This window comes from Acetatifactor muris (assembly GCF_024623325.1).
Classification (GTDB): domain Bacteria; phylum Bacillota; class Clostridia; order Lachnospirales; family Lachnospiraceae; genus Acetatifactor; species Acetatifactor muris.
Window position 1 is genome coordinate 1 of the sequence record NZ_JANJZD010000021.1, and the last position, 57539, is coordinate 57539.

A 57539-nucleotide genomic window follows, 5' to 3' on the forward strand; every position below is an offset into this window, starting at 1 on the left:
TTCACTGCCTGTACTTTGTATTCATGGTCGTATTGCCTGTTTTCTGCCATTTTTGTTCACTCCTTATTCTCTTGATTATATCTCAAATCCTTGAGAATGGGCTGTCAACTTTTTTTATACCACATCAAACCGTACAGAAGCGCAAGGTTCACGGCGTCCCTCTGGCTCCCGCTTAAGGCGTTCCATGTTTCGGACGCATTTGCCTGCAATGTGTTCCCGGTATGCAGCGACACGCCCGGCTGGATACAGAAGGCAGGCTCCCCGTCCGCATAGATACGGGTTCTTGCCTCCCCCGCCTCTCCGCATACCCTCCCGTCGTGGGTGACGGTCTGCTGGTAACGGATGGCGTTGCCTGCCCCGTCATGGCAGTACGCAAAGGTAATCTTCGCTGTTTGGGACGCCGCCGACACATTCATGGACGGAAGCACGGAAACAATGGATGCCGCCGCAATCATCAGGGCAAGCCCTCTTTTCAATCTTTCTTTTAACTTCTTCAATCTACTTACCTCCATTTTATTTTTTGGCATAAAAAAATCCCTGCAATGTGCAGGGTTAGTAAACTGTTGGTTCTGTTGTGCCAGCCAGAAAAAGGATAGCCACCGGCTCCTTATTGTTTTTTCGGCTGGTATTCGGCTGGTAACAAAAAAGGGGTAGGGTGTGGGAAGGGGGAAACGGTGAAAAAGGCTATCCGCAAAAGGGCATAGTTGCCCCACGGTGGAAAGCCTCAATGTTACCGTTCCCTGTCCTTGCCCCGCTCCCGTTTCCGGTACAGCTCCAATGCCTTTACAATCGTATCTTCCATCTGTTTCGCAGGCGTCCCCGGTGAAAAATATTTACTGATACGCTCTTTTGGCATACGAAACTGTTCCTTCTGGTTCCCCTTTTCCTCTGATAAAATAGAGAGGATGACGTCCTCATTCAGCCTCCCCTCGTCTGCAAATTTACGCATTTTAATTGCCTGCGCATGGCTCGGTGTACAGTCCTCTAACTGCATGGTGTCAAGCAGGACTGTCTGTTGCTCTTTCGGCAGGTAAGACAACTCTACCGCTGGACGTATGGCGATTTTACCACTGTCAACCATATCCAATATCGGTGTGATTAGCTCGGTTAAACGGATATATCGCTGAATTTGGGTATTGCTGTCTGGTGATTTTTCTGCCAAAAGCTCTCTTGACGTTTTTCCCAACTTCTGTCCCAGTGGGACAGAAGTTAAATCAGTACGCTGTCCCTGCCTATTCATAGCCGCTAATTTCATCTTGTAGGCAAACGCTTTTTCTGACGGTAGTATCTGCTCCCTTTGCAGGTTGGAATCTACCATAATTATAATGGCTTCATCATCTGTGAGGTTACGGACAATGCACGGTATCTCCTTTTTTTCTGCAAGCTCGCTTGCCATTTTACGCCTGTGTCCAGCTATCATTTCATAACCGCCCTCCGGCTTTTCCCGGACAAGGGCAGGCACCAGAACGCCATACTGCTTTACGCTCTCCGCCATATCCGCCATGCTTTCGTCCATCTTCACCTTAAACGGGTGGTTGGGAAAATCGCTGATTTCCTCTAATGGGATTTCCCTGACGGATTCCCGGCTTTCGTTGTCCCGTTCCTCCTGCGTGCTGAACAGGTCAGCGGCTGAGGGAAGCGGCATTTTTATCTCTTTCGCCACTGCGTATCACCTCCCTCGTAAATGCTCCATAAGCCTTTGCCGCCGCACCGTTCCTGTCATAGCTGTAAATACTCTGCCCTGCGGCGCTGGTTTCCGCCGCTTTCACCGCAACGGGGATGACCGTCTGGTACACTTTGATTACCCTCCCATAATTCTGCCTTAGATTGTCGGCTGTGGCACGGGCAAGGTTCGTCCGCATATCTGCCAGCGTCAATAACACGCCATCTACCTTTAGTCCGGGGTTAATCTGCCTCTGTACCTTTCCTATGGTTTTCATAAGCTGTGTCATTCCCTTTAAAGGCAGATAATGCGCCTGCACCGGGACAATCACGCTGTCCGCCGCCGCAAGCGCATTGATGGTGAGCATACCCAGACTCGGCATACAGTCAATCAGGATATAGTCATAATCCTTTTTCAACCCGCTAAGATAGGATTTCATGGTGAACTCCCTGCTCATGGCGTTTACAAGCATGATTTCCATGCCTGACAGCTCGATATTCGCCGGAATCAGGTCTACACCCTCGTCATGGTGTAAAATCCCTTCGCCCACTTCCATCGGTTCGTCACGGATAATCTTTTCCATCTGCGTTGCCAGCGTGACAGAAAGATTGTCCTGGTCTGCCCAACCCAAAGAGGTTGTCAAATCCCCCTGCGGATCAGCGTCCACAAGCAGCACCCTCTTTCCCTCGTTTGCAAGCCCTATCCCTAAGTTTACGGCAGTCGTGGTCTTGCCCGTTCCGCCTTTCTGGTTTGCAAGGGCGATTACCTTACATTTAGACATCACGGTTTACCTCCTTTCCTGAAAAATTTAATAGCCACTCTGCATAATACAGAATGGCTATGTATGGGTTTTGGGCAATAAAAAAACCGACTGATTCTCGTTTTGAAAATCAATCGGCTATGTAACAGAAAAAATATTTTCTATAATCAACTGACAAATATCAGTCTTATAATATGTTATGTGGGGAAAACAAAAACCCCATACAGATATGTATGAGGTCTTGACGGATAGCACGAACAATTTCTGTGCATCCCGTAGATATGTATTGATAAGTATTTGTTTTCGGTTCACAATCGCATTGCGCATGGAACCTTGCTTTTTTATTTTTAAAATGAAATGATTGATAACAAAAAATCCTGCAAACGCTGATGTTTACAGGACTTTTCAAACTCCCCGAGTTGGGCTCGAACCAACAACCCCACGGTTAACAGCCGTGTGCTCTACCAACGGGTGCGCTCGCACACCGATAAGAGTGGGAGAAATATTCTTTCTCAATGTCGTTCTCACGACTTGTTTATGTTATCATGATTTCGTAACTTTTGCAAGCAGTTTTTTGATTTTTGGGAAATTTTGTGTATTGTGCTTTCCATATCAACTTGCATTTTGTATATATGCAACAAGGATACACTCATAATGCCTCTGCTCAATGAAAAGCACACTTTTATATCATCATCAAGCTGTAACCTGACTGCTGTTTTTCGATTTCCACTCTGAACAAAACTGCTGGTAGGTAACATTCATGTGCATGATAATGTTATAATCTTTCCCCAGCTCAATCCGGTCGAACAACTGGCAGGCAATCATTTTTTTCTGCTCTAAGTCCGCCGTGTCAAATTCCTCTGCCCAGCTCTTAAAGCGGCGGTAGGCTGGCAGGATGGCTTCTACCATCTCTTTCTTCTGGTTCATATCGCTGTCCAGCTTTTCCAGACGTTCTTCACTGTCTGCAATTCTTATCTTTACCACATTGATTGCCTCTTTCAAATCTTCCGGTGAATATAGGCTTTCTCCCAACAGTGTTTTTCCAATCTCACGCTGCAAGACTTCCAACTGCTTTTTATCTTTGTCCAGTTCAAACACGGTTTTCCGTCTGCTGGCGGTATGTGCCGCCTGCTGTTTTTTCAGGATTTCCTTGTACTTTTCTTCTTCCGGCGCACCGTCCATGCCCTCAAATACCTGACGCATAATCTGGCTGACTGTTTCATCAACCTTTGCGGCAATGTAGTTTGTCTGCCCATCGCACTCACAAAGTTTGTTCGCCTTGTGGTAACAGCGGTACTTCAATACATCTTTCAGATATTCGCTCCCGTCCTTACGGAAATAATGGTCTTTATGGTGGGTGGTGGTTATCCTCCCGCCACAATGCTGGCAGAAGATATTGCCGGACAACATCGCCTCACCCTTTGTCCGTATGGCAAGCTGGCGTTTTTCTTCATCGACTTGCGCCCGCTGTTTCAGAATCTCGTCAATCCTTACTGCTTCTTCGTCACTGATAATCCTTAATCGCTGCAATGCTTCCGAAGTTTCGCCCTCACTGGTACAACCCCTCGGAAGTGACGCTGACAGTATCCGCAGAATCGACTTGCTGGTAAATTTTTTCCCGTTGGCTGTCTTATATCCCTGGTCGTTCAGGAAATGCGCCATGACATAACTGCCTGTGCCGTTGTTGATTGTCTTTTCAACAATTTTCCGGTACACTACATACTGCTCAAGGTCGATTTCATATTTCTTCAGCTCCTGCCCTTTCCGGTTTTTCATCCCACTCGGCACGATCCGGTATCCATAGGGCAATGCCCCGCCCGTATATAGTCCGTCTAATTTCAACTGCTGGATTCTGGTCTTGATTCGGATGGAAGTCTTTTCGCTCTCGCCGGACGCCTGCCAGAACCGGATATAATTTGTCAGCTTGTCAACGTGCGTTTCAAATCTCTGCTCGCCTTCTTTCACGCTCCACACTTCAACGCCCGCTGTCTTGACAAACCATTCTACAATAAATGGTGTTTCGTCATCAATTCGTCCGATACGGTCAAACATGAACACCAGCAGCACGTCAAATTCCTTGTTCAGTGCCGCTTCCTGCAAATCAATGATTGCGTCACGGTTCTTGGCGGACACCTTAAAGCCGGAGACGCCTTTTTCCTCATATTCTTTTACGATTTCCCAATCCTGCCTGTATTTTACAAATTCCTTGCAGGCTCCCCGCTGCATGGGGATGTCGTTGTCATGGTTCTCGCTGATGTTTACCTGCTTCTTTGTGGAAACTCTGTATAAAGTGTAAACTCTTTTCATTGGCTATATCCTCCCGTAATAAAAATTTCATACGGGATGCACTATATGGAATTTTCAAGGTTCGCTGGCGGCTATCCGCCTGTGCCATTATTATAGGAAGGAACTCTTTCAACCGCAAATGTGCGATTTTGAAATTTATAGTGTCACCCGCAAGGCTTGTCACCTGCAAGGAAGCTCTAAGCCAATCATATCCATCAGTTCATTCTGCACCCGCTCATCATATGCTTTTGATAAAATAGACTGTATCTTATCCATTACCCCGTCCACTGGCTTTGCCGAAAAAGACAAAGTAATCTGGCAGCCGTTTATCTCCTTTTCCATCCTCTGCTGTTCTGCTGACCTCATAATATGCCTCCTTTCCCTCCCTATGTAGCGCAGGGGCAGACAATTCCTGCCCGCCCTGCCGCTTTTTCAAGGTCGCTGTCCGGCTTCACTGCCAACACACAGCTCAAGGCTTACAGCAAGGCAGCGGTCTACCTGTTCCATATCTGCCCGGTTCAGCCGCCCGATATATTCCTGCAAACGCTTTTTATCAATCGTCCGTAACTGCTCCAGAAGCACAAGGGATTCTTCTTTCAGCCCTGCGTATGATTTCACCTTATGGTGTGTGGGCAAATCAGGCTTTTCGCTGATCTTTCCTGACATTGCCGCCACAATCACGGTAGGGCTGTGGTAATTCCCGGTATTGTTCTGGATAATGAGAACAGGGCGGTATCCGCCCTGCTCTGAACCTACCACGGGGTTTAAGTCTGCATAATACATCTCTCCCCGGTATATTCTGCCTAACATATTTTTTATCCTCCACAAATCTATAAGTAATGCCTATTTGTCCCCGACACCCCGGCATATTGCGTTATGAAACACAAGGGAAGTCACCAAACGACTGGCTGCTGGCCAGTTCCACGGGATTCGCACCCCTCCGGGGATCGCCCGGAGCCGCCCTCATTTGTTGCGACGCTTCTAACGCTCGACTTGTGACTGGACGGGAGTATCATTGTCCCTGCTGCCTGTTATCGCCCTATCAGTAGCAAACTGGTAGTTATAGCCCGGTATTTCCCGCTCCTTAGATGGGGATAGGACAGCCGCAAACCATTTTCTTTCTGTCTGTGCGATTCCGCTGCTTTTATCCCCATCCAGCTCATGGCGTACCTGCTAACGTGGCTTACGCTCATCACGATAACAACAGGAATGTGCTTGGTGAATGGGTATGAAATTTTCATGGTACAAACCCATTCACCGCAAAACGGAAAACAGGCAAGGGATTTTTTATCTCCCTCACCTGTTTCCTCACTTAAACGCAAAAAGTAGCTACCTGATTTTAAATTTTTTTCAATTCTTTTTTCAGACGTTCAACAGCAGCCTCAATGGAACGCTTGACTGGCATTTTCGTACAGCCTTCCTTTTTTGCTATCTGCTCATAGGTCATGCCCTCAAAATAATATAACTGCATCCTGCGACGCTGCATTTCCGGCAATGTTTTCATTGCTGTATGTAATGCCTCAATCTGAATCTTTTTCAGCACGACTTCTTCTATGCTCTCCGGCTTTTCTACTGCCCTCACATTCAAAGTCGCTTCCCATACCTCGGACTGCTCAATATGCCTGTCCACTACGTTGAGATACACCAGATCATCTAATTCAAATGAATCAAACGTGTCATACAATGCCCTGCTGATTTCCAGTTTATGTAAAGCTCCTTGTCCGTCTTTAAATGAAATGTAATAATGCTTGTCCTTTTCGTATATATTATAAGGATTATACTTATCCTTTCTTCTTTTTGGGCGGTTACCCTCCATATTCCTTTCCTCCAATCTGAATTTTTTGTTAAAAATCCAGATTGGCAGGCGGTGAGCGGCAGCCGATACCCAAAACAGCCTTACAGCGTGTTCTTACAAAAAACGACAAAAGAAAAACCGCAGAGGCTGTCACACCTCTACGGTTTGTGGAGAATTTAATTTTATTATGTTGATTTTTGGCTTCTATTTTTAAATCATAAAGCTCCCATGTGCTGACGGGGATTTTTATTATCAGATAATCCACCCAGCCCCAGTAAAGCATATGAAAATAAAAGCTACTACTTACAAACAAAAAATGCCTCCAAACTCAAAACGGGTTTGAAGGGAAATCTATGCTTCTGCTATTTAGGCGTGCCAAATCACACCCACCAAAGACGCCGTTTTTTTTATTTGGTGGGCTTAAAGAGATTCTATTTTTTCATTTCCGACTGTAACTGCCTTCTATATAAATGGAATATTTCATCTTCCAGCTTTGCAAAGCCGCTTAAAAGGGTTACAATGGCTGCATTCACCTCCAGTATGGTTGTCATATCTTTTTATCATGAATGGCGCATTTTCAGGTTTCCAAATTCTATATCCACCTATGCCCTCGCATCAAATCCGCCCTGCATTTCCATTCCGGCAACACCAGCATTTATCTCCTGCCTTGCCGCCCGGAACGCATCATAGTAGGCGGCCTTCAAAGTCCCGTGTACCTGCGTCTCCGCTTTCGATTCCTTCTCATGCCAGCCCACGCCCGTCGTGTAGGTCAGTATCTCGTCACCGTTTCCGTCATATACATGGATGGCAGAACCCGTATCTTCCGGCTGGAACTTGACTTCATACGGCTCCCCGAACAGGAGGCGCAGCCACCCCTCGTCCGCCTCACTAATCTTCAATACCTTCCTCAACCTTGTCAAGAATATATGATGTAAATTTACCCTCCACACTATCACTCGGGAAATCCTCTTCCAGTTCTTTACGTTCCTCCTCAAAATTTTGCCGTACTTCTTCTTGTTCTTCGGGTGTCATGTCGTCCCAATTCTTGTTATTAGCATAAACACAGCCACTCATTGTTATAGCAATCATGCTAAACATAAGAATAATAAGAAACAACTTTGAAATCCTGCCTGTTCGCTCCATAATTTTTCCTCCTAAATTCCTAATCGTGAAAGCAAGCCTAATGCAGTAATAAATAGCACTGTAACTATTGCTGTTGCCGCTATTATGGCAATTATGCCTATTGCTTTTTTGTATTCTTGGCTCAATTCCTTCTTTTCCGGCACTGGAACAGATACTTTTTCAGTACCTAACAGAATATAATCTGCACTTACATGGTAAATTTCTGTTAGTTTAATGATATTGTCAATTTCCGGCTTTCCCTGTCCACTTTCCCATTTGGAAATTGCCTGCCTGGAAAGTCCTAACATCTCGGCAACTTGCTCCTGTGAATAGCCTTCTTTCTTACGCAGCTCTTGGAGCCTTTCCGATATGTCCATGTTCATCACCTCCATTTGCATATTTTCCATTATGTCCATGTTAATTACCTCCTTGTGAACATAATAGAATAATTTGTTAGTTGCATACCACCAACAGCTATTTAATTGGTGTCAACTAATCGTTGCAGTTACGAAAATTTGCGTTGCATTAGGATTTATGGAACGAATTTTCTTGATGAATCCAGCCAGGTCTTCCTGGGACAGCTTCCATTCCTTTTGGGATGATGTCTTTCCCGTCTTGTGGCTGTATGTCTGATAGCTTTTTGCTATTCCTGCTATATCCATTTCGAATCTTGTTTGAGAAATTTACCATTATCACTTAGCCAAAAAACAGAAAAGAAACAATGCATTCTATATATTTTACCTATTCTAAATATGATAAGATATATTTTGCTATCTCCTCTGACACTTGATAATGTGTTATAGAATCTCCCCGATCACTATATTCACCCGGAATTATTTCCTCAATATAGTAATTACCATCGCTTTTATAAAGTATCTGGGTATCCATTTCTTTTAACTCTTTTTCATTACTATGCCTTGATAACATAAATCTGACAATTTGGCATTCAACTTCTTCTGGATTTGGTGCATCATCTGCATATTCCCACTGATCCAAAGCCAACCCGTTAAGATATTGCGCTATTTCAGAAATATCGTCTATTTCATTCAGCAACGTGTTTTTGTCTGCTCCGTAAAACTGTATCTTCTGCTCTTTAGAAGTCTTGCGTAGTTCCTCTTCTGTAAAGGATGTTTCACCTATATAATATCGGGCATTCTCTATATCATCTGTTTTTTCAATATCACTTTCAATATCACTATTTGGCACATAAAAATCAAGTCCCCACCCATCCAGTATATCCTTCGCTGTTATATTCTTATTTAGGTCTAAGTCTTCCGGCGCATTAAGAAACTGTCCCGCCTTTTCTGATATTCTGGCTATTGCTTCTATTTCCTGATTATAATCTCGTATAATATATTCACCTTTCTGTGAAATATAAAATTCTAAGGTACTCTTATTAACTAACTGTTTTCCATCCTGTAAAAATATAGGTTCATCAATTACCTCATATGATATATAGCTATATACCAGGTCTATATCTTCAGGCAGCTGTTCCATATCATTCCAGGATTCAATATCCAGTTGTTTTACGAACCTTTCTATTTCTTTATTATTGTCAATGATACCAATCGTCTCACCAGAAGCTGTAATAATTTCAGTAAATTGTTTTTTTTCTTCATTGTTACTGAAATACGCTCCATCTGCATCTGAAACATTGCTTTTAGCTGTCTTATCCCCACAACCAACGAGACTAAACATACCTACTGTCAATATAAAGACTAACATGATACATTTTTTCATACTTCCTCTCCACCCTTTCATTTTATCAAAGCCACTCCTGCTCCCCCGATTTTCCCAAAATCCATAACAGTTTTTACAATGCAGTATCGTTCATAGCCCTTTCTCTCTTACACAAAAACGTTTAATGACCAAAAACATCAAATACCCGCAAACAATTCCTATCATATTAAGAATAATATCATCAACATCAAAAGTACCAAGTTTAGTAAGGAATTGAAAAATCTCTATTAACAGTATCGAAGCTAGGCCAGTAAAGAAAACACTTATCGTTGAACTGAATTTTTTGTATGCAATAGGCAAAAGAAAGCCAAACGGGATAAATGGAATTATATTTCCCAATAAGTTTTTTAATGCCCACCACTGGGTAATGTACTTGATCTGAGTGGACATACTCCTGAATGGAATAAGATTATAGTTTATTGAACCTTGCATTGAATAGGTACTAATCCTATCAGTTAATTCATAAAATGAACCTTTGAACTTAACAACGACAAAGACCAACAATAAGGCAATATACACCCACCAAATTATTTTTAGTATTTTGTCTTGTTTTCTCATTATGAACCTCCCATACATACATTTTGATTAACAAAATTTTCTGCTCCCCGATTCACCTATCTGCCTGAACGTTGGGGATGCCTGCCCTGCCTTGTCAGGCTGTGGCTTATTGGGGATATGCTACTGTTAGTCTTTTGCATACTGTGTTTTCATTTTCCCAAAAATCGCGCCTATCACCGCTCCGAAAGCACTTCCCATGAAAAGAACAATTAACAAATGCTCAAGAAGTAAAATGCTAAACATTCCTCCAGCAAATGTTCCGTAAGCTATACCCCAGCCAACATAATAAGACACTTTATCTTTTTTGTTGCCTCTTTTCATAATGCCTCCTTCTCCAAAAACATGAAGCTACTCCCTCTCCCCAATTTCCCCGATCTGCCGGAAAACCGGGGATGCCTGTCCTGTCAGGCTGTGGCTTATCAGTTATTCAGATACCCCTGCTTTTCTTCTTCATCAGACCATATGCGGTCATACCAGCTGCCAATGTTGTTAAACACATCCTGCCATGTGGCGAACTTCTGCATTTCTTCAATGCTGCCCCTGTTGTTTTGCAGCCAAACGAAAACCGCCTTATAGGTATTTTCCGAAAACAGGACGCTCCAGTTGTTCTTATAATCTGTATTGTCATTATAGGACATCCCGTTAAAGCCCATAGAGACAATGCCATCCTTCGTATGCGGCGCCAGCCCCTTTATCTCCAGATCAGCCCATATGTATGCGGCGTTCTTATCGTGGATCAGGTTGGGATATTTATTGAAGTAGGTCTCCGCAAGGGTCTCATACCTTTCCCTGTCTGCCTCGCTCTGCAAAAGGACTTTTCCCCAACGGCCTTCCTCGCCATCCCACACAAGATACTGTATGCCAGTGCCGGAATGGGTCTTTAATATGAAACCGGACAGTTCCTCCGTTTCCAGCGTTTCCACGCCCATGACATCCTGCAGGGCGTCTTTCAGCTCGCCGTCCAATACCATAGCATCATAGCTCATGGTTCCATGCTCCGAGATCAGGAACTGCTTTCCTGTCTGGCTGTCCTGCCTGACCTTGATGTCAGAATAGTCAAAAGCGTCTATCCTTTCTCCCTGTTTATTGTAAATATCGAAACACCCCGCCTCGTTGTCCGGCACAATCCTGTAATTCTCGGATTCGTATGTTTCATAGGCAGGCTTCACATTGCGTACCCCGGATGCCGCCGATGCACGGTACGCATCCAGCACCGAAGTCTGCCCCGCCGCCCTCATGCTGTTTCTGATGGGAGAACTGCTCCCTGCCGCATCTGCATCCGCCATCCTGCCCGCGAAGCCCGTTCCCGAACCATTCCTCTGTGCCTTTCCCATATCACGCCATGCGGGATATCCCGCCCCTATTCCGTTTATGCTCATGATTCAAATCCCCAATTATTTTTATTATTGCGGCCCCTCTGTCATTCAGCACCGCACCCTCTCCCTCGTAATAAGTCCGAGCGGTTCATTGCCTTAAATACACTCCCCCTCGCCTCCGGGCAGACCGCAGAGGCAAAGCCTTATGCGCCTCTGCGGAATAGGGTGTAAAAATTATATGTGTATATCCAATTACGCCTCTTTATGAATGCCAAACATACCATTCAGCATGGATAACACTTTCTCCATGCTGCTTTCCTTGGAACCGGAAGTCTTGTAGGCATCCCTCCATTCCTGCGCCAGCCTTTTCATTTTCGTTCCGGCTGTTTCCGGGGCATCTCCATCTGTCTCCTGCGGCTTTTTAGAGACATTCGTGGAAAGCCCCTTCCCTCCCTCAGTTCTGAGCCTCTGAAACTCGCCCTCTATCATTTCTTTGGTATCCGCTCTGTCCGCTATCTTCTGGAATGCCCGGTCAAGCTCACTTAATTCTTCTTCCATTGTCATTTTACGGAAACCCGTTTCTGAATTTTCATCCTCCACATAACGCTCCCTTGTGCCGTTCTGGTAGCCCCGCACGATTTCATCATAAAGGTTGCCATACGCCCTGACGGAATCCTCCATCTGGTCTGCAATGGCGTATGCGCTTCCTGTCCTCTGCCCTTTCAGCTTTTCCAATTCTCCGGCCAGTTCACCGCCATAGGCGTTTGCGGCCAGTGCGCTTGCCGTCTGTTTTGCCTGCCTTATAACGCTCTCCTTATTCCCTTTTGCAATAACTCTGCCCGATGTCCCTTTTTCACGGGTCTGTTTCCGATAGCTCTCAATGCCTTCCTGCGAAATGGAAACCTTCACCGCATTGTCCGCCTTCGGTTGCAGCGCATCCTTTTCCTTCTCCTGCGGACTGGCCACTCTGCTATTCTGATACCATCCGCTTGCTGCACCCGCCTGGCTTATATTTCCCTCTATATTTACTGACATATCAAATCCTCCATTTCCAAATTTACGCCCTGAAATCCACTCCGCCGAGCGTCCCATCAAGCTGGTCTAAAATACTGGTGTCAAAAGCGTCCCCCGGTTTCCATCCCGGATTGTTCTGTTTTACCAATGCCTCCAAACGGCTTCCATAATCCCCTGCCATTCTGTCCAATGTCCACGAAGCAGAACTGCGCTGTTTTGAAGGAAGAGTGTTTAAATACTTATTGATGACATCGTTTCTCCTGGTTCCTTCCGGTATGCTCTTTCCATTGGTGCTGATAAAATCCTGTTTTACCACCTCTGCCAGTTCTGCCTTTACTTCATCTGACACAGACACAATTTTTTTCCAGTCACTTCTCCCCGATATACATCTGTCCGCCTGCTCTTTTGACATCCAGGGAATACCGTTCTCATCATAGTATAAATTGCTGTGCTTATGCTTTACCCCTCCGCTGATAGCAGCACCCATCTGGCTAGATGTACTTGTTTTATTTCCATTCTTCTGCGAAAACAGCCTGTTCATCAGGGAATATCCCGAAAACCATTTCATATTGTTACTGTTGATATTCATATCCTCGCCTCCTCTTATATCTTCAAATCCAGATTCGCACCAACCTGCGGCTGATCTTTCACAGTGGTTTTGCCCGCATCCTCTTCCTGGACAGCTTCGATAATTGTTTTCATATCTGTGTCATTCAGATAAATCGTGCCATCTTTGGAAGCAGACATTTTTTCTTCTAAAAGCTGCTCTGCTTTATTCGGAGTTGCTGTTCCATCTTCCTGTCCAGTCCGCTTTTCTTCCAGTTTTTCCTGAAACTCTTTCTGTTTTTCTGCCGCTTTTTCTCTTGTTTTTTCAATATGTTTTTCAATATTCTCCCGCGATTTCTCACTAAGTTTTTTATAGAAGGTATTATCATGCTCATAATAGGCGATATGTGAGTAATTTCCATTTTCATCCACATACCAATGGCTAAATTTTGTTTTAGATCCCTTGGCTTTCATATACCCATCTACAAATTTCTGTGCATTTTCAATATCCTTCAACCGCTGTGTATATTCCTTTGCCTTCTCCGGGTCATTCTGCATCTTCTCCAGCAATTTAGGGTTTACAGCCAGTGTATTGACTTTGTTATCTCTGGCCATTGACAGGCCGCTCCCAACCTCAAGCGTCATATACGGAACCTGCTTTTGCAATTTGCTTAAATAATCTGATGTGCTTTCCGTATTGTTAGTTTTAACCGGTTCCGATGTCTTCTCTGCCCTTTTCTTTGTGTTGTCCGCCATGCCCTGTGCCGCATAGCTGCTGTAATTGCTTGTAATCTCCATTGCCATAATTTTGTCCTCCTTGATATAAAATTTATTTGAAATCCATTTCGTTTCCATGCTACGCCTATAACAATTTAAGCAGTTCCATATACCAGCTATCCCGTATGCCTTCATAGGGAATCTGTACTATACTGCCTCTTGAACCTCTTTCATATATACAAGTTTCCGCTGCACCAGCTAAACCCGGCAGTTTATAAAATCCGCCAAAAACAATCCATATTTCTCCGTCTGCATCATTTTCTTCTAAAAAATTCTCAAAGGCATCTCGCTCAACATAAACATACCTGTCATCATATGAAATTATTTCTCTAAGTTTTTCGGTATCGTAAGAAACTATTCCGGGTTCTCCGTCATAATTTCCAACCATGATATCTTTACTTTCATTGCACCGTGCATAGGAATGGGTATGTACCGCCAGCAGCATAACCACAATTATCAGAGAAACTATGGCTACCATGCCCATGCACAGTTTTTTCCGGTATGGGCGGAAACCTGCAATCTCGCCCATCCGCCTTTTCATGTCTGCAAATTCCTTTTCCCCGGCATAGGTGACGGCGGGCGGCGTACCCTCTGTCCCAGAGCGCAGCAGTTTCAGGGTTTTCAGCAGCACCATGCCATATTCATGCGCCGGCTTCCCGCTGCTCTGTATGCACACCCTGTCGCAAATATCCTCCAAATCCGCCCGGAACTGTTTCTGGCAGATTGTCAGCAACGGGTTCACCCATAAGAGGCACCGCAGGATATCCCATGCAAGCCCAAACCATAAATGCCCCAATCGGATATGCGTCCGCTCATGCTGTACAACAGCTTTTAATTCATCCTGGCTGTAACTCCCCCATACCACTTTAGGAATGACAATCTTTGGTTTCAGCAGCCCAACTGTAAACGGCGTCACATTCATGTCTGTAATCCTGACCTGCATATTATCCAGAGAAATCTTTTCCATCCCGGCAACCGACTTCCGGAGGCGCAGCCGCTTTCCGAATATACAGACAGCAGCTATAAGGATGCCCGCCATATAAATGCGGTCAGCCCACAGGCAGGTCATGGTTCCATGCGTTATCCGGCCTGTTATTCTCACCACTGCCTTATTCTCATAAAACAGCTTCAACTTTCCAAGAAACGGGATGAGCAGGAAGGATGACCATAACAGCCCCCTTATGAATGTCCGTCTTGAAAAAAGCATCTTCCGGAGCAGCATCACCAGTCCGAGCAGCAAAAAGGAAAAAGCCGCACACCGCACAAGCTGGGTGGCATAATATGCCGCACAGAAATCCAAAAGGCTGCCCCAGTCAGGCATGGGGTTCACCCTCTTTATCCGTGGATTCTGTCCCCCGCTCCTTGCTTTTCTCCAGAATCTCCTCCAGCTCTTTTATCTGCTCATCCGTCAGTGCGAAGCTCTGCAAAAGCGCCGCCATTGCATTTGTCCCGCTGCCGGAAAAATAGCTGTCCACAAACTTCCTGCTTTTCTCCTTTACACATTCCTCCCTTGACCTCTGCACATAATAGTGGTAAACCCTTGAATCATGCTCATCCACCGTGTATCCGAGGATGTCCTTCTGGTTCAGGCGGTTCATCAGCACCCGCACCATCCTCATCGACATATCCACATTCCCCTGCATCCTCTTGTAGACCTCGGAGGATGTCAAAGGCTCCCCGCACGCCCACAGGACTTCCATGATCTGCCATTCACTCGGTGTAATCTCTTCCTTTGCCATACCGCTTCCTTCCTTTCGATATATATTGTCAATTTATATATCGGTCAATTACCGTTAATTATTAAGAGACGTTGACGTTTTTGCATGATATAGGGGAAACGCAAACCGCCGTGTAAGCATATTACCTCTAAGTTCCCAACTTTCCAAGTGATTTCCATTATCAGGCCGCCCGGCCTGCCTGCGGAAAAGGCAGACCGCCGCATATGGCGGGTGAAGTCCATAGTGCGGCGGTTTGTCTTTTGTAGTATTATCTGGCATTAAGTTCCACCAAAACAATCTCCGGGCGGTTATTGAAGCGGAATGGTATAATACTGTTTCCAATGCCACGGCTGACCACCATGCTTGTGCTGCCGTCTGTATATAGTCCGGCATCATATTGAGGAAACAATCCCTGATTGGGGGCAACCAACCCACTGATAAACGGCAGCCGGAACTGGCCGCCATGCGCATGGCCTGCAAAGACCAGATCAATGCCGCAGTTTACATACGTTTCAAACAGTTCTGGCCTATGTGAGAGCAAAATGGTATACCCTCCTTCGCCGTCATCCAGATTTTTCAATTTCGTACTAACCATAGCAGAGGTTTCACCAAACATACCTCCCTTGACCGTAAAATCCGGATCACCCAATCCAAGCAGTGTTATGGTTTCCCCATTCCGCTCTAAGGAAACGGCTTCATCCTCCAGCACGATAACCCCCGCTTCTTCAAGCCCGGCTTTCAAAGTATCATATTGCGGGCTTGCTGCTTCATGGTTTCCCGTCGCATAATAGGTCGGGGCAATCCTGACGGATTCCTGCGCAAAGCCTAACGCTATCCCTACATCCGTGTGATTGGCATCTATGAGGTCGCCAGTTATCGCGATGATATCCGGCCGACTCTCGGATAGCAGTTTTAACAGTTCTGTATTGTTTTTTCCAAATTCACTATTATGCAGGTCTGATACCTGTGCTATCCGAAAGCCAGAAAATGCGGCAGGAATGTGGCTGCTTGAGATTGAAATTGTACTCACCATCAATGCTTTATTGCCCCATACCGTCCAAATAAGCAGAATAAAAAATATTGTGCCTATTACACATAACATTATCCGTGTCTTTTTAATCAGCGTTTTTCTCATTTTTCCACACCATTCATCAGATGCCTGCACCCCCCTCAATCAAAACGCTAAATTGTTAATAATACTTATGGCGATAATCCCAATGCCAAACAAAATAAACAAAATTCCCGGTATGCGCAGATACCATTTGTAATGATCAGGCATTTCCTGCTTTTTCATCAGCCACCAGTACGGCTTATACAAGATAATCATAAGCAAACCACCAATAATGCAGATAACAGCAAAAATAATTCCAAAATTAAAACTCATATTTGCTCCTTTCCATCAGCGCATCACTATTTTGCAATAGGTTTTTGCGGTACTAAAATACATTACCATATAGATAAAGGCAAACAACAAGGATATTGTACCCGCACAGAGCAGAAGCACCAGAACATTTGTCAGTCCAAACACGGCAATCAGCATGGCGACTGCATAAAGTGAAACAGCCAGATGGATAACCGCAATAAGCAGCGGTAAGAAAAACATAGTCCGGATTTCTTTGTGGACTATGGCTGACACTTCATTCCGGTCAAGCCCTACTTTCTGCATGACTTCAAAATTATATCTGTCACTGTACCCCTCTGTGATCTGCTTATAATAAATAACCAGAGCCAGAAAAATCATAAACAGCAGGCTGAGCAGCAGACCGATAAACAGAAAACCTCCATAGGTAAAATTATCACTCTGCCTTTTTGTTTCCGCATTTTCATATTTTGCCCCGGCATAACTTGAACCCAACTGATTTTGTAAAGCGGCATTAAAATCAGTTTCCTGCCCGCCCTCCGCATCAAACATCATGTTGTATGTCTGACTGAATTTATTTTCAGCGGGTGACAGTTCAGCAAGGATATTGCCTATGTCTTTCTGCATCGGGCAGATAATATAATAATGTGTTTCAGAGGACAGCACGCTTTTACTTTGTATAGCAAGCTCCGATAACTCAGCTTTTACCCGATACTTCAAACTGTCAAAACTAATTTCCGAAACTCCTAAATCCTTTGAGGAAGAAAATACAAAAACCTCATCCGCTTCAAGCGGTTCTGCCCCTTCCTCCATGCGGCTGTAATCCTCCCATGTAATCAGATAAATGCCGCAGGTCATATCCGGCGGGTATATATCAGGCTGATAGACAGAAATGGTATTGTCTTTATAAACACCGCTGATATAGGTAACATTGTAGTCAGCTTCCCGGCTTATCTCCATATCATACTGCTCCGCTGTTTTGTGGACAAACTGCGGCAAAGCTGGCTGTCCGTCAGCTATGTCAGAAACAGAAATTTTTGTTTCCATAGGAAAACGGAAAGAGATCATTTCTTTCTGTCCCACATACAGCGCCAGCGTAGTGGTGGCAATGACCATAACAACCGTACTTAAAATACAGATATTTGACAGCCCCTTTGCATTCTGTTTCAGCCGGTAAATAAGACCGGAAACAGAAATAAAGTTCTCTGGTTTATAATAGTAGCTGTCATTCTTTTTCAGAGCTTGCAAAAGAACGACAGAGCAGGATGAGAAGAAAAACAATGTTCCCACCAAAATCAACAATGCAATAGGAAAAACACGCCCGATTATATCAATAGGAGATGGAGTGGTAAGGATCAGCGCATATGCACCCCCAATACATAAAATTCCTAAAAAGGCTTTTAACCCCACAAAAGGATGGTAATTATCCCCTTTATGGGCAGCATACAACAGTTCGACAGGTTTCGCTTTCATAACAGAAAACAGGTTGTAAAACAAGATGAAAACACCGATCACAATAAAACAAATACCTGTCTGCACAAGTGCTTCCGTTAAAAATTGGAATGTAAGCCCACTGTCTAAGTGCAGCAATTTCAGCAAAACAAGGAAAAAGAGTTTTCCCAAAACGATACCCAAAACAATACCCGCCACAAGTCCGGCAGTTGTGAGCAACATGCTTTCAAGTATAAGTACCTTTGCAATATGCTTCTTTTCCAAGCCAAAGATTGTATATAACCCCAGTTCCTTTTTTCGCTGCCGTATGAGCAGTCCGTTTGTGTATAAGAGAAATACTCCCGCAAATATTCCTGTCATAACAACCCCCACTTTAAGAAACTGAACAAATATATAGCTTCCGGGAAGTGTAGCAATGATTGTCTGGTTTTGGATGGAAGCCATACAAAAGAAAATCATTACGGACAGGATATTTGTCAAAAAGAACGGGTAATATACGGGCTTATTCTTTTTAACATTAGATAATGCAAGCCGGATATAAAAGTTACGCATCTAATCCCTCCTTCTGTAACAGGATTTTCAGGTTGTCAGATATCTTCTCCTGAAATGCCTCATTATCCATATCCCCACGATATAGCTGGTTAAAAAGCCTCCCGTCACGGATGAACAGAACCCGCCCCGCATAACAGGCGGTCTTGACGCTATGTGTCACAACAAGGATGGTCTGCCCTGTTCTGTGTATATCCGTAAACAACTTCATAACCTGTGCTGAAGAATGGGAGTCTAATGCCCCTGTAGGCTCATCAGCAAGCACTATTTTGGGGGCAGTGATCAAAGCACGGGCAATAGCCACCCTCTGCTTCTGGCCGCCCGATACCTCATACGGGTACTTTTCTAAAATATCAGAAATTTTAAGCTGCGCTGCCAACGGTTCTATCCGGCTTTCCATCTGCTCCTTCGGGGTATTGGAAAGCACAAGGGGCAGGTAGATATTATCCCGCAGGGAGAAGTTATCCAGCAGGTTAAAATCCTGAAAGACAAACCCTAAATTTTCGCGCCTAAACCGTGAGATATTGCTGTCCCTGATCTGGGTAATGTCCTTTCCGTCAAGCAGGATTTTCCCCTCGGTAGGACGGTCTAACACTGCTAAAAGGTTGAGCAGCGTTGTCTTTCCGGAGCCGCTCTCTCCCATGACAGCAATAAACTCGCCCCGTTCTACGCCAAGCGAAACATCTTTCAGTGCTTCCACCTGGCTACCGCCAAACCTGCAGCTGTATATTTTCCGCAGGTGCTCCACCATTAGTAAAGTTGTGTTTTTATCATTCATGTGTATGTTCCTTTCTGTATTTGGGCTTTACACATAAGATTATAAAAAAAGCAGGAACCGTCTGCCATAGATTAAGGTGACATTTCCCGCTTGAACCTTACATCACTTGTAAGGAAAGTCAATCTGCAGCGGCAAAATCATCCCCCGGCAGATTGATTGTTACTGTTGTCCCGATATTTACCTGTGACGAAATAGAAAGAGTCAGCCCTAACAGGTGCGAAACCTTTTTGCACATATACAAGCCGCAACCCGTGGATTTCTGGTGAATATGCCCGTTAAAACCTGTATAGCCCTTTTCAAACAGGCGCGGCAGATCCTCGGCGGCTATCCCCATTCCGGTATCACTGACACATATCTGTAATGGGGCAGGCTGATATATTGCAATGGTGCCCCGCTCCGTATATTTCGCGGCATTTGAAACCAACTGCTCCAATATGAACAACAGCCATTTCCTGTCTGTAAGGACTTCTGCCTCCAAATCATGCAAGTCTATTTTCAGCCTCTTTGCGATCAGAATAACAGAATGTTTCCTGACTGCTTCCTGAGCCACAGTCAGAAGCTTTACCTGTTCTAAACACAGATCGGAATATTGATTTTCCAACTGCAGGTACTTGAGCGCCATATCTGCATACCGTGATACCTGCAGCAGCTCCGCTTTCCATTTAGATGGTGTGGTGTCGCCCGTCTGCAGCATCAGATCCATAGAATAAATGGGTGTCTTTATCTGGTGCGTCCAGAGAGTATAATAATCATCCCTTTCTGCATTTATTTCCCGCCACCTGGTCCGTTCATTCTGCCATGCCTGCAGAGCCTCTTTGATTACTCGCTGATAGTCTTGTTCTAAAAGCGTTTCAGCCACCCACAGATCAGGCATAACCGGATTTTCCATCTGCCCGATATCTTGCAGCCGCCTACATTTCTGGTATATGCGGTGCATATCCCAAAAGGCGAAAGGCAGCACAAACAGGATGAGTAGAAATGACGTGTATAAAATCGGCTCCATGCGTACATCATAAAGGAAATATAAAAAGAAATTGCACAAAATCAGCCCGCAAAACACAACAATCACCTTATATTTTTCCTTCAGATACTGAATCAGAAAATGCCTTTTATCCAATCTGGTAGCCCATGCCTTTCCGGGTGACAATAAAATCTTCAAGACCAATCCCCCTCAATTTGTTTCGTACCCTCGTTATATTGACTGTAAGAGTGTTATCATCAACAAAAGTATTGTCATTCCACAATGCCTGCATAAGTTCATCACGGGATACATTTTTACCGCTATGGGCCATAAGTTCTTTCAAGATAATGAAATCATTGCGTGATAATTCCAACACGCTCCCATTGTATTGCAGTTTTGCATTATCCAAGTCTAACACCACATCACCGCAGGCAACTACATTCATTGCGCCTTGAAAATCATAGGCACGCCGCAACAGGGAATTGATTTTTGCAAGCAGGAAATTAAGGTCAAATGGCTTTACTACAAAATCATCACCACCCATGTTCATGGCTAAAATCATATTCAGATTGTCGTTGATGGATGAAATAAAGATAATCGGAACCTTGGAAATCTTTCTTATTTCTTCGCACCAATGATATCCGTTATAATGCGGAAGTGTTATGTCCAATAAAACAATCTCCGGCTTGTACATGATAAACTGGTCTGTCACCTGCCCGAAGTCTTTCAGATATTCACATTGAAAACCCCATGCACTTAAAAAATTACTGATTGATTGCGCTGCATTTAGGTCATCTTCTATAATCAAAACTTTATACTGTGTCATAATCCTTCCTCCTACACTTTTTTCAATTATAACACATACTATCCTTTTACTCCATCTCCCTGAACGTGCCAGCCATCCCACCCACAAGGCTCCACTGGTGCTGCATATAGGATTTCAGATTTTCTGTACTTTGCCGATATGCCTCACAAGCTATTGATGGGTTTCATTCTTTTCTAATACTTCGGCAGAATACCGTTTCCTCTAAAGCAATAGCATCCATTGAATTATACCAAAAAAATTATCTATTTTTTACCCGATGGTACGAAACGACTATTTTCCGGGCGTGGAAAGTAAAAAAGAGCCATTGAACAGCCCTTTTTCTTATATTGTCTTTTTTTCCATTCACTTTTTACCACTTTACCCACATATGAATACGGAAACCCTTATATTATCACGAAAACTCCCAGCAAGTTTCTGTGTTTGTATAAGGATTTTGCCTGCGAGTATCGACTTTTGCGTGATAGTACGGAGTTTTGCCTGTTAGTATCCGAGTTTCCGTGATGATAACCGACTTTTTCCTACGAGTATATACTATCAGGCAAAAGAACCCAAGAACAACCGTTCGCACCCTCGCTAATGTAAAAATGCCCCTAAAAGCACACGGAAATAATGTAACTTTGAAAGCTATGTGGTGCCGAAAGTGCGGTGTTTACGGGTTTTGTAGGCTTTCCGTGTCTGTATCTGCCGGAAACTAAGACACCACCCCATGCCAGCTTTATTGCTCCCATTTTTGATGAAATAAAATCAAAATTCTTCCTCCTCTGGCTCAAAATATTCTAACAGTGAGAGATACAATTCTTCCGGACGGTCTGACAGGTAATCATTATAACTACACATATCCTGCTCTGTATGGTTCGTGTATTCCACCTGCACCCGCCATGACGGACTGCCCTCCGGTTCTTTTGGGGGCTGAATTTCCAGTCTGTCCTCCAAATCTTCCATGAAAAAGCCTTCTTCCCCCTCAAGAAACGGGTCATAATCTTCCTCATCAGGGTTCAGGCAATAATCCTGCTCCCACATAAAAATTTCCAGTGTATGCACGATGTACCGCAGCAGCTTCGCCATCTGCCCGCCCTCCAGCGTGACAGACTGCCCCTCACCCTCTGCTTGAAAATCCGTCATGGTAAGCACACGGCTTTTCCGGTCAATGGTAAAACGGCGGTCAGCCATTTCCATATCTCCGTACCCATCGTAAACCTCCGTATGCACTTCAAAAGATAATGTATTGATGACAAGCTGCTTTTTCATGGCATTTCGCTCTGCATGGGGAAAGCAGGCATTGAAAACCTCCCGTGCCGTTTCCGCCACTTCCGGGCATTCGTCCTTCATTTTAGCTTTCAGCCATTTCTTCTCACTTTCCGAAAGCCGCCGCATAGGAAAATTCATCAATCGGTTCGTATCCATTGCCGCCGCTTTCTCCGCAGCACTTAAACGGGAACAGGCTTTGCAGATATGGGCTGCGTGGCCTTTCCCGGAAAATTTCTCATTTGCCTTGTATTCACCACATATTTTACAGTAATGCCCATGCGGGCGGTTTTTCTTTTTTGACATCGCAGATTCCTCCATCCCTGCACCTATTATACAATGAACAGCCAAAACTTCAAAGATGGCTGTGTTCTGTTTTAGATATTACTTATGCCAGATATATTCATCTGACTGAATCAAACAAAAACAGACTTCCCCTGCCCATAAACAGAACGGGCAAGGAAAGCCTGTTTTTTGTTATACTCTGCTTCTGTCATTCAAGCCATGCAAATAAATATTGATGCGGGGAAACGCCTTTTTCGCAGCTCCTTTCCCCATCTTTTGCATGGGCATTTCTTCTGCCCTGTGCCACTAATAGCATGGCACACCGTATCCGTATATGGAATCACTGCCCATGCTGTAACTTCTCCTGGCACAAATATCGCCGCTGTTGCCTTCTACGGTATTCACAACGCCATTCGTCACGCTCTCCACAATCCCCACATGGTCGATTGTCCCGTCATTCCCCCAATCAAAGAATATTATATCCCCCGCTGCCGGGACATAGCTTGCGTCCCGAAACTGCCCACGGGCATCAAACCAGTCCACACCATCCGAACATAAGGAGAATTTCGGTATCACACCGCTTTCCAGATAACCACACTGCTCCGCACACCACGACACAAAGCAGGCGCACCATTCCACCCTGCTGTCAAACCCGTACCAGCTCCAGTAGGTGTCACCGCTGTTGCCTTCCTGCGTCAAAGCCACCTGCACGATTGCCTGGCTCCCGGTTCCGGTGGGGATTCTGCCGAAAATATAATACCGGAGTACATGGGGGACGTACTGCTTATCCCCGTAACTGCTCCAGCCCATCCGTTCCGCCATCATATCGGAAAATTCTGCGGCATTGGCGGCGGTGTATCCTCCATAGTTGCCTTGTGCCCATGCGATATAGCCATTCCCGAAGTTGTATCCCTGCAACGCCAGCCTGATATGCTCCATGTCCACCGGATTCTCCACCCCTGCGCTTTGCAGGCAGTCTTTTAATGCCTGAACGCCGCACTCAATAGAATATTCCGGATCGGTGATTCCATTCGGCTCTCTTGGGTATCTGGTGTTATAGCCGCTCTCGGAGCTTTGCATGGGATCGCTGCCCTGCCCGTCGCTTTCCTGCATCATCACCGCCTTAATCAGCTCCACATATTCCTCAATGCCATACTGTTTCGCATAAATGCGGATGACCGGCTCATAGGCTTCCACCTCCGCACTGACCGGGCTTACCGTGCTGGAATTGCCGCCGCCCACCATGCAGAGGATTCCGCCGAACAGAAGGACGATAATCAGAATCAGGACGGCCACCCATCCCCCTGCAGCAATGGCGCTTACCAGTGCTTTTGTCCCGGCTATGATTGCTTTTACTGCGCTTGCTGTGGCTTTTGCCGCTGCCCTCACTGCCTGTTCCGCCGCCCTTGCCGCCTGCCTTGCTGCCCGTGCTGTTTTTTCCGCTGTCTTTACGGACGCTTTCGCCGCTGCTTTTGCGGTCTTTGCCGCCTCCTTTGTGGTTTTTACGGTTTTCCCTGCGGTCTGCTCGGCGGTTTTTACGGATTTTGCGGCAGATTTGATTGTCCCTTTCCCGGTATTCTTCACCGCCTGCCCCGTTTTCCCTGCGGTCTTGACCGTTTTTTCGCCCCGGTCTATGGTCTTGATGGTCTGCTTGGGAAGCTCCCGGATTTGTGCCGCCTGCTGTTTGGCATTTTGCTGTGAGATTCTCTGCTGTGACGCCCTCTGCATGGCTCTCTGTCCTGCGGCTTTCTTCTGCGCTGCCTGTTTTGCCGCCTGCTCCTGCGCTTTTTTCCTCATCTGCTCTTTCGGCTGGTAAGGCTCTCCCCTGCCTGACGGTACGGAAGGCCGGGGAGATTGAGAAGGCTCCCTGTGTGTAGGACTTCTCCCCTCACGGACTGCCTCTCTGGTTGCTTTCGTTTCTTTGGAAATCCGGTGTTTTTCCTTTGCCTTATCTGCAAGCCGGCCGCCCTGCTTTCTCGCCTGATGTGCGGCTTCATGGGCGGCTCGGTCGGCTCCCCGCTCCGTTTTATCCTCGGCATATTCCGTGGGGGAAACATACCTCTTTTCCTGCGGCTGTGCCTTTTCCACGGTTTCCTTTGTGCGGACATAGGCACGTTTCACTCGTTCCATGCCCGTCACGGTCTTGTCCAGTGCCTTTACATCCTTATGGACTTGGCGTGTCTTAATTTCCTTGCTCATCGCCCGCCCTCCTTTGGGATAAACCTGCCATTACTCCGCAATCTTTTTCGCCACTACCACAAGCCGCCCGTTTGTCCGGGAATACTCGCAGGTGGAAAGCGTAATCAATTTGTCCCCGTATTCGGCGGTCACTCCCGTGTCATAGAGGGATAACGCTTTGCACTCATCCACATACACCTGAAACTCTTCCTCCGTTTCCGCATTGGCGAACAGATAATACTTGAACCCCGTATCGTCGTATACCGTGGTCTTGAATACTGCAATCACTTCATAGTCCGCTGTTTTCGTGAGCGTGTCAAAGCGGATGATCTTGTGTTTCTCGTAAAATTTCCGGCTCTCATAGTCCATCAATCCGGTGAACATTGTGCCGTTTTTCATGTGGTGTCCGTAAATAATCACATTGTCGCTGGGTTCAAAGGGATTGCAATGCTCCGCAATATAAGGCACCCCGTATGCGCTGTATTCCTTTTCAAAGCTGCGCTTCAGGTAGAAGTCGGGATTGTCCGGCGTGAACATCACCGGGTAGTTGATGTTCGTCCCGTCAATGGAAATCCACCCCGCCATATCGTTATTCTGGTTGAAAAGCTCCTGATATTTGGCAAGCGGGGACTGGTTTTCTCCCTCTGTCATATCCTCCGGCGTTTCTTCGGTTTCCCCGGTTTCTTCCGATTCCTCCGCCTGCTCCACAATCTCCGCCAACTGTGCAAATTCATTGGTTGACTTCCCTGCGCTGGCATAATGGGTGATGACCTGAAACATGGAAATACAGAAAAGCAGGGTACAGAGCGCCGCCCCTGCGGTATAGATATAAATTTTTTTCTTCATTCAAAAATCCTCCATAAAGTCCCGGCAAAAACGCTTTCCTTTGGCATTCTGCCGGGATAATTTCATAAAAATAACAGGCGTTGCGCCTGCGTGTCACTGGTTACCTTGCCTGTTCTTTGGCTGGCTGTATTTTCTGGCTCTCGTTCCTCCCTCTTTTTATCTGCCTTAGCTCCGCTTTCACCGATGGCTTTTTATCCTCTCCCCGGCAAAACTGCTCCATCCGCTTCTGTGCGTTCCCCGCCGCTTTTTCCATTGCGGCGAATGACCTGCCGAAAGACAGAAACGCTTTCTGGATTTTCGCAAGGACGCCTTTATCCCCTTTCGGCTCTGCCAGTTCTTTGGTACGCCTGCCGATCAACGCCCGCCCCGCATTTTTCGTGTGCTGCGCCGCTTTATTCAGCTCGCCGCCGACAATGCCGATTTTCGCCGCATTCCGCTCCATGCTTTCCATGCCGCTGTGCAGGCTTTCTTTTAAAGCAGACAGGGCGGCAGGAATTTTCATGGCGGATACTGCCCTCCTTAATGCGTCCACGCCTTTCTCCTTAAAATCATGCACCGCATTTTTCGCAGAACGGACAAGGTTTGTCTTTACAAGGGCTATCTGGCCGCCAATTTCCTGCACTTTGCCCTCTGCGCTGTCCAGAATCCGGGCGGCAGTCGCCTTTATCCCCCTGTCCTGAATCTGCTCCAACTGCCCCCGCACCTCTTTTAATTCTTTCATTACCTGCCCGAACTGGCTTTCCATGCCTTCCAGATAATTGACAAGGGTTTCCACTTCCTGCCGCTCTTTTTTCAGCCCGTTCCCTTCCAGAACCTGAAACAGTTCCCGGATTTCCGGCTGTTCCCTTAACGCAACCGCCGCTTCCATGCTTAACGCCCTCCCCTCTCTGCACTGTCTGCCCTCGTCTTAACTGCGGGTAAGTCCCTGCAATATTCGGGATACCGCATTTTTATGGCTTCGTAAAAATAAGGCGCATAACCGCAGTCAAAGATTTCATAGGGCGTTGACATCCGCTCGTCCCCCTGCTCCGCATAACCGTTCCAGAGGTTGAAGGCAAGGCGGGTGAGCCGCACCGTCCCTCCCGTCTGCCACCCCTCATGCAGTCCCTCCGGCCTGATGCAGTCCTGCTTAAAGTCAAACATCCTGCCCACGTTGTTCCTCGCCGTGTCGGAAATCCCCACGCAGTAGAAAAAGGCTCTGTGGTAGCAGTCATTGACACGGGATTTCGCCATCATCGTGTAAAAAAACTTTTCATGCTCCTTAGATGAAAACCTGATTTCTGACATTCTGATCCCTCCATAGAAAAAGGCGGCTCTCTAACAGATATTCCACTGTTTAAAAGCCGCCTGAATATTTTTATCTGCTCCTGTTATAGACTTTTATCTGTCCCGGTTATGAATTTCACCTGCTCCGGTTTGCACTGTCCTCGCCCGGCTTCGTTGTCATCAGCCGATACAGACGGGTATTCTTCGGGAATTTATTGGTAAACGGCACAAGGGAACTCCCGTATTTTATCAAGCCGCACCCTGCGTCCGCATTGGTGATATAGCTCATCTGCTCGTTTGAGATATTCAGCAAATCCGCAAGTTTCTGTCTGTCGGACGCCGCCTGGTTCAGCATGACGATATACTCGCTGTTGGACAGCATCGTGCTGGCAAGGACAGAATCTAACAGATATTCCACGTTCTGCGTGATGGCGTTGGGGAACGCATTTCTTTTCCGGAACCGCCTCCATGCAGAGTTAAAGAACGCCCCGGAATACTCGTTCTCAAACACCACATGAAACTCGTCCAGAAAGATATGGGTACGTTTCCCCTTCTTCCAGTTCTCCGTGACACGGTTTAACATGGCGTCCGTGATAACCAAAAGCCCCATTGTTTTCAGCTGCTTCCCTAAGTCCATGATGTCATAGACAATCATGCGGTTATTTATATCCACGTTGCTCTCATGGGCAAATGCGTCCAAACTGCCGCTTGTAAAAAGCTCCAACGCCAGCGCAAGGTCTTTCGCCTCCCGCTCCGGCTGCTCCAGCATTTTCTCCCGGAGCCTGCACAAAGTCGGCACGTTGCCGCCTGCCTGATAATCTTCGTAAACTGCTGCGGTACAGCGGTCGATGATGGATTTCTCCTTTGCGCTGACGCCTTTTTTGTCAAGCTGCTCAAATAAGGACAGCACAAACTCGGACTTGTCAATGACCGGGTTCCCGCCATCGCCATACCCCTCCACCATGTCCATTGCATTGATATGGTCACGGCTCCCCGCCGCAATGCGGATGACTTCGCCGCCCATCGCTTCAATCAGGGAACCGTACTCTCGTTCGGGATCGCATATGAGAATATCGTCCCCGGTGGCAAGGGCAAGGAACACAATCAGCATTTTTGCGCTGAAGGATTTGCCGCTTCCCGGCACGCCTAACAAAAAGGAATTAGGATTCAGCAATTTCGCTTTGTTGCACATGATAAGGTTATGGGAGATTGCGTTCTCCCCGCAGTAAATGCCGCCCTCATCCATGATTTCCTGCACCCGGAAAGGCATCAGCACCGCAAGGCTCTCGGTGGTAAGTGTCCGAAGCGCATTGATTTTCCGGTGTCCGATGGGCAGGGCGGTATTCAGGCCGTCCATCTGCTGGTATTTCAGGGTGGAAAACTGGCATAAATGCTTTCTTGCCACGGTCAATATGGTATCCGTATCGGCGTCAAGCTGTTCTTTCGTGTCGGCGGTATGCACCAGCGTCAAGACTGCAAACATCATCCGCTGGTCACGGGTGGTTAAATCGTCCAGAAACTCCTTGCTTTCCTTCCTCTGCTGCTCCATGTCATAGGGGACGACTGCGGAAAAATTGTTGTTGGCGTTCTGTTTCCTCTGCCAGTTGGTGATGTTGGTTTCCACGCCCAAAAGACGGTTCTCCACCTCCCGCACCGCTTCATCCGTGGGGATGGGTATCACGTCAATGCTCATCATCAGGTTGCGGCTCAAATCCGTAAGCTCCGCAATCATGTTGTCTTTGATATAGGACGCATACTCTCTGAGGAAAAGCACACGCCCGTAACGGTTCCCCATGCGGAAATGGTCTTTTTCAAACTCAAGGCTGTCCGGGCAGATAAAGTCCTTAAAGCTATGCCCTTTTTTCATGGTTTCCGGCAAATCAAACCGGAAGCTGGTTTCTTCCCCGGTACGGTAGAAGTCATGCAGCGCCCGCAGTTTATCCGTTGCGTCCATTTCCACGCATTTGGAGCCTAACCGTGAAAAATGGCTCACTAAATCCGTGCCGATACGGGCAAAATACGTCCTCGCCTCCTCAATGGATTTCTTATACACCGATACCGTCACATATTTTTCCTGCACAATGCTGTTGGCTCCCGTGGCTTTCTCTAAGAGCATGGCATTGTACTCTTTCCGGTATAAATCAAGGCCGTCCTCCTGCATGGGGATTAAGATTGCCTTCTCAAAATCCTGCCTGTTCAGGCGGCGGTTGTTGATGGTGATTTTCGTGGTTGCGCCGCTGTCAAAGGAATTGAGAAGCTCGCTGTACTCAAGGAACATGGCTTCCTTGTCCTCCCGGCTCGCCACCGCATAGTTGATGTCCACAAATTTATAGGTTCTGGCAAATTTGTTCCGCCCGATCTGGAATATCCCGTCCGCCCATATTGCCTGGATGGGGATTGCCTGCTGGACGCCTTTGGGGATGACAAATTTCTCCTTGTCCTGCTTGAAAATATTGCTCAATGTCTTAATCATTCCGTTTCCGCTCCTCCCTTTCATGGTTCTCAATGCACGGCTTCACTGCTTCGTAATAGATGTTTTCCGGGTTAAACAGCAGGCGTTTCGGGATAAGGAACTCCGACTTTATCCACGCCCACAAAAACTGCTCTGCGTTCATCCCGTGGTAGCGGATAAAGCCTAACGCCGCAAAGGGAGCCGCCCCCAAAATGCACATCCAGCTCACGGTTTCCGTCCCCACATAAGGACTGAGTAAAAAATAAAGCCCAACGGCAACGCCGCAGGCTAAGACAGAAAAAACGAACTGCCGCATGGACAGCCCGAAAAACATGGATTCCGTGTAATTACGGATTTCTCGGTTTATTTTTACTTCCAAACTTCTCGCCTCCTACCGTTCCTGCACTTTCTTTGTCTCCCTCTCTCTTTTGTACAGCCGCATTATATCCTTACCCTCATGCAAAACTTTTTCCTGCAAGAGCTGTTTTGTAATGCCGTTTTGTTTACAATAGGATAAATACGTCTGCACGCCCTTGCTGCATTTACTGTCCTTGTCACAGGATTCCTCAATCATTTCCCAGACAGCAGAATGGCACTCCAATGTCATTCCCACAATTTCATACCCATTCCCTAATGGCTCCAGCAAATCAGATTCAAAATTGGATGGCCAGTTATAACTCACGGTTTCTTCCTTACGGAATGGATAGAAAAAAATCTCCTGCTCCCGGTAGTTGGAATACGCATACGCAATTACCGTTTCCGGCTGCGTCCTGCCTTCTTTTAAAAGGATATACTGTATCTGGTAATTCTCTGCTTTATCTACGTCTCTGTCATTCTGATATTCTGCGGTACGTTTCAGGAAACGTGCCGCTTCCCTCATAATCTTTTCTTTACTTAATTTCATCTACATCCACCTCACTTTACAGCCCCATCATCTCACGCACAACCCGGTCTGCCATCTTCACTGCCCCTACAAGCACGAGCATATTGAAAATCAGCTCCCCGATATAACTCCATACCATTGTGACTGCCGCCGCATCCGGATCGACTGCGGGCGGGGACGCCGCAAACAGCGAAAATATGATGCAGGCAAGCACGATAATCGCCCCTTCTAAGCATACCGCCGCATAGGACTTGATAAAACTTTTCCCTACGTTCTGTGACGGCTCCCCGGCAAAAGTCGATAAGGGAATGGGCGCAATCGCTGTGTAAAGGTACAGTCGGAAAAACCGCCCGTACACGCTCATTATCATAATAAAGCTCAACACCGTGATAAACAGCCCGCCGATTAACGTCACCGCCCACAAGGGGATACTCTCGAAAAAGCCGCAGTCCTCCACTGCCTCCACAATCTCATTTGGCAATACGGTCTGCTGTGCGGCTCCAAAGCCTGCGGTTCGCATAATCGTGCTGACTATCCCCTGCACGATATTGAATAACGCCATCATCAGCTCCAGCCCGTGGGATATGACGCCCTTTGCTATGGCAAAGCGGACAAACAGCTTTAATGCGTGTTCCGGCTTTTTCACTTCCACAAAGCTGCCGCACGTCTTTACCACGCCGACAACAAAGAACAGCACCAAAAGGGCATAGGCTACCGCCTGCAACGCCCCGTGGATGTTCACAATCGCGCTCCAGATTCCTCCTCCCTTAAACTGTTCCGGGGACTGCGTGAGAAGCTGCCATATCTCCGCCAGTTTTTCATTCCATGTTTCCAGTGCATTGACTAAGTTCTGCACTACCCAGTTATCTGAATCCACTCATTTCACCTCGCTTCTGGATTTTGCAGAGGGGCCTGCCAACGCCTGCCCCTCTGCCGTTGCTCTTTTTACATGGTGTTCCGACAGCCTCCATCAGCCAGTGATAAGGGTTAAGATTTCCTTTGCAAAGGTAATGATGACGCCGCCCGCAAGGGTTAAGAACCCGTTGGAACGCTGGCTCGGATCGTGGGACTGCAAAGACAATCCAACCTGCACGATGCCCCAACCCAACAAGATTAAGCCCACTGCACGGATTAAGCCGAAAATAAAATCAGACAGGTTGTTGATGACCGTAAGCGGATCGCCCGCCGCATACACCGTTGTTGCCCCGGCTGTCATCATAAGCACCAATGCGGCGTACACCGCCATCGCCCGCTTTGTCTTTCTGCCCATCGGCTGTCTGCTGGTTTCCTTGCTGTTCTCGTTTTTCTTCATCATTGTTCTGTTTCCTCCTTGTTTTGAGATTGGTTTTTAATCAGTTGCGCCCCGGCGTAACTGGCGCCGATTTCACCGCTTGCGTTCCCCTGTGAAATCGTGCGCCTCTGCCAGAGGCTTGTTTCAGTGGCTTTCCGCCGCTGAAACAATAGCCTCTAAATCCTCCTCGGATAAAAGCTCATAGGAATCGGTTCCCGCCTGCTCCTGCGACACTTCGCCCTCCAGACTGTCCCCCAATGCAATGCTGCCCACCGCCTGCGTCACTTCCCCGTGGCGGTAGGACTTCCCTTTCCCGTCCGTGGACAGTGCCACGTTGGGGTGTTTTAAAATATCAAATTTTTCATCCATTACCGGGCGTTCCCCACGGATAAAAAGAAGCGCATAGCGGTTGTCCAGCATACGCACTTCATCCGGCGTCAAAAGCTCACGCCCCGATATTTGGTAATTTGTGGAATAGTTGCCCGAATGCCCGGTTGACTTCCCGTAAGTGTTCATATCAATCGTGGCTTTCCCCAGCAGCTCGCTGACGTACTTATGGGTTCCCTGCTCGTTGCCGCCCAGATATAAAAACTGGTCGCAGTTGCCCACAATGCTTTCCCACTGCTTCTCAAACAGCGCCTTTAGCTGCGCCATGTTTTGCAGGATGATGGACACGCTGACTTCCCTCGACCGCATGACGGACAGGATTTTGTCAAAGTCATCAGGCAAACTGACGTTTGCAAATTCATCCATTAAAAAATGCACATGGACGGGGAGCCTGCCGCCGTGCTTATGGTCGGCAAGGTAAAATAGCTGCTGGAATAGCTGCGTGTATAAGATGGATACCAGAAAGTTGTAGCTGGTATCGTTGTCCGGTATCAGTGCAAACAACGCCACTTTCTTTTCCCCCAGTGATGACAGGTCTAAATCGTCTGTGGCTGTCAAAGCCGCAAGGCTTGACAGATTGAATTTCTCCAACCTCGCCGCAAGCGTGATCTGGATGGATTTCAGCGTTTTCGCACTCCCTGAATGGTAGTCCTTATAATATTTCACTGCGATATGCTCCGGCTCCCGCATTTCCAGACGCTCAAATAATTCGTCAAGCGGGGACTGGTATTCATCGTTGTCCTCCCGGACTTCCCCTGCCCGTAACAGCTCCATCACCATCGGGAAATTCTGCTCGTCTTTTGGTGCCTCGTACTTTAAATAAAATATCAGTGCTAAGAGTAACATGGACGCCGCTGTGTCCCAGAAGGGATCGTTTGACTGGCTCCCCTTCGGGGTGGTTGCCTTAAAAAGATTCGTCACAAGCCGCTGCACATCGTTTTCATCCTTTAAATACATAAACGGATTATAACAATGACTCTTTTCCATGTTGATTAAGTCAAGCACACGCACTTCATACCCTTTTCCCTCCAGAAGATGCCCGGTGTCCCGCAGGTTCTCTCCTTTCGGATCAAGCACGACAAACGAAGTGTTCGCCTGCATAAGATTCGGCTTCGCATAAAACCTTGTCTTTCCGGCTCCGCTCCCGCCCACCACGATGGTGAGCAGGTTGCGGCGGTGCCTCCGGCTGTCATAGCTGATACGCACGTTGGACGTCATAATCTTGTTGGCTCCAAAGTCTTTCTCGCTGTACTTCTGGTTGACCGCCCGTGCGTTGCCCCATGCGGCAGAACCGTGTTCCTCTCCCCTCCGGTAGTTCCTCCGTGTAGATACATAAATGCCAATCCCTATCCCGTATATCAGCAGGAAAATGAGGACAGCCCTTAAGCTGTCCCCACATAAGCGGATAGAAAACGGATGGTTCATGGCGTCCGGGAATCCCCGTATAATTTCAGGTAATCCCCCCGCAAGGTATGGCGCTGTCAAAAGGGCAAGCCAGACAACGGGAAGGATGCCGAAAAGAGCAAATATCCACGCCGCCTGCTTCTCACCGCTCCTCATGGCATTTCCGCCCCCTTTTCTCTTTCTCCGGCGGCTCCTCAATCAGCTCGATGACTTTCAGAAGCACATCGTCCACTGCGTCTGTCGGCCTGCCCTCCTTTATCATCTGGTTGCGCTCGTCTTTCAGGGAATGGAAGATTACGCCGTACTCGTATTTGTCCAGCTCAAGGGTTTTCTTTTCCCCGCTCAAATTCACCACCTCCGTCTACCTTTCCTGTTCTCTGTTCTTTACCTTATAATCCCGGATTGGCATTTCCCCGTATGCGTCAAGCAGGCGGTCAACTTTCTCCGATTCCGCATAAGTGGTTCCACGGTACAGCGGGTACGTCACGCCCTCCACGCATACCCTGCCGCCTGTCGGCTCCAGATTGATATGGGATAAGGATTCTTCCGGGAAAAGGTTGAAACTATATCCTGCCTTCACTGCCCTCATCTTGCGTCCTCCCGGTTATGCTGTGCCTGCGGCTGCTGCCTCTGACTCTGGCTCCGGTTCGGTTCCAGCACTTTCGCCATGCGGGAAGATATATCGCCCGCTGCGTCACGGACTTTGGACAGCTCCCCACGGACTTCCTGCGGCTCCATGCCCTCGAAAAATTCCGGCGCATGGGTGAAATCAAACCCCTGCGTGTCCACGCCATATTTTTTGCAGAGCAGATAGGACGCACAATAGGCGTGGAAAGCGTCCTCGTTGCGGTCGTAATTCTTATCCCCGTCCGCAAACCCGGCAAGGGCAAGCTCCGGCGTCACGCTCCGGAAGATTTCCTGTGCGCTCATGCCTTTTCGGACATAAATGCAGCTTTCCTCCGGCTCAAACAATGCCCCTTTGTCCTCCGGCATCTGATCCGGCTCCGCCGCAACAATGGCAACGGGCGGGTTGTTCACCACTGCCCGCACAAGCTGTGCGTCCGTGATTTCCGGCTGCGCCTGCTGTAACCTGTCCCTTGCGTTGGTCTGTGAAATGTCATACACCTTTTTCGCATTGTAATAGGTTCCGGTGCTTCCGTCCTCACGCTCATACTCCTTCCCCGGCTCCATAATCAGGATGGGGTTGTTCCGCTCCTGCCTTTTCACATAGGCTCCCTGATCCCGCCAGTAGCCGTAATCGCCAATCTTCTGCGCCTCCGGCTTCTGCGCCATAATCAGCAGGGCATTGTTGGCGGTGTAGCGGTCAAAGCGGCTCTGCACGTCAAGGTACTGTTGAAACGCCTGCCCGTCCGTGGCCACCGCCGCCGTCATCTGCTCCGACATTTCATAACAGCGGCTCCGGTTGTTTTTGCTCTCTGCGATAAATGCCGCCACCCGGTCATCCTGCGGCACGGCGGATACATTCAGTAAAGAATCAAGGCTGAAATTGTTGTCCATACATCTTACCTCTCTTTCGATTTTTTCGGTTTTGTTTTTGTCTGCGGCTGTCTATGCTGCAATGGCTTCTGGTTTTTCGCTTTGGTGTCCTTTGCAGGCTCGCTCCGGCTCCCTGCCTCCGCTTCTTTCTTCCTCGCTGCCTGAATCTCTTTCAGCTCCTCCCGCACGGACGGTTTCTCCGGCGTGGCTGGCTGGTACAGCTTAGAAGTACCCTCTGCGGTTGTCCTTTGCTTCTTTAAGGTAGGCTCGGACTGACGGGATTTCGCAGTCTTGCCCAAAGAGGGGTTTTTCTGCTGCCCCTCCTCTTTCTGCGTGGGGCTGCCTAAAAGCTCGTCTACCAGCAAATCTTCCTGTGACTTCCCCGGCCTGTCCTTCTCCGGCTCTGGCTGTGCCTGCGGCTTTCCCGGTGACGGTTTCTCCGGTGGTGTTTTTTCCGGTGACGCTTTCTCTTTTGGCGGCTCTTTTGTTTTCTCCTTTCCGGGAGCCGCCTTTTTCTCCTTCGCCTGCGATTTTTCTTCCCTCGACTTCTGGATTTCCGTCTTAATCTGTGCCGCCTCTGTGACGGACGCAAACTTGAAACGTTCCACGATACGGTTGATGCGGGGCGCATCTTCCTCCTTCACCATAATGTCCACCATCCCGTCGCTGCTCCCTTTGGGATCACGGACGGCGCAGTAGAGGATTCCGTACCGCTTCGCCTCCTGCACAAATTTCTTCAGGTCGCTTTCCTTTACGGAAAATACGGTGAGCGGTTTCCCGGAGCGCACTAAGGTTTCCAGCCTTATCCTGCCTCTGGTCTTTTTCTGCTCCTTTAAGATGGCGTATAAAAGCACTGCAAGCTGCTTTGCCCCCTCGCCGGAGATTTTTAAGGCCGCTTCCCCCACTTCCATCGACATACGCACCACCTGGTCAGCGGCTTCGCCTGATGTGTTCATGGATTGTTCCCTCCTTTTCCGTGTGGGCGTTCTTTTCCTCCACACTATTTTCCTGCCGCACGGTTTCTAATTTTTCTTTCATTGCGCCGGAACGTGCGGCTATCCCGTCGCAGAGTCCCACCTCCTTTCGCAGTTCCCCGATCTGCTTTGTCAGGGCGGAGATTTCTGTTTTTACCTCTGACAGCTTTTCGCTGTCTTTGACGCTGCGGCTCTGATACCGCAGGTGTTTCCTTCTGTCCGCAAGCTCCGCCATCTTCCCCTGCAACTCTTCCTTCAATGAAAAAAGCTGCTCCGTGGTATCTATGCGATAATGGCAGAGCAGCCTTGTTTCCTTTGCAATCTTATCCAGTTTTATCAAGTCCTCCCGGAACATCATGTGTACCTGCTTCGGACTTTTTGGCGGTCGGTTCTTCGGTAATATCCCCAACAGATAGCAGTAATGCAGGTACAGGCCACGGAGTCCGCCGATTTTCCTTGCCTTTTGTATATTCCCATGCACTTTTATGACATAGGTTTTCTTCTCTGGCAGCATGGCAGGCGGCGCAGGCTTTTCTATCTTCTGCGTGAGTATCCGCCTGCGGATGGAATCTAAAGTGTATTCCTCCCCTAAGTTCCTCGCCAGCTTCATCCCCCGTTCCCTGCCCTCCGCCCGTACCGTGACGTCCTTCCCGAATTTGATGGAATAGCCTTTCTCTTTCAGGTAATGAAAAAACTGCTTTTCCGTCCTCGCCTTTGCAATGGCTTCGTCCACGTCCGCCTTTATCATCCCCAAATAGGTCGGCCTGCCCTCCTGCTCTGCCCGCCACTCCCCATAATGTTTTGCTTTCTGCTTTGGGTTCTCTATGACGGACAATCCATATTCCCGGCATAACCTGTCGGAAGCGTTACGCATATCCCGGTAGTCCTGCTTGCTTCGGTGATAGCGCAGGCCGTCCGCAAAGGAAACGGAGTTCACTACGAAATGGTTGTGCAGGTGGTGCGCCTTATCTAAGTGGGTAGCGACTATCACCTGAAAGCGGCTCCCCCACAATTCCTCCGCCAGCTTCACGCCAATCTCATGCGCCATCGCCGGGGTACATTCCCCCGGTGCAAAGGACTGGTAGCCGTGGAACGCCATAATGCCCTCGTCCTTCCCGTACCGCTTTTTGACCGCCATCATTTCTGACCGGGCGGTGGTCGGGGCGCAGTTGACGCCGGACACATACTGCTCCATGACCTTCTCGTTTTCATCATCTATGACATCCTCCGCTGCCTCTGGTTTCCCCCTCTGTCTGGTCTTTTCCGCATTGACCGCATAGGCGATGACGTCGGACAGCCCCTGCGTTTCTGTTTCCTCCATGCCGGACAGCTCCGGCAGCTTTGCGATTTCCGGGCTTTTTGTCTTATCCGGGTTCTGCACATAGATGACGACTTTCCCCAGCCACCCTTTGACGCTCCAGATAGATGTTGCTGCCATTACCCCGTCTTTTCCGGCAGGATGACCGCCTCGGTAATCAGCCTGACCGCTTCGTCAAACTTCCTCATGTCTCTGTCATACCTCTGCACGTCAATCACGTTCAGCGTGTGCGCCTTCTGTGCGATCTGGTTTAAGTTGTTCCCTATCTTATGCAGCTCCCGCATCATGGAATAATAGTCGGGCGGCGGTGCGTCCCTCGGCGTCTTTCCCATGATTGCCTGACGCACATAGGCTTCCTGGCTGATTCCGCTTTTCTTTACCCGCTCCCTGAATGCGTCCGCCTCCTCCTTATTCAAACGGAACAGAAACGGGACGTCCCTCTTTCTCATCTGCCTACCTCCGTATCTCCCCCGTGCAGGCGGTTAATCTGCAACAGGCACATCATCACCACGCCCACAATGCCGCCTACAAAAGTTCCACTCAAAAATGCCAACATACTGCTCCACTCACCTTTCCGTCATGGTGCGCTGTCACCATGCAACTTGTCATATCTGGCAGAACCTCCCGGCTCCGCTAAAAAGGGGTATTAGGGGATTTTCCCCTAACAAGCTGCCTTCGGGTTGCCGCATGGCAATCCAAAGGCGTTGCTTGCTGGTATTGTGTATCACCCCTGCGGCTGCGTACCGCCTTTTGTTTTGGTATCATTACCCGCCGAAAACAGATGCTTCCCCGGCTGCTGCTCCTTAATCGGATGGGTGCAGCACGCACATTCCGGACAGCAATGCCCACACTCTATGCACTCCTGCCCACAGTCCCCGGACTCCTTCGCCTCACACCTGCCGCACACTTTGCAATGGTTCACGCACTCCTGACAGCGGTTTTCCGGATCATCCCGCATACATTTCCCATCCATCGGGCAGGAATACGGGCATTTTGCACATCCCTCCGGGTATGCGTTACAGCCGCTTTCTTTTACATCCGCCGCTTTCGCAAGGACGGAAATATCCGTCACGTCCCGGTTGGAAAAATCTAAGAGATTGGTTTCGCTGTATATCTTTTCCACCATCTGTGCGGCGGCTTCCGCACTCTCCGCTGAGATTTTCACCCTCTTTTCCGAGATGGCAACCAGCGTCATTTCATACTGCCTCATGGCAAACGCCTCCTTTCCTACCGCCCTATGCCTTTGTCCCGGACGCACTCTTTCGCCTTAAAATCAGCCCCCACAAAATGGTCTGCGTCCAGAATATACTGGCTTCTGTTCCAGTTATCCTCTGCTGTCTGCTCCGCTTCCGCAAGGCTCTCCGCCTCAATGGGTACAGTCATTTGCAGGGTTTCCGTTATTGTTACGTCATACGTTTTCATCTCTCATGGCTCCTTCCGTGATTCTTTTTTACCCGCTCCGTTATCCCGATTCCTAACCGGATACAGAGGAAATCATTGCAGTCCTTGCCCTTTGGCGGCGGCTTATCCCGTGTCCGATACTGTTTCGGAAGCACGGTCTTGATCGCCTCTGACGCCAGCCTGCCCGCCCGGTCATTGTCCAGGTGCAGCTCCACTTCTTCAACCTCCGGGTACTCTTTTAAAAATCGTGTGAGTGCTGCCGGAACCTTGCTGCGCCCGATTTCCTTTGCTGGCTGGTACACTCCCGCAAGGGATAGAAGATGTTCCGCCCTCCAGTCCTGGTCGTCCATTTTTTGCAGGGTGGCATAGGATAGCAGGTCGATGGCGGATTCAAACAGGTGGACTTTTATGCTGTTTCCCTCTGCCGGGATAGAAAAGGAATAGTTTTTGTCGCTCCCGTTTGCGTCCCCGATAAAGTCCGTCCCGATTCCACGCAGGGCGGCATACCGGGGTTTTCCTCCCTTGTCCATGCCCACAAATACAGCGTTGTGGTAGTTCTCGCTCTCAAAAACCATCCCTCTTTGCAGACAGAATCCAATGATGTCCGTGTCAATCCCACGCCTGTTCAGATAGGAAACAACCTGCGTCTGGTAGCGGTTTGGTTTGGGTAAAAGCAGTTTCTTTTCTGTTGTCTTTTCGGCTGGTAGGGAAACAGGCGGCGCAATCGCCGCCTGCCCTGCAATCGTCTGTACCGCCTCCATAAAGGTATAGTCCCTGACTTTTATCAGGTAATCAACCGCTGACCTGCCCCCGATCCCACGGCTCCACCACATCCATTTCCCGTTGGAAATTTTCAGGCTGTCATGGGTTTTCGTGGTATAGGTGTTGCCCGAAAAATGCACAAGCTCATAAGGCTCATAGTTTTTCAAATACGTCAACAAGTCCATCCGCTTTGCCTCCTGCACGACTTCCGGTGCGATATATGGCATAAATTTCAGCTCCTTTCCTGCCCGTGATTGGATATTTGCAAATGAATTTAAGAATATCCGGGCATAAAAATAGCCGGACAATCTTCATTTCTGAAAACCATCCGGCTATGTAACTGCTCATATTTCCTCCAACGCCCGCAACAATTTGAAAATATGGCTACACCCTAAAAGGTACATCTGTATGCTTTCTGCCCTTGCCTTATCATACTCCAACGTGAAAAATCTGGACAGTGCCTTTGTTTCCCTTGCGGTCAGTTCCATCGGTTCATCCACACCCCCGTCATCCGTCAGCTTTGAAATAAAATCGTGCTTATCAAGTATCTTGTACCGTTCTTCTGTAATCCTGCTGTATGATACGGAGCTTCTCAATGCCTCCTCACACAATATATCAACCTCCTCTATGATGTCGCTGAACCATTTGGGCAGGTTATAAATGTCTATATTTTTTATGTCCATGATAGTTGCGCCTTTTGCATTTCCCATAATCTTTATCCCTCCCTGAATCAGTTATGCTCCTTGTCATACTCAAAGAAAATCCTCGCTCCTTTCTTTGTCCGGGCTATGTCTGAAATTGTGTTCTGGAAAAAGCCCTCATTTTCCTCAATTACCCTTTGAATCTTTTCATCCTCTATCAAATCTATCACCGCCTTTCCGTTTTTTTCCAGAGGAATATAGCAGGAAATGGCAGGGAAATCCAGTGTGCGATTTTTCTTTTTACACATTTGCCTTCCCTTTTCCCCGCTATGTAAACGGTACTGGTTGCCCAATACCGCTTTTTTCACCGTTCCCGGTCTTTGCTGCCTTTCTCCGGCTCCGTTTCTTCTTCCTCTGGCTCAACGTCCAGCACGATATTTTCTTTCTTGTCCATATCAAGCAGGGCATTTAACTCCCCCAGCCGGGCAGTCTTTTCTGCTAATTCCTGCTCTTTGGGGAACTCTTTGACTGCCTCTATCTTTGCATTTTCAAGCTGCGCTTTTAAAGTTTCCAGATGTTCCTCACACCGGGAGAGGTTATCGCCAAACTTCTCTATCTCATTATCCAGACGGGTAATGTTCCCGTGAATGTCCGTCCCCAACGTCACATGGTACGCCCGTTTCCCTTGCAGGGTGATGACAAAATCCTTGCTGAAGGTGCTGTAAGAAAGCTCCATCGCAAGCCCACGGTAGGCTCCCAACGGAACCGGATCGGGGGAAGTCATGGCTTTGCAGGCCGCAATAATCGCCTGCCCCGCCTCCTTTTTCTCCCCATAGGTCATACCGTTTATCTGCATAGGTGGGAACGTGTCCCGGTCTGGCGGCGTGTGCGCCTTCACCTGCTCGATGTCCTGCTGGTACTCCACAATCCACTGGCTCTGCCTTTTTATCTCCATCGGATAGTATTTCGTCACCTTATCCTCCATTTCGTAACGCTGGCTTAAAAAACTCTGCTTTAAGAGTTGCAGCTTTGACACCTGGATGTCTAAGTCCATCTTTTCCTTAATATATGGGTTCCCGGTGGCAAGGGCTTTGATTTCCGCATAGGATAAAGCTACCTCGTCAATGTCCTCGATGGTGCGTGCCGGACTTTTGGACGTCATGATCTGGCTGATAAATTTCTGCTTGTTCTCAATCATCTGGTACATATAAGCGTCAAATGTCCCCTCGGTCACATACCGCACGATAAATACTTTCTTGTTCTGGTTGCCCTGTCGGATGGTTCGACCGCCCCTTTGTTCCAAATCTCTCGGCCTCCACGGGCAGTCTAAATCGTGGCTGGCAATGATTAAATTCTGGACGTTCGTGCCTGCGCCCATCTTAAACGTGCTGCCCATTAGGATGCGGACGGCTCCCCTGCGTACCTTTGAGAATAACTCTTTTTTCCTCACCTCCGTGTTGGCGTCATGGATAAATTCTATCTCCTGCGGCGGGATTCCTTTCGTAATCAGCTTATCCCGCACGTCATTGTAGACGCTGAATGTCCCGTCATTCTTCGGTGTGGAGAGGTCGCAGAACAATAGCTGTGTTAATTTCTGCTCCTTCCCCTCCTCCCAAAAGCGGTAGACTTCGTTGACGCAGGCATTGACCTTGCTCTCCGGCTCGTCCGGCAGCATTTCATTCGTAAGCCGCTGGTCTAACGCCAGCTTGCGCCCGTCATTGGTAATCAGCAGCATATTGTCCTGCATGGGGTTTACCATGCCGTTTCGCACACGCTCCGCCCGTTCCCCCAACGTCTGTACCATATCCTTTTGTATCTCGCTGGGCTTTACTGCCACCACCTTGTATTCCGCTTCCGGCACGGGCAGGTTCAGCATATCGGCGGTCTGGATGTCCGCCACCTCCCGGAACATCATCATAAGCTCCGGCAGGTTGTAGAACCGTGCAAACCTCGTTTTCATCCGGTAGCCGCTGCCCTCCGGCGCAAGCTCTATGGCGGAAACGGTTTCCCCGAAGGTGGACGCCCATGCGTCAAAATGCTGCAAATGGTTCCGCACAAGGGTGTTGTACTGCAAATACCTCTGCATGGTGTAAAGCTCCACCATTGAGTTGCTCACGGGGGTTCCGGTGGCTACACCTTATACATTACAGAAAATGCCGAAAAATACCCCTGTGCTTCAACATGAAATAGGCTCAAATGGATGTATTCGATACACAATTCGGAAACAAATAAAACAATTATCTGGATGGGAACCTTTTGCCCCCAGCATCATGACATATATTTGGGAAAAATTCGTCAGATTTAACGTTTACAACTCGCTCTGGGATTGCAAGCAAAAGGCTGAAAAATTATACTCCTTTAGTATCAAGATGGTTTCCCACCAGCCACATAATAATTTCCCAGAGTTCTATACTTCATGTTATTCACACATCCTAGTTCAACGCAGCATTAGATTATGTTTCAAAGTCAAATTCATCTTTAAATTTATCTTTAAAAATTTTAAATATGGTCATAAGAACATCCTCATCTTCTACACTACAATAGGATTCCTCATCGCCATTCAAATCATCTTCCTCAACACGAAGAATTACTACTTCACCCGCATCTTCTCCCTGTGATTCAACAATCGGCAATAAAACAACATACTCTTCATTTTGGTATTCAATTAAGTCCAAAAACTCAAATTTACAATCGTTTCCTTTGTCATCTTTCAAAACAATTATATTATCAAGATCCTCTTCATGTTTATTATGTAACATTTTAGTTTCACAATCTAAACTTACTACTTTAGAAGTTTCGATAAGCTTATCTTTTTCCTTATCAACTATTACTTCGTTTTCACTTTCATCATTAATAGGGCCAAATAATTCATCAAATTTACGTTCCAATTCTTTCTGGAGATCATATGTATCATCTTTAACAGGTTCAATCGCCAATTTATCATCTTCTAATGAATCAGTAGAACCATTATCAATTTTATCAATCGTAGTTCTAACTGGTATTCTTTCGGTCATTTCTAATACTTCATACTCATCATTGTCAATTTTACCTATATCCACTAATTCAGTAATAAAAGGGAATAATCTCCCACTAAAAACCAGAGCCTCTCCCTTTTCTTTATCCAAATGCTGCAAAGCAAAAACAGAGATTAAAGGCTTTCCATCTGCTGTCTGTCCAGCTAATAAACTAATTGACTGCAATAAGCTTATTTCACGGCTAGTAAGAAAAATCCAGTTATTACAATTTGATTCAATCGTCTCAGCCTCTACCTTATAACGATGTTCTAATTGTTTTTGGCTTTGGACAAACAAAAAGAAACGAATATTTCTACTTCTAGCCGCTGTTATCATCGCAGGGAAATCGTTAATAGTCGGCAAAGTCGAAAATTCATCTAAAATATAATTAATTCGAGTTTTAAATGTTACTTGTTTTAAGTTTTGCGCCAAGTAAATTAGACGCTCATAACATTGTTTAACAAACAACGAAATCAGTCTATGATATGTGGTCTTTTCATCTGGCATAATAAGGAAAACAACACTCTTTTCAAACCCTAATCTATCTACGGAAATGGTGTTTTGCCTTAACATATCCGTCAAATTCTCCTGAAATGAAAAAATGCGCATTTTTTGGTCAAATGTGGACAAAATAGAAGTTCTCGTTCGATCCGGCGCTTCAACGGTACCAATTAAACTATGATGAATCAATAAATCTGACTTGGCATCTTCCCATATATTTAAATCAGGATTACCATTATTAAACAGTTTTGCTCGTAAACCAAGAACATCCTCAAATGATACAGAATTTCCATTACTACGTTTAAATGCAAGCAAAATTAATCCAAATAATAAATCAGAAGCTGAATATTCCCAAAAAACATCCTGATGACTTAATTCTGAACACATCAAATTTGTAGCAATATCATTAATAAATTCATAAGCCCTATCCCTCTCACCAACCTTGTATAATTCATAAGGAATAGCAAGCGGATTCCACCCCTCTCCAAAAGAAGGATTGCGAAAGTTTAATACAGTAACCTTATATCCATTATTTTTAAGCATGGCTGCTGTACGATTATAAATCTCAGCTTTGGGATCTGAAATTATCATAGATTCTTCTGCATAGCAAAGCATATGTACCAGCGGAAGAACAACTAACCTAGTCTTTTTTGAGCCAGTCGAACCAATAATAAGTGAATGTGAGTCCGTTGCGTCTACATATACTGTATTCTCACTTTCATCATAAAGTAACGGAATTCCTCCCTTGCTTATGACAAGCGGATTTGTTCTCTTGATTTCTGATAGGTCTTCTCTAATATTAACTAAAGTTTTCTTTATCACACTCCGATTTCCCGGCACTGCATCATTCTGTATTCCAAGTAAACTTCCATGTGGTTTTAAAGTTATCCTTTTATTTTCCATTTTTCTTGTTCGCCTTACTGTCCATCAATAATTCGGTTGAGGAATTTCTTTAATCTTTTCTGTTCATCTCGTAATGTTGAAAGAATTGCTACCATCGCTATTACCTGTTCTTCAAAAGTATTAAGTTGCGTTAATTCTCGAACAAGCAAAGACGCCTCCTCTGTCTTTTGGGTAAAACTTCGATTTAAAATAAATCGAAGTTTTGCAATAACTTCACGATTCTCAATCATATAATTTTCAAACATCTTATTATCCATCTGTAGCCCTTGTTCTAAAACAAAATACGGAATCTTCCTATCGATAATTACATAGTAGATAGCAAACGCAAATTCCTTACTTGATGTAATAATACCTCCATTAATAAATGCCGCCCAAAGATTGTGATAAAATTGCCGACTACTGTATGTTTCGCTGTATGCTTTTTTCAAAAGGCTATTTAATACCTCATCAACGTATTCACCATATTGATCCGTAAGAATATCTAGCTCTTTTTTTTCGATGGCTTTTTCTAATATCACAGTTTCATTTGATTTAATTGAACCATATTCTTCACACAGTGTCTGAAAACATTCAATCTGACGTTCATAAGGTTCCTCTTTTACAATATTATAAAAATATAGACAGCAATCTATCAACTCTCCCCGATAGGTACAAAGCAGTTCCTTTACATCTTGTACATTCATAATTTATTTTCCTCGCTTCCTTGTATGTACTTTCCTAAAAAACGACAGTGTAATTCTTTTGTCAAACTTGCAAATAGTGCTAATATTGAAAGTTCGTCAACTAACAAGGAACTAACATTCCATTTAAGTATAACCACAATTGCAACTATAATAGCACAAAAAATCCCACCGATAATAAAGCCTCCCCTTACTATCAAAAATCGCTTTCTATGATAACCATATCTTCTCTCAACTTCAACATATATATCACATATGGCTACAATCAAGCTTATAAATGCAAAAAAGCAAATAAATCTGTATTTTCAGTCACCAACCGCAATATCATAATTACAATAAGAAAAACACTTACGCATATATCCCGGCCTGATTTATACTGATTATCCTTATTCATATTTCTGTAATTCTAACCCCCTTTACCTGTGAAAATTTATCTATATCATATTCGCCATAAATTGCAATTTCTGTATTAAAAAACATAAACTCTATATATTCACGCACCAACATATAGATTTCATCAGTGTCATACAACGAATCCATAGATACCCCCCTATCAAATAGTCGAAATAAAATTCCACCATTAAAAAAATAAATACGATCAATCCAATCCTTATTTTTTTTATCAAAAAAAATATTTGTCTTCTTTTTTATTTGATATTTAGGGTACTTACAGTTAGAAATAATTTTAATCGTCATTTTTCATTCCTCATAGTTCTCTATTTCTTCGTACCCAAACTTTCCTATTTTATACAATATATTAGAGATGTTCCAATTACTTATTTTAGTAACTCCCATATCAATATATACGCATATATTAATAAGTTCTTCTTTGACCCCCATATCCCATTTTACATCTACGTCCTGCTCCTGTAACCTCTGAGCCGCTTCTCTAACTCTGGAATTATTACACTCCAACCCACTTTTAACCAATGCGCTTCTTACACTTGGATTCCCATAAATTTCTTTCCCTAAAAACTGTTTATGAGAACGTAACGAAACATATTCTTTATCAAAATTTTTTAATTTGCCCTGAAGCAAATCAATTTCATTTTGAGTCCTTTTTCTGCCCTGCCTATTAGCATAGATATCATCATCAATCTGTTTAATTTCTGTCCATCTTTCTGACATATTGCACCTTTATCTTATGTTTTCTGTATTTCAATTACTTTGTAAACAACCTAAAATATCGAATCTTATATACACAGATCGCAAAAATGTCGATTTTGCCACAACATAATCAAATGAGGGCAAAACAAGCCAAAATAAACTTCCCCGCAGCAAGCTATGGTATATTATTCACTCGGCATTTTTTTAACGCAGCAAGCTGTGGAGAATCAAACCCCTGAGTGATTGAAAGCACCAAAAGCGATATAATTATAATCAGAATTGGAGTACTACATCTCTTATCGTTTTCTAAAGCATTTTCTGAACAGCCTCTCCATTTCTCCATACTCACAGAGGAAAGACTCCCTGCTCGCCTCCATCATTTCATCCTTGTCCGCATTCGCAAAATTTATCACATACCATTGCGCAGTGCCATACAGCGGATAAATTCCCTCTGGCTCCGGTCATTGCCTTCAAATTGTAGTACGCAAGTCATATTGCGTGTCCAGATTGATACAATTTTTGCATGGGTGCTATCGTTTTAAGAATTGAAATTGCCACACTTTCGATATTTCTTATTCGTAAAAATAACAATATCCCGTTTTTAGAGTGGCTATCGTTATTTTTTGTATCCACGGGATTACTGAATTTTTAATCATCCCTACCAACCAGAATTTGAGATATTTTATGTATGTAAAAATGTCAACATTCAAACTCTTCTAACTCGTCAAGTGGGTCTTTTGAAGTATCAATTCCCATACCATCCTTCAACCAATCTGCTTTACTGTAACCCGTTCCTGTCAATTCAAATATTTCGCCTTTATACCCTACGGCTTTAACCCATCCCCATTCTATAAGTCGGTCTAACGCCTCTATCCATCTTGCGGATTCTCTTTTTGAGTTATCAGCCATAAACTGCTTACCCGATGTAAAAATCTGAGTAGGCGAGCTAAGTGTCTGTGTCTTTATGATTTGACCATCACCATCAGCTGCATACACTAACAAAAAAGCGGATTCCACAGGAATATTGCCAACATCATCTTGACCTACAACTGATTTATCTCCCTCTGGATTTCCAATAATTAATGTTTCATTTTCAACCCGAAATAATTTATTGATATCTTCATTTGTTACTGTGGGAATTTCCTCCCAGGTTAACTGGTTATTCTCTAGCTCAGTGAGTCTACTGCCAAATTGAGAAAACATCCCTTTCATATCTTCTAACATTTTCTGTTGATGCTCTACAAGTTCAGCATTTGCCTTATTACGTCCTTCTGCCTCTTCATTGATTACATCTACTATATCTCGATATCGAACCCATCCAGCACTATCATCAACATAATTAATGGCATTCCTAAATGTCGGTGATGCCACATACTTTAAACTGTTTAGATCTGTGAAAAAATCAACAGTATTTTCATCATTTTTGACCTTTTCTCTGAACTCATCAAGTCTTTTCATTTTGTCATATTTGCAGTCTCCAGTATCCTTTTCACTCTCAGTAATAGCTGAAGATTGCTTAATCAATACAAGCACTGGTAGTCCTTTAGTTTTTGCGTAATTGTATTCTTTCTCCGTGTAACTTATACCAGTTTCTTCATCGATTGATCCATACCGACCCCCAATAACAAGAAGGTAAAAATCACACTCATCAATCATCTTTGTTATAACATTCCATTGGCTTGTAGGAGCAGCATGAAATTGCTCCATTCCTACAGGGATGAGATTATTCTCTAGCGCTACACCTATCAATGCCTGTCTTTCTTCTTTAAGGTCTTCATAAGTAGAGCTTATAAAAATAGAAAACTTTCGTCTACTCTTCATATCAATATTTACCTCGTATATTTATCACTTCGCAGTATGATCTATTGCCCGGAAAGTCAGAATTTATCAACTCCACAAAGACGGATTTGTCAGACCCTCCCACCATTAAAATTATACCTTAATTCTTCACAAATTTCCATACACAAATACAGCGAGCAGGTTCTGGAGATTTTCGGATATCCTACCTGCTGTCTTCAAATCTTTGTGCCGACCTCCGCGCCATTGTGGAAGGTAAATACCACCATGCCGTCCGAATAATCCATCAACCTGTGGAAGATCTTCCCACTAAAATCTATCAGCAACTCCTGCACTTCCTCAAGGCCTAAAAGAAAGATGCTGAAAAAGTCATGCTAGATTTTATTAAACTTTCAAATTCTCTATACTCTCCTTCGTGAGACCAGTATATCTCACAATCTTTTCTATAGGCTCACCATCCGATATCATATGCCGGGCAATTTCAAACTTTTCTTCTTGTTTCGCTTCACGTCTTGCATTATGCAACGCCTGTGCCTCATCATGCCTTGCTTTTGCACGGAGTCTCTCTTTCTCACGGAACTCTGACGAAGCAGTAATCGTATAATATGCGTTTATCGCCTGACTCATAACTGGCACCTCCATCTCTTTAATCTTCTCCAATTCCTCTTCGGTTTCCGCCTTGAACAGAGAAAGCCACAGCAGTAACATATCATCCTCACCCACGTCTGACGGCAATTTGGGAAGTTCAAAGAAATGGAATCCCATTTTATCCGACAGCAGCGTATGGCGTGTGACCTCCAGCGGCTGGAAGAAAGAATGATATTCTTCACATTCAAACAGCGGGAAATCTATAATACTGATAACGATTGTGCGTGGTAGGGTAGAATAGCCCTGCCCAGTAAGCAACGCTGATGAAAACTCCCTTGCCCAATAGTACATGACCCTCTCCGGGTAATCCCCCTCATTGCAGACCTGCACTTCCAGATCCACACGCTGGCCGTTCACGGTCATGTTGATATCCAGCCTGCAGAATTTGTCCCCCAGATTCTCAGGCGGCATCTCCGGGTTTCGTATCACGAACTGCCCGATACCCTCCAACGGTATTCCAAGCAGGTCTGCCACCAGCTTCTTTAAAAGTTCCGGGTACTGTACAAACAGCATTTTGAACAATGTATCTGTCTTAAACGTATATTCAAGTTTCCGCATGGCATCATCTCCCTTAAATCTTATAATCTCCCTTATGAATAGTATACCATATCCGATAACTGATTTCCATAAAGATTTTTATGCCAGGTCACTCTTCATCTCCATCCAAAAGGTATGCATAGAGGCATTCCAGATATTTCACATCATGCCGTTTGCTTATCGTAACAGGCGACAGGTTTATTTTGGCAAATGAATCCATTATTTTCTCTATATTCCGGCAGTTCATGGCTTTCTGTGCGAGACGGAGCGATTTCTTCTCCGGAATTAGAACCAGCAGCCGCAGCATCCTCCTTCTCATAATGCTGTCAGCAACCTCTTTACGGATAATTTCCACAGCTTTATCCTTTTTATAAAAATCCCCAAATGGGATAATCTGTGTGAAGGTATCCAAAAAAATATTCCTGCTGTTTTTCAACAGGTCTGCAATCTGCCCAGACACATCATCTGCATCGGTATAAGCCCGGACTGCCTTTGGCTTCATCAGCCGCACCTCTGCCCGAAGAATCCCCTTTATAGGCTTCCGTTTCTTCCAATCTGCATTGGCACTTTTATGCTGACGTATAAATGCCCTTTCTAAGTCATAAAGCAGGAACTCAATGTCATTGCTGTTTCCGCACAGGCAAAAGCTGGCATTATCATCAAAGTATTCATAACTAGCCGGTGAGAATCCTTTCACCCTGCCAATCCTCTTGAGAACTTTCAGGTATGCCAGAGTATTTGCCCGGGTGCCGACATCCATATCTGTAACAAAATTCATCCCTGACAAAACAAAATCATCTATCCGGTATTTCCCATTGAAATATTCAATAATCCTTTTATCCAGCTTTCGAATTAGTCTGTCTATATCAGACACATCATCTACCAGCAGGTACGTGTTGACAATCACCCGAATCTTCTTTTTATACTGGCTGTCACGGTAGATGACTGTTATTCCTTTACTGCCTAGAGAATGATCAATATATTCTCCACTATCCCCATCTATATAATCTTCCCCATCATATGACTTGGCAAAAACCTTTTGAAAATGTTCATTATCCAATACCGCAGACAGCTCAAATACCTGATTTAAGTTCATAATATTGCCTCCCTATTACAAATATTTTTTACAAAATAGTTGGCGGAATTTGAACTTTATATTGCGCTATAGTTGTGTAGATACAGTGCAATCCATCCCCAGTAAATCCCACTGGTTATGTGATTTATATTTGACAAAAGAAAATTGGTTTTTTATGTGTCATTATCATGTATACTCTTTTTGATCATATTCTGATTCCATTAAGATCGCCTGCCGAAGCGGGAAATTAGAAAACAGTTTAACAGTAGCATCACACCGAAGCAGCCTTGCACGTCCAACAGCCTGCTCCAGATCCGTTTCAATAATATAGAACTGAATCGTCCTCAATATTTCATCGTCAAAAGTGGAAAAACGAAATCGGTATCCATTATAAGTAACAATGGCACACGGATTTAAATCGGCATCTGTATCAAATCCAAGCATAAATGCGAACAGCTTATATATCCAGTCTGGCTGGTGCGGTGTTCCAATGACATCTATATCCTGCCCCTTCAACACATCACACCCAACACAATTACCATAGTACATGTCATCTGTGCAGTAATCCGCATATTTTTTGAATGTAATCGTATGTTCACACCCTGTCCATTTTTTGATATGCTCCATTACTTTAGGATGACCGTCCAGGTATGCGCGGCTCATGGGCCGTTCATAGTATTGATAAAGCGTCCCCGTCAACATAGCCTTTTTGCAATCATAAAATCTGACATTCTCATCTCCAAAACAATATTTACAGACATCCTCATTTGCCGTTGCTGAAAGCATAATGTATTTAACACCGTCAGGCAGATTCGTTTTTTTTGTAAAGACAATGCTGTTACAGCCACCTCCATCTTCTTCACGGCAACAAAAATGCGTCCCCTCGCACAATGCCTGAATATTTATCTCCGTGTCTATATCAGCATATGATTTATCAAATGCTATTTTATTCACAGTGAATAGTCCATAAAACTCACTTTTTTTCAGAATCTTTTTTATTTTGGCGCAGAGTGAGTCACGGGTTGGCAACTTTTTCTTCAATCGTTTCAGTTCTGAAAGTGAAACCGTTATCCGATCTGCGAGGACTGTGCTAAATATGTAATCTTCATCAATTATAACAAGATCATATTTTTGCAAATCCACACTAGATAAGCGCCTGTGAGTGGTAATAGCACAGCCAGTAGAACCATAAAATTTATCACGTTCCGATAGATATTGTTTCAATATTTTTGCATCGCACTTTTTTTCTTTTTTGATAGCCTTGATAATACGTGGAATTGGCGATTTCCCTGAATCAAGCAGGGTCTCAATATTATCCCAGACTTCCACAGGAAGTAAATCTCCTATTTCATGCAGCGAGGGTGATACATCCAAGTGGATACCCATTGCTTTTGCACGTTCTGCAATTTCGCGTTTCAATTTGTTAGTTGGCACTACTATCAACACCTTCATTTCCGGATGCTCCTTCAGCAACTGCAAAACCGTTTGTGTCTTGCCCAAAGCGGTCTGCGATTTGATAACATGCCAAGCTTTTTCACTTGATTCAACTGCTCTATTGAATTTTTTCTTAAAATCTTCGCTGGCTTCATCCAAGCTTACCAACTGTTCTTCGTTATTGCTGACCCTCTCGATTTGATGCGGCCGTATACTGCATGTGGACAGAATGTTCTGTCCATGAGTGCAGGTTCTGTGATAAGGACAAAAGCTACTGCATGGGTATGGATTCCTTCGCTTGATATAATAGAAGTAATAATCCCAGTTGCTAAATGTCAATCCGTTATCCCTGTCAGAGAATTTTGATTTAAGGATATCCTTAAATATTTTTTCTCCTGATTCAACAAGGGCAAGGTTTGTAGCGAGGCCGAATAGTTCTTTATTCGACAGGCATCTTCTATTATCGTTCGATTCAAATTCATGATAGAGTTCGCAGCTGAAACCGATAGATTTAATAACACTTGATCTGTATGGCTGATGAATATGGTACTTCCTGACTGTCATTGACTGTTGAGTTTCCTCTTGTTCAACATCCTCTTGAAAGTTAATCACGTAATTCAGCCGTAATAATTTTTCACCAAAATCCCTATTATTATATATAATAGGTTTTGGTGAGTTTTTATCATTTTTATGATGAGGAATCCTGCCGGGATTCTCATCATAATATTTTTCCATTTTAAGATCCGTATTAGTCCTCAATTCCTCGGCTAGTGAAACAACAGGAAGTTTTCTGCCATCTAAAACAATGCCTGTGCCCTCAGCAAATGAAACAATCTTCCGCTTGTAATTAGTAGCCCCATACCGATTCTTCAAATAGAGCGACATATTCATGAGTACCATATCAGGATTGATAGTCGGCATCTTTTCATCAAAATATAAAACTTTGTTTCCTCCAAAATGCAGATCAATGATGCCGTTGTACTTCTTGTCTGCTTCGGGAAAAATTGTAAGCAAAGCCTTTTGTATTACTTCAGCTTCCCGCAAGCTGTAAATGGATACTTCATTAAGGAACACAATACAGAACATTTGATGGGCAGATTCCCACGAAAGGCTGGAAAAAATATCGTATGCAAAGAAAATCGGCAGATTATATTGCCTTGCACGTTGTTTAATATCCGCAAATGAGAAACCACTATCTTGCTTTTTATTGGAACTGCTCAAATTATTGAAAGAAAGCGCAAACAACTGAGTCTGTTTAAAAGTATCTTTGCTCAGATGTTCATTTGTAAAAGTTGATGGGCAGAATGAATACCCTTTTGCACCTACAATATTAACAAACATTTTGGATTGACTGCTTTCAACAGAAAATATATTCTGGGCAATCCCTTTTGACAGACTTTCTCTCATAGATGCAGAAGGCACATCACACCAACATGTTTTGCTGAGACAAATATCAAATGTAGTCATAACATCAACCCCTTTCCAAATTTTTATTTTCTGGTAGGAGCAAATTAAAAAAATTATTGTAAAAAAATAAAGGGCAACATCATCCGCCCCTTATTTTCCACATCTTTACAGGCAAAACAGCCATCCCACTACCTATTTACTGGAACGGCTTTAAATTCCACTCCTGCAAAATTGTCCGCATCAAGAATGTACTCGCCATCTTTCCATCTATCATTCACTATCTGTTCTGCCATCTTTTGACTTCCGGCTTCCACCTCAACCACATGCCTCAATATTTCCATTATCTCAACTTTATACCCCGCCATCAGCTTGCCGCCTCCAGTTCCATCGGCTCTACCGTCACCCACGGATTATGCAACCACTCCTTACACTGCCGCAGGCTGGCAAATTCCTCAACCCATGCATGACCAGTAGAATTGTCAATCCCAACATAACCACCATTTTCATGTACATAGAAAAGCCCCAACGGGCGGCGTGTCTCAATTACCACCCTTGCATGGATCGGCTTTAACTTTTTAATCATAAACAGAATCCCTCCTACAAATTTCTATAAAGTGTAGACTTCTTAATCCCCGTCAGTTCCTCAATCTCCTTGATGGAATACTGCTCCGTTTTATACAGTTTAACCGCTTTTTTCACCTGCTCAGGATCGGCCCTCGGCCTTCCCCCTGTCCTTCCTCTGGCCCTGGCCGACTTCAACCCTTCACGGGTACGGTCAGCAATAACATCCCTCTCAAACTGGGCTATGGCTGACATAAGCGTGAACAGGAGCTTACCGGTTGGGCTGTTCGTGTCGATAGATTCTTTGAGCGACACAAGATTTACGCCTTTGCTCTGGAAAATCTCGGTAAGTTCAATCAGGTCTTTCGTACTGCGCCCCAGCCGGGACAAAGACTCGACTACCACGGTATCGCCTTCTGTTATCCGGTCCAGCAGCTTTGTCAGTTCGGGACGGTTCTTTTTTGTCCCGCTCATTTTTTCATTGTAGATCATATCCACGCCATATTTTTCCAGGGCATCAAGCTGCCTGTCCAGATTTTGTGCCTCAGTTGACACTCTGGCGTACCCGAAAACATAGTTTTTCATTCAATCACCTCGCAATAATGTATGGCAATCGGAACGTAGATTTTGGAACGAGTTTTGAAGCAAAACACCCCTCAAAACCATCTGATTTTAAGAAGCATTCTATCCTCTAAAAACCCGCCCCAATAACGACCGTTTAGGGACAGCCTTTCTTCCCTTTAATTATGCCGCTTTTCTCTGCTCCACGCCATCTCTATTTCTATACGTGACCTGCAGCGTCTGTCCGTTGACAACCCTAGCAACCATCACCTGGCTGGAGGGCTTCGACTTTCCGAAAGTACAGATACTTTCCCCGTTATCCACAAATATCGGATAATTCCGCCCGGAAAGCCTCTGGATCAGCATTGCGGCATCCAGCCCGGCACGCACCTGCTCCGACAGGGACAGGCATTTGTATTCCCGCCCCTCATAGGAAAAGCGGAAGCAATCCTTGATCTCCCCGGTACTTTTCACAAGCTCCGTAAGCACAATCTCGGTACTGCCCATCTTTAACCCATCTAACATCAGCTCCACGCGCTTTGCCATATACAGGATGGCTTCGTTTATCAGCCTTTTTGTCTGGGCAATCTCTGTCTCCGTCTCTGCAATCAGCCCTTCGTAATCATACTCCTCCGTGCTGCCCAGAGCTTTCATCTGTGCTTCAATCTCTTTCTTCTTTCCGCACAGCTCACTGAACTGCCCGGACTGTTCTTCTGACCATCCGCCATTCCTGATACTGTTTTCCTGTTCACTGATCCTGTTTTCAAGCTCCGAAAGCCTATCAGAATAATCCTCCCTGTCCAGCTCCCTTGCGACATTCATCTCCTGAAGACGCTGGTTCAGTTCTGACAGTTTATTATTTTCCTTTTCGAGCGACTCTGCTTTCTGCTTGTCAAATGCCTCCCTTGCAGCATTTTCATCTGCTCTGGCGGCAATCAGGATACTTTTTATCGGATTTCCCTCATCAACAATCGCCGACAGCTTTTTCTGCATTTCTTCCCTCACGGCTTCGGCATTTTCCTCCGTCACCACCGTACCGCATACCGGACACGGATGTCCTGATACAATATCCACGAACGCATTTTTCTGCCTGTTAAATTCTCCTCGCAGAGCATTAAGCCGCGCCTCCGCTTCAGCAATCTGTGCCGTAAAGGATGACTGGTACTGCTGTGCAGACTGCTTTGCTATGGATTTTTCCGTCTCTTTTATCTCTCTCAAAAGCTCCTGCATGGCTTTGTCCTCATTGCTGTCTGATGCCTCAGAGAGCAGGGCTGCCCGCTGTCTGCGCAGTTCTTCCAACGTCCCTTTTTCTTCCTCCGGATTCCGTCCTTCATCACGGATCATAGAAAGTTCTTCCATTTCGGAGGAAATATCATCAACGGACGCTTTCAGTTCCTCCAGTTTCGCAGTGCGTTCCTCACGCTGGAAATCCTGAAGCTCCTTCTGCCCCCTGTAACTGATAAGCGTGTCATTCAGTTCTTTCAGTTCGCTCCTCCGGTTTTTGATGAACACCTCCGGTGAAAGTAGGGATTTATCTGCCAGAATCTCCTGTGAGGATGTGGGTAGTGCCTCCATTACGTCCTCATGCTTTACAACCGGCAGGAGCTTTTCAAGCATCCCTTTTCCACTCTCGCCAAGCACATTAATAAAATATAAGGGATTCAGGATGGAGAGGAACACATCCTTTCCCCCAAAAACCTTGTTTAAATCTGACTGCCTGACAGTAATCCCGTCATAGGCGATCGCCGTGTCACGTTTCCTTGTCCTAGTCAGGTTATGGGATTTCCCTTTATCATCCACAAAATCCACGCTTACCGTCATTTCCTGCATATTCTTATTCTGCAGCCGGTCCAGTCCCTTGTCGCCAAAGAAAGGCGTGCCCACAAACGCAAAAGCTATCGCGTCGGCAATGCTTGATTTCCCCTGCCCGTTGGAAGCCGTAATGAAAGTCATATCCCCAAAGTCAAAGGCAACGGTATCTTCAAAGCATTTGAATCCGGTAAGGGCCAGCCTTGTAATCGTAAAACCATTCATCTTCTTCATAAATGCTGTCATTCCTTTCAAAAGGAGAGGGGATGTCACGCCCCTCTCCGGATCATCGTTTATGCCGCCAGCTGGTAGGCGCTGATGAGATTGTACTCGCCGTAGTTCCCATTCTTTTTCTCAATCTGCACGTTATTAAGGCAGGCGCCCGCCTTAATCGACTGGTCTGTAGCCCTGATGTAAGCTTTCACCACACTGCCTCTCCGGTCAACCATCTCCAAAAACTGGCTGGATTTCCCTGACGGCCTGATAGAACGGACTTGATAATCATAAGCCGGGGATGCCGCAGCCCGTCCTGCATTCGCTTCTGTATTCGTTGCCTGCGCAGCCTGTGCCTGTCTGCTGTTTGCCGCTGGCGCTGCCTGCGTCTGTCTGGCATTTGCTGCGGATGCTGTCTGCGCCTGCCTTGCATTTGATACAGATGCTGCCTGTGTCTGTCTGGTATTCGCCGCCGGTGCCTGCCCGGAAGGATTTCCCTGCTGGGCAGGCCTTGCTCCGAATATCCTGTTCAGCATGGCATTGTATTCCCTCTCCAGCCTGACATATTCATTCTGTTTGATCACAAAGGATCTGCCACGGGCTTCAATCTCCACCCATACCCCTTCCATCTCATATAGGTAGCGCCCGATGCCCCAGACACTTGCGGCACGCTTGAAGGAATCCGACAGTCCGCCCTTGATCGGCTCAAAATCGCTGTTCTCCGCACCGTCAAATTTTGTCACCCACTCCTTCCGTTCATCATAAAAGATACTGATGCCGCAAATCTGGGAATTGTCATGCCACAGGGAGTATACGTTTTTCCAGTTGAACGGCCCGACTGTTTCATCCAGTCTTTTCTGGACAGCACGGGCATCCATATAAGCCACGGCCATCCCCCTCTGCTTATCCTGTGAAGTAACCTGGATCTTCCACTCAATCTCCCTGCCATTGAACGGCTCACGCAGCCGCCTGATGATTTCCTCATAATTCATGCTTTTTAATCTCCTTCCTTTGGTCAAAATTTCTATTGGTTAAGCTACATATTCCCCACATACAGGGCATCTGTGTTGATCCGGCAGTATGCCGTAAATATCGTCAACGTAGAATAATCCGACAAACGGATTGTATATCGCCGTACAGCGTTTCCCTTTATACTCGGCGATAACATCGTTGCTGCCTTTCTCGTGCAGTATCACCGCCTCATCCTGTGCCTTCAGGCTGTGTATCATTGCTTTTGCTGT

62 protein-coding genes and 1 pseudogene (1 of these 63 running past the window's edge) are annotated in these 57539 nt (G+C 45.8%); all 63 read right to left on the reverse strand.

The annotated features are described in order from the left end of the window. Positions 1 to 104: 104 nt before the first annotated feature. Complete coding sequence (locus tag NSB25_RS18460) at positions 105 to 497, reverse strand: thioester domain-containing protein (RefSeq protein WP_257479294.1); 393 nt, start codon at positions 495 to 497, stop codon at positions 105 to 107. A gap of 233 nt (positions 498 to 730) precedes the next feature. Beyond that, positions 731 to 1645: a ParB/RepB/Spo0J family partition protein gene (locus NSB25_RS18465; RefSeq protein WP_120479955.1), complete on the reverse strand. Its 915-nt coding sequence runs from the start codon at positions 1643 to 1645 to the stop codon at positions 731 to 733. Continuing rightward, positions 1623 to 2444: a ParA family protein gene (locus NSB25_RS18470; protein ID WP_103242827.1), complete on the reverse strand. Its 822-nt coding sequence runs from the start codon at positions 2442 to 2444 to the stop codon at positions 1623 to 1625. Before NSB25_RS18470 ends, NSB25_RS18465 begins: the two co-directional genes overlap by 23 nt. A 672-nt stretch (positions 2445 to 3116) precedes the next feature. Continuing rightward, the gene (locus tag NSB25_RS18475) at positions 3117 to 4730 is read right to left on the reverse strand and encodes a recombinase family protein (RefSeq protein ID WP_103241207.1); all 1614 of its coding nucleotides are present in this window, start codon (positions 4728 to 4730) and stop codon (positions 3117 to 3119) included. Between the two features lie 159 nt (positions 4731 to 4889). Beyond that, positions 4890 to 5075 (reverse strand): hypothetical protein, encoded by a 186-nt coding sequence (locus tag NSB25_RS18480; protein ID WP_103241208.1) that lies wholly within the window; start codon positions 5073 to 5075, stop codon positions 4890 to 4892. Between the two features lie 66 nt (positions 5076 to 5141). Further along, a complete protein-coding gene (locus NSB25_RS18485) occupies positions 5142 to 5519 on the reverse strand; it encodes a type II toxin-antitoxin system PemK/MazF family toxin (protein WP_103241209.1) in 378 nt (125 codons plus the stop codon). 529 nt (positions 5520 to 6048) lie between these two features. Next, positions 6049 to 6525: an RNA polymerase sigma factor gene (locus tag NSB25_RS18490; protein ID WP_103241210.1), complete on the reverse strand. Its 477-nt coding sequence runs from the start codon at positions 6523 to 6525 to the stop codon at positions 6049 to 6051. A 581-nt stretch (positions 6526 to 7106) separates the two neighbouring features. Further along, complete coding sequence (locus tag NSB25_RS18495; protein WP_242982546.1) at positions 7107 to 7403, reverse strand: hypothetical protein; 297 nt, start codon at positions 7401 to 7403, stop codon at positions 7107 to 7109. After that, a complete protein-coding gene (locus tag NSB25_RS18500) occupies positions 7393 to 7647 on the reverse strand; it encodes a hypothetical protein (protein ID WP_242982547.1) in 255 nt (84 codons plus the stop codon). Before NSB25_RS18500 ends, NSB25_RS18495 begins: the two co-directional genes overlap by 11 nt. Positions 7648 to 7658: 11 nt before the next feature. Beyond that, entirely contained in the window at positions 7659 to 8042 is a 384-nt protein-coding gene (locus NSB25_RS18505; RefSeq protein ID WP_242982548.1) for a helix-turn-helix domain-containing protein, read from the reverse strand. A gap of 325 nt (positions 8043 to 8367) precedes the next feature. Then, complete coding sequence (locus NSB25_RS18510; protein ID WP_120472275.1) at positions 8368 to 9366, reverse strand: hypothetical protein; 999 nt, start codon at positions 9364 to 9366, stop codon at positions 8368 to 8370. Between the two features lie 90 nt (positions 9367 to 9456). Then, positions 9457 to 9924, reverse strand: coding sequence for a VanZ family protein (locus NSB25_RS18515; protein WP_172455206.1), 468 nt, complete (start codon positions 9922 to 9924; stop codon positions 9457 to 9459). A 126-nt stretch (positions 9925 to 10050) separates the two neighbouring features. Continuing rightward, positions 10051 to 10245 carry a hypothetical protein gene (locus tag NSB25_RS18520; protein ID WP_103241213.1) on the reverse strand — a complete coding sequence of 65 codons (195 nt, stop codon included), beginning with the start codon at positions 10243 to 10245 and terminating at the stop codon, positions 10051 to 10053. Between the two features lie 98 nt (positions 10246 to 10343). Beyond that, positions 10344 to 11303, reverse strand: a complete 960-nt coding sequence (locus tag NSB25_RS18525; protein ID WP_103241214.1) for a hypothetical protein — start codon at positions 11301 to 11303, stop codon at positions 10344 to 10346. Positions 11304 to 11492: 189 nt separating this feature from the next. Further along, entirely contained in the window at positions 11493 to 12275 is a 783-nt protein-coding gene (locus NSB25_RS18530) for a hypothetical protein (protein WP_103241215.1), read from the reverse strand. A gap of 22 nt (positions 12276 to 12297) precedes the next feature. Beyond that, positions 12298 to 12843, reverse strand: coding sequence for a DUF3879 family protein (locus NSB25_RS18535; RefSeq protein WP_103241216.1), 546 nt, complete (start codon positions 12841 to 12843; stop codon positions 12298 to 12300). 14 nt (positions 12844 to 12857) lie between these two features. Continuing rightward, positions 12858 to 13604, reverse strand: coding sequence for a DUF6033 family protein (locus NSB25_RS18540; protein ID WP_103241217.1), 747 nt, complete (start codon positions 13602 to 13604; stop codon positions 12858 to 12860). A 58-nt stretch (positions 13605 to 13662) separates the two neighbouring features. Continuing rightward, positions 13663 to 14898 (reverse strand): M56 family metallopeptidase, encoded by a 1236-nt coding sequence (locus NSB25_RS18545; RefSeq protein ID WP_103241218.1) that lies wholly within the window; start codon positions 14896 to 14898, stop codon positions 13663 to 13665. Then, positions 14891 to 15316 (reverse strand): BlaI/MecI/CopY family transcriptional regulator, encoded by a 426-nt coding sequence (locus NSB25_RS18550; RefSeq protein WP_103241219.1) that lies wholly within the window; start codon positions 15314 to 15316, stop codon positions 14891 to 14893. The genes NSB25_RS18545 and NSB25_RS18550 overlap by 8 nt, the downstream gene beginning before the upstream one ends. A 247-nt stretch (positions 15317 to 15563) precedes the next feature. Continuing rightward, positions 15564 to 16430, reverse strand: a complete 867-nt coding sequence (locus NSB25_RS18555; RefSeq protein ID WP_103241220.1) for a metallophosphoesterase — start codon at positions 16428 to 16430, stop codon at positions 15564 to 15566. Positions 16431 to 16469: 39 nt separating this feature from the next. Beyond that, positions 16470 to 16679 (reverse strand): hypothetical protein, encoded by a 210-nt coding sequence (locus NSB25_RS18560; RefSeq protein ID WP_103241221.1) that lies wholly within the window; start codon positions 16677 to 16679, stop codon positions 16470 to 16472. A 15-nt stretch (positions 16680 to 16694) separates the two neighbouring features. Then, positions 16695 to 18467 carry an FtsX-like permease family protein gene (locus NSB25_RS18565; RefSeq protein WP_172455207.1) on the reverse strand — a complete coding sequence of 591 codons (1773 nt, stop codon included), beginning with the start codon at positions 18465 to 18467 and terminating at the stop codon, positions 16695 to 16697. A gap of 184 nt (positions 18468 to 18651) precedes the next feature. Continuing rightward, positions 18652 to 19434 (reverse strand): ABC transporter ATP-binding protein, encoded by a 783-nt coding sequence (locus NSB25_RS18570; RefSeq protein ID WP_103241223.1) that lies wholly within the window; start codon positions 19432 to 19434, stop codon positions 18652 to 18654. Positions 19435 to 19552: 118 nt separating this feature from the next. Next, positions 19553 to 20593 carry a sensor histidine kinase gene (locus NSB25_RS18575; protein ID WP_120468819.1) on the reverse strand — a complete coding sequence of 347 codons (1041 nt, stop codon included), beginning with the start codon at positions 20591 to 20593 and terminating at the stop codon, positions 19553 to 19555. Continuing rightward, positions 20544 to 21221 (reverse strand): response regulator transcription factor, encoded by a 678-nt coding sequence (locus tag NSB25_RS18580; protein ID WP_103241225.1) that lies wholly within the window; start codon positions 21219 to 21221, stop codon positions 20544 to 20546. Before NSB25_RS18580 ends, NSB25_RS18575 begins: the two co-directional genes overlap by 50 nt. A 744-nt stretch (positions 21222 to 21965) precedes the next feature. Next, positions 21966 to 22772 (reverse strand): hypothetical protein, encoded by an 807-nt coding sequence (locus tag NSB25_RS18585; protein ID WP_103241226.1) that lies wholly within the window; start codon positions 22770 to 22772, stop codon positions 21966 to 21968. Between the two features lie 285 nt (positions 22773 to 23057). After that, complete coding sequence (locus tag NSB25_RS18590; protein WP_103241227.1) at positions 23058 to 24950, reverse strand: lysozyme family protein; 1893 nt, start codon at positions 24948 to 24950, stop codon at positions 23058 to 23060. A 30-nt stretch (positions 24951 to 24980) separates the two neighbouring features. Further along, complete coding sequence (gene srtB, locus NSB25_RS18595) at positions 24981 to 25775, reverse strand: class B sortase (RefSeq protein ID WP_103241228.1); 795 nt, start codon at positions 25773 to 25775, stop codon at positions 24981 to 24983. A gap of 100 nt (positions 25776 to 25875) precedes the next feature. Next, positions 25876 to 26643, reverse strand: coding sequence for a DUF6674 family protein (locus NSB25_RS18600; RefSeq protein ID WP_103241229.1), 768 nt, complete (start codon positions 26641 to 26643; stop codon positions 25876 to 25878). 2 nt (positions 26644 to 26645) lie between these two features. Then, positions 26646 to 27062, reverse strand: coding sequence for a DUF6075 family protein (locus NSB25_RS18605; protein WP_103241230.1), 417 nt, complete (start codon positions 27060 to 27062; stop codon positions 26646 to 26648). Positions 27063 to 27177: 115 nt separating this feature from the next. Beyond that, positions 27178 to 29514, reverse strand: a complete 2337-nt coding sequence (locus NSB25_RS18610) for a VirB4-like conjugal transfer ATPase, CD1110 family (protein WP_103241231.1) — start codon at positions 29512 to 29514, stop codon at positions 27178 to 27180. Next, positions 29507 to 29872 carry a PrgI family protein gene (locus NSB25_RS18615; protein ID WP_103241232.1) on the reverse strand — a complete coding sequence of 122 codons (366 nt, stop codon included), beginning with the start codon at positions 29870 to 29872 and terminating at the stop codon, positions 29507 to 29509. The genes NSB25_RS18610 and NSB25_RS18615 overlap by 8 nt, the downstream gene beginning before the upstream one ends. Before the next feature lie 12 nt (positions 29873 to 29884). After that, positions 29885 to 30397, reverse strand: a complete 513-nt coding sequence (locus tag NSB25_RS18620; RefSeq protein ID WP_103241233.1) for a hypothetical protein — start codon at positions 30395 to 30397, stop codon at positions 29885 to 29887. A gap of 16 nt (positions 30398 to 30413) precedes the next feature. Then, the gene (locus NSB25_RS18625; RefSeq protein ID WP_103241234.1) at positions 30414 to 31253 is read right to left on the reverse strand and encodes a VirB6/TrbL-like conjugal transfer protein, CD1112 family; all 840 of its coding nucleotides are present in this window, start codon (positions 31251 to 31253) and stop codon (positions 30414 to 30416) included. A gap of 93 nt (positions 31254 to 31346) precedes the next feature. Beyond that, complete coding sequence (locus tag NSB25_RS18630) at positions 31347 to 31691, reverse strand: glutamyl-tRNA amidotransferase (protein WP_103241235.1); 345 nt, start codon at positions 31689 to 31691, stop codon at positions 31347 to 31349. 120 nt (positions 31692 to 31811) lie between these two features. Then, on the reverse strand, positions 31812 to 33614 hold the full coding sequence (locus tag NSB25_RS18635) for a VirD4-like conjugal transfer protein, CD1115 family (RefSeq protein WP_103241236.1): 1803 nt from the start codon (positions 33612 to 33614) through the stop codon (positions 31812 to 31814). Further along, entirely contained in the window at positions 33601 to 33804 is a 204-nt protein-coding gene (locus NSB25_RS18640) for a hypothetical protein (protein ID WP_103241289.1), read from the reverse strand. Before NSB25_RS18640 ends, NSB25_RS18635 begins: the two co-directional genes overlap by 14 nt. Before the next feature lie 15 nt (positions 33805 to 33819). After that, a complete protein-coding gene (locus NSB25_RS18645; protein ID WP_103241237.1) occupies positions 33820 to 34047 on the reverse strand; it encodes a hypothetical protein in 228 nt (75 codons plus the stop codon). Continuing rightward, positions 34044 to 34976, reverse strand: a complete 933-nt coding sequence (locus NSB25_RS18650; protein ID WP_103241238.1) for a hypothetical protein — start codon at positions 34974 to 34976, stop codon at positions 34044 to 34046. Before NSB25_RS18650 ends, NSB25_RS18645 begins: the two co-directional genes overlap by 4 nt. Before the next feature lie 5 nt (positions 34977 to 34981). Further along, positions 34982 to 35911 (reverse strand): PcfB family protein, encoded by a 930-nt coding sequence (locus tag NSB25_RS18655; RefSeq protein ID WP_103241239.1) that lies wholly within the window; start codon positions 35909 to 35911, stop codon positions 34982 to 34984. After that, positions 35886 to 37367, reverse strand: a complete 1482-nt coding sequence (locus tag NSB25_RS18660) for a relaxase/mobilization nuclease domain-containing protein (RefSeq protein WP_103241240.1) — start codon at positions 37365 to 37367, stop codon at positions 35886 to 35888. Before NSB25_RS18660 ends, NSB25_RS18655 begins: the two co-directional genes overlap by 26 nt. Beyond that, positions 37367 to 37696, reverse strand: a complete 330-nt coding sequence (locus tag NSB25_RS18665) for a plasmid mobilization protein (protein ID WP_103241241.1) — start codon at positions 37694 to 37696, stop codon at positions 37367 to 37369. Before NSB25_RS18665 ends, NSB25_RS18660 begins: the two co-directional genes overlap by 1 nt. Then, entirely contained in the window at positions 37693 to 37803 is a 111-nt protein-coding gene (locus NSB25_RS18670; protein WP_103241242.1) for a DUF3789 domain-containing protein, read from the reverse strand. Before NSB25_RS18670 ends, NSB25_RS18665 begins: the two co-directional genes overlap by 4 nt. A gap of 168 nt (positions 37804 to 37971) precedes the next feature. Next, on the reverse strand, positions 37972 to 38457 hold the full coding sequence (locus NSB25_RS18675) for a hypothetical protein (RefSeq protein ID WP_103241243.1): 486 nt from the start codon (positions 38455 to 38457) through the stop codon (positions 37972 to 37974). A gap of 17 nt (positions 38458 to 38474) precedes the next feature. Then, positions 38475 to 38669 carry a DpnD/PcfM family protein gene (locus NSB25_RS18680; protein WP_103241244.1) on the reverse strand — a complete coding sequence of 65 codons (195 nt, stop codon included), beginning with the start codon at positions 38667 to 38669 and terminating at the stop codon, positions 38475 to 38477. After that, positions 38666 to 39637 (reverse strand): DUF3991 domain-containing protein, encoded by a 972-nt coding sequence (locus NSB25_RS18685; RefSeq protein WP_103241290.1) that lies wholly within the window; start codon positions 39635 to 39637, stop codon positions 38666 to 38668. The genes NSB25_RS18680 and NSB25_RS18685 overlap by 4 nt, the downstream gene beginning before the upstream one ends. Before the next feature lie 117 nt (positions 39638 to 39754). Then, positions 39755 to 40120: a hypothetical protein gene (locus NSB25_RS18690; RefSeq protein WP_103241245.1), complete on the reverse strand. Its 366-nt coding sequence runs from the start codon at positions 40118 to 40120 to the stop codon at positions 39755 to 39757. 20 nt (positions 40121 to 40140) lie between these two features. After that, on the reverse strand, positions 40141 to 40359 hold the full coding sequence (locus tag NSB25_RS18695; protein WP_103241246.1) for a hypothetical protein: 219 nt from the start codon (positions 40357 to 40359) through the stop codon (positions 40141 to 40143). A gap of 56 nt (positions 40360 to 40415) precedes the next feature. Beyond that, a pseudogene (locus tag NSB25_RS18700) lies at positions 40416 to 42182 on the reverse strand (helicase); the annotation flags it as partial. Between the two features lie 322 nt (positions 42183 to 42504). Further along, positions 42505 to 44469 carry a type IV secretory system conjugative DNA transfer family protein gene (locus tag NSB25_RS18705; RefSeq protein ID WP_103241247.1) on the reverse strand — a complete coding sequence of 655 codons (1965 nt, stop codon included), beginning with the start codon at positions 44467 to 44469 and terminating at the stop codon, positions 42505 to 42507. A 14-nt stretch (positions 44470 to 44483) separates the two neighbouring features. Continuing rightward, complete coding sequence (locus tag NSB25_RS18710) at positions 44484 to 45152, reverse strand: hypothetical protein (RefSeq protein WP_103241248.1); 669 nt, start codon at positions 45150 to 45152, stop codon at positions 44484 to 44486. Positions 45153 to 45539: 387 nt separating this feature from the next. Continuing rightward, positions 45540 to 45845 (reverse strand): hypothetical protein, encoded by a 306-nt coding sequence (locus NSB25_RS18715; protein WP_103241249.1) that lies wholly within the window; start codon positions 45843 to 45845, stop codon positions 45540 to 45542. Positions 45846 to 45848: 3 nt separating this feature from the next. Then, positions 45849 to 46277 (reverse strand): hypothetical protein, encoded by a 429-nt coding sequence (locus NSB25_RS18720; RefSeq protein ID WP_103241250.1) that lies wholly within the window; start codon positions 46275 to 46277, stop codon positions 45849 to 45851. Between the two features lie 678 nt (positions 46278 to 46955). Beyond that, the gene (locus NSB25_RS18725) at positions 46956 to 48077 is read right to left on the reverse strand and encodes a DUF4062 domain-containing protein (RefSeq protein WP_103241251.1); all 1122 of its coding nucleotides are present in this window, start codon (positions 48075 to 48077) and stop codon (positions 46956 to 46958) included. Positions 48078 to 48437: 360 nt separating this feature from the next. Next, complete coding sequence (locus NSB25_RS18730; RefSeq protein WP_103241252.1) at positions 48438 to 49259, reverse strand: Rpn family recombination-promoting nuclease/putative transposase; 822 nt, start codon at positions 49257 to 49259, stop codon at positions 48438 to 48440. Positions 49260 to 49347: 88 nt separating this feature from the next. After that, positions 49348 to 50334, reverse strand: coding sequence for a hypothetical protein (locus NSB25_RS18735; RefSeq protein WP_103241253.1), 987 nt, complete (start codon positions 50332 to 50334; stop codon positions 49348 to 49350). A 165-nt stretch (positions 50335 to 50499) separates the two neighbouring features. Next, positions 50500 to 53214 (reverse strand): DEAD/DEAH box helicase family protein, encoded by a 2715-nt coding sequence (locus NSB25_RS18740; protein ID WP_103241254.1) that lies wholly within the window; start codon positions 53212 to 53214, stop codon positions 50500 to 50502. Between the two features lie 128 nt (positions 53215 to 53342). Next, entirely contained in the window at positions 53343 to 53519 is a 177-nt protein-coding gene (locus NSB25_RS18745; protein ID WP_103241255.1) for a DpnD/PcfM family protein, read from the reverse strand. Next, a complete protein-coding gene (locus NSB25_RS18750) occupies positions 53519 to 53737 on the reverse strand; it encodes a hypothetical protein (protein WP_103241256.1) in 219 nt (72 codons plus the stop codon). Before NSB25_RS18750 ends, NSB25_RS18745 begins: the two co-directional genes overlap by 1 nt. A 14-nt stretch (positions 53738 to 53751) precedes the next feature. Next, complete coding sequence (locus NSB25_RS18755) at positions 53752 to 54300, reverse strand: recombinase family protein (RefSeq protein WP_103241257.1); 549 nt, start codon at positions 54298 to 54300, stop codon at positions 53752 to 53754. 159 nt (positions 54301 to 54459) lie between these two features. After that, positions 54460 to 56319: an AAA family ATPase gene (locus tag NSB25_RS18760; protein ID WP_172455208.1), complete on the reverse strand. Its 1860-nt coding sequence runs from the start codon at positions 56317 to 56319 to the stop codon at positions 54460 to 54462. Between the two features lie 59 nt (positions 56320 to 56378). Beyond that, positions 56379 to 57290 carry a Rad52/Rad22 family DNA repair protein gene (locus NSB25_RS18765; RefSeq protein WP_103241259.1) on the reverse strand — a complete coding sequence of 304 codons (912 nt, stop codon included), beginning with the start codon at positions 57288 to 57290 and terminating at the stop codon, positions 56379 to 56381. Between the two features lie 39 nt (positions 57291 to 57329). Further along, positions 57330 to 57539, reverse strand: partial view of a hypothetical protein gene (locus NSB25_RS18770; RefSeq protein ID WP_103241260.1) — the 3' portion only. 6 nt of this gene lie beyond the right edge of the window; 210 of the gene's 216 nt are visible here — the last part of the coding sequence; the start codon falls outside the window, past its right edge; the stop codon is at positions 57330 to 57332.

What these genes read in the sequence shown, in the direction of transcription:
- NSB25_RS18465 (WP_120479955.1), bottom strand. Translation starts at nt 1,645, where the DNA reads ATGCCGCTTCCCTCAGCCGCTGACCTGTTCAGCACGCAGGAGGAACGG.
- NSB25_RS18470 (WP_103242827.1), bottom strand. Translation starts at nt 2,444, where the DNA reads ATGTCTAAATGTAAGGTAATCGCCCTTGCAAACCAGAAAGGCGGAACG.
- NSB25_RS18475 (WP_103241207.1), bottom strand. Translation starts at nt 4,730, where the DNA reads ATGAAAAGAGTTTACACTTTATACAGAGTTTCCACAAAGAAGCAGGTA.
- NSB25_RS18480 (WP_103241208.1), bottom strand. Translation starts at nt 5,075, where the DNA reads ATGAGGTCAGCAGAACAGCAGAGGATGGAAAAGGAGATAAACGGCTGC.
- NSB25_RS18485 (WP_103241209.1), bottom strand. Translation starts at nt 5,519, where the DNA reads ATGTTAGGCAGAATATACCGGGGAGAGATGTATTATGCAGACTTAAAC.
- NSB25_RS18490 (WP_103241210.1), bottom strand. Translation starts at nt 6,525, where the DNA reads ATGGAGGGTAACCGCCCAAAAAGAAGAAAGGATAAGTATAATCCTTAT.
- NSB25_RS18500 (WP_242982547.1), bottom strand. Translation starts at nt 7,647, where the DNA reads ATGGAGCGAACAGGCAGGATTTCAAAGTTGTTTCTTATTATTCTTATG.
- NSB25_RS18505 (WP_242982548.1), bottom strand. Translation starts at nt 8,042, where the DNA reads ATGGACATAATGGAAAATATGCAAATGGAGGTGATGAACATGGACATA.
- NSB25_RS18510 (WP_120472275.1), bottom strand. Translation starts at nt 9,366, where the DNA reads ATGAAAAAATGTATCATGTTAGTCTTTATATTGACAGTAGGTATGTTT.
- NSB25_RS18515 (WP_172455206.1), bottom strand. Translation starts at nt 9,924, where the DNA reads ATGAGAAAACAAGACAAAATACTAAAAATAATTTGGTGGGTGTATATT.
- NSB25_RS18520 (WP_103241213.1), bottom strand. Translation starts at nt 10,245, where the DNA reads ATGAAAAGAGGCAACAAAAAAGATAAAGTGTCTTATTATGTTGGCTGG.
- NSB25_RS18525 (WP_103241214.1), bottom strand. Translation starts at nt 11,303, where the DNA reads ATGAGCATAAACGGAATAGGGGCGGGATATCCCGCATGGCGTGATATG.
- NSB25_RS18530 (WP_103241215.1), bottom strand. Translation starts at nt 12,275, where the DNA reads ATGTCAGTAAATATAGAGGGAAATATAAGCCAGGCGGGTGCAGCAAGC.
- NSB25_RS18535 (WP_103241216.1), bottom strand. Translation starts at nt 12,843, where the DNA reads ATGAATATCAACAGTAACAATATGAAATGGTTTTCGGGATATTCCCTG.
- NSB25_RS18540 (WP_103241217.1), bottom strand. Translation starts at nt 13,604, where the DNA reads ATGGCAATGGAGATTACAAGCAATTACAGCAGCTATGCGGCACAGGGC.
- NSB25_RS18545 (WP_103241218.1), bottom strand. Translation starts at nt 14,898, where the DNA reads ATGCCTGACTGGGGCAGCCTTTTGGATTTCTGTGCGGCATATTATGCC.
- NSB25_RS18550 (WP_103241219.1), bottom strand. Translation starts at nt 15,316, where the DNA reads ATGGCAAAGGAAGAGATTACACCGAGTGAATGGCAGATCATGGAAGTC.
- NSB25_RS18555 (WP_103241220.1), bottom strand. Translation starts at nt 16,430, where the DNA reads ATGAGAAAAACGCTGATTAAAAAGACACGGATAATGTTATGTGTAATA.
- NSB25_RS18560 (WP_103241221.1), bottom strand. Translation starts at nt 16,679, where the DNA reads ATGAGTTTTAATTTTGGAATTATTTTTGCTGTTATCTGCATTATTGGT.
- NSB25_RS18565 (WP_172455207.1), bottom strand. Translation starts at nt 18,467, where the DNA reads ATGACAGGAATATTTGCGGGAGTATTTCTCTTATACACAAACGGACTG.
- NSB25_RS18570 (WP_103241223.1), bottom strand. Translation starts at nt 19,434, where the DNA reads ATGAATGATAAAAACACAACTTTACTAATGGTGGAGCACCTGCGGAAA.
- NSB25_RS18580 (WP_103241225.1), bottom strand. Translation starts at nt 21,221, where the DNA reads ATGACACAGTATAAAGTTTTGATTATAGAAGATGACCTAAATGCAGCG.
- NSB25_RS18585 (WP_103241226.1), bottom strand. Translation starts at nt 22,772, where the DNA reads ATGTCAAAAAAGAAAAACCGCCCGCATGGGCATTACTGTAAAATATGT.
- NSB25_RS18590 (WP_103241227.1), bottom strand. Translation starts at nt 24,950, where the DNA reads ATGAGCAAGGAAATTAAGACACGCCAAGTCCATAAGGATGTAAAGGCA.
- srtB (WP_103241228.1), bottom strand. Translation starts at nt 25,775, where the DNA reads ATGAAGAAAAAAATTTATATCTATACCGCAGGGGCGGCGCTCTGTACC.
- NSB25_RS18600 (WP_103241229.1), bottom strand. Translation starts at nt 26,643, where the DNA reads ATGGAAGCGGCGGTTGCGTTAAGGGAACAGCCGGAAATCCGGGAACTG.
- NSB25_RS18605 (WP_103241230.1), bottom strand. Translation starts at nt 27,062, where the DNA reads ATGTCAGAAATCAGGTTTTCATCTAAGGAGCATGAAAAGTTTTTTTAC.
- NSB25_RS18610 (WP_103241231.1), bottom strand. Translation starts at nt 29,514, where the DNA reads ATGATTAAGACATTGAGCAATATTTTCAAGCAGGACAAGGAGAAATTT.
- NSB25_RS18620 (WP_103241233.1), bottom strand. Translation starts at nt 30,397, where the DNA reads ATGAAATTAAGTAAAGAAAAGATTATGAGGGAAGCGGCACGTTTCCTG.
- NSB25_RS18630 (WP_103241235.1), bottom strand. Translation starts at nt 31,691, where the DNA reads ATGATGAAGAAAAACGAGAACAGCAAGGAAACCAGCAGACAGCCGATG.
- NSB25_RS18635 (WP_103241236.1), bottom strand. Translation starts at nt 33,614, where the DNA reads ATGAGGAGCGGTGAGAAGCAGGCGGCGTGGATATTTGCTCTTTTCGGC.
- NSB25_RS18645 (WP_103241237.1), bottom strand. Translation starts at nt 34,047, where the DNA reads ATGAGGGCAGTGAAGGCAGGATATAGTTTCAACCTTTTCCCGGAAGAA.
- NSB25_RS18650 (WP_103241238.1), bottom strand. Translation starts at nt 34,976, where the DNA reads ATGGACAACAATTTCAGCCTTGATTCTTTACTGAATGTATCCGCCGTG.
- NSB25_RS18655 (WP_103241239.1), bottom strand. Translation starts at nt 35,911, where the DNA reads ATGAACACATCAGGCGAAGCCGCTGACCAGGTGGTGCGTATGTCGATG.
- NSB25_RS18660 (WP_103241240.1), bottom strand. Translation starts at nt 37,367, where the DNA reads ATGGCAGCAACATCTATCTGGAGCGTCAAAGGGTGGCTGGGGAAAGTC.
- NSB25_RS18665 (WP_103241241.1), bottom strand. Translation starts at nt 37,696, where the DNA reads ATGAGAAAGAGGGACGTCCCGTTTCTGTTCCGTTTGAATAAGGAGGAG.
- NSB25_RS18670 (WP_103241242.1), bottom strand. Translation starts at nt 37,803, where the DNA reads ATGTTGGCATTTTTGAGTGGAACTTTTGTAGGCGGCATTGTGGGCGTG.
- NSB25_RS18675 (WP_103241243.1), bottom strand. Translation starts at nt 38,457, where the DNA reads ATGAGGCAGTATGAAATGACGCTGGTTGCCATCTCGGAAAAGAGGGTG.
- NSB25_RS18680 (WP_103241244.1), bottom strand. Translation starts at nt 38,669, where the DNA reads ATGAAAACGTATGACGTAACAATAACGGAAACCCTGCAAATGACTGTA.
- NSB25_RS18685 (WP_103241290.1), bottom strand. Translation starts at nt 39,637, where the DNA reads ATGCCATATATCGCACCGGAAGTCGTGCAGGAGGCAAAGCGGATGGAC.
- NSB25_RS18690 (WP_103241245.1), bottom strand. Translation starts at nt 40,120, where the DNA reads ATGGGAAATGCAAAAGGCGCAACTATCATGGACATAAAAAATATAGAC.
- NSB25_RS18695 (WP_103241246.1), bottom strand. Translation starts at nt 40,359, where the DNA reads ATGTGTAAAAAGAAAAATCGCACACTGGATTTCCCTGCCATTTCCTGC.
- NSB25_RS18705 (WP_103241247.1), bottom strand. Translation starts at nt 44,469, where the DNA reads ATGGAAAATAAAAGGATAACTTTAAAACCACATGGAAGTTTACTTGGA.
- NSB25_RS18710 (WP_103241248.1), bottom strand. Translation starts at nt 45,152, where the DNA reads ATGAATGTACAAGATGTAAAGGAACTGCTTTGTACCTATCGGGGAGAG.
- NSB25_RS18715 (WP_103241249.1), bottom strand. Translation starts at nt 45,845, where the DNA reads ATGACGATTAAAATTATTTCTAACTGTAAGTACCCTAAATATCAAATA.
- NSB25_RS18720 (WP_103241250.1), bottom strand. Translation starts at nt 46,277, where the DNA reads ATGTCAGAAAGATGGACAGAAATTAAACAGATTGATGATGATATCTAT.
- NSB25_RS18725 (WP_103241251.1), bottom strand. Translation starts at nt 48,077, where the DNA reads ATGAAGAGTAGACGAAAGTTTTCTATTTTTATAAGCTCTACTTATGAA.
- NSB25_RS18730 (WP_103241252.1), bottom strand. Translation starts at nt 49,259, where the DNA reads ATGCGGAAACTTGAATATACGTTTAAGACAGATACATTGTTCAAAATG.
- NSB25_RS18735 (WP_103241253.1), bottom strand. Translation starts at nt 50,334, where the DNA reads ATGAACTTAAATCAGGTATTTGAGCTGTCTGCGGTATTGGATAATGAA.
- NSB25_RS18740 (WP_103241254.1), bottom strand. Translation starts at nt 53,214, where the DNA reads ATGACTACATTTGATATTTGTCTCAGCAAAACATGTTGGTGTGATGTG.
- NSB25_RS18745 (WP_103241255.1), bottom strand. Translation starts at nt 53,519, where the DNA reads ATGGCGGGGTATAAAGTTGAGATAATGGAAATATTGAGGCATGTGGTT.
- NSB25_RS18750 (WP_103241256.1), bottom strand. Translation starts at nt 53,737, where the DNA reads ATGATTAAAAAGTTAAAGCCGATCCATGCAAGGGTGGTAATTGAGACA.
- NSB25_RS18755 (WP_103241257.1), bottom strand. Translation starts at nt 54,300, where the DNA reads ATGAAAAACTATGTTTTCGGGTACGCCAGAGTGTCAACTGAGGCACAA.
- NSB25_RS18760 (WP_172455208.1), bottom strand. Translation starts at nt 56,319, where the DNA reads ATGAAGAAGATGAATGGTTTTACGATTACAAGGCTGGCCCTTACCGGA.
- NSB25_RS18765 (WP_103241259.1), bottom strand. Translation starts at nt 57,290, where the DNA reads ATGAATTATGAGGAAATCATCAGGCGGCTGCGTGAGCCGTTCAATGGC.